General features: G+C 61.4%; 53 protein-coding genes and 2 pseudogenes. 20 read left to right on the top strand and 35 right to left on the bottom strand.

Translation table 11 applies throughout. The features are described from left to right. Window positions 1–699: 699 nt before the first annotated feature. Genes ASC81_RS09105 through ASC81_RS26525 form a run of 3 tightly spaced genes read right to left on the bottom strand, consistent with a single transcriptional unit; the run spans window position 700 to window position 2,984 of the window. Complete coding sequence (locus ASC81_RS09105; protein ID WP_056265584.1) at window positions 700–1,896, bottom strand: amino acid ABC transporter substrate-binding protein; 1,197 nt, start codon at window positions 1,894–1,896, stop codon at window positions 700–702. A 10-nt stretch (window positions 1,897–1,906) separates the two neighbouring features. Beyond that, on the bottom strand, window positions 1,907–2,563 hold the full coding sequence (locus ASC81_RS09100) for a hydrolase (protein ID WP_056265580.1): 657 nt from the start codon (window positions 2,561–2,563) through the stop codon (window positions 1,907–1,909). 25 nt (window positions 2,564–2,588) lie between these two features. Beyond that, window positions 2,589–2,984, bottom strand: coding sequence for a nuclear transport factor 2 family protein (locus ASC81_RS26525; RefSeq protein ID WP_200946757.1), 396 nt, complete (start codon window positions 2,982–2,984; stop codon window positions 2,589–2,591). A gap of 676 nt (window positions 2,985–3,660) precedes the next feature. Between ASC81_RS26525 and katG the strand changes: the two genes are divergently transcribed. Then, window positions 3,661–5,799 (top strand): catalase/peroxidase HPI, encoded by a 2,139-nt coding sequence (gene katG, locus ASC81_RS09095; RefSeq protein ID WP_056265578.1) that lies wholly within the window; start codon window positions 3,661–3,663, stop codon window positions 5,797–5,799. A gap of 162 nt (window positions 5,800–5,961) precedes the next feature. Here the strand turns inward: katG and ASC81_RS26520 are convergent, their stop codons facing one another. Continuing rightward, on the bottom strand, window positions 5,962–6,828 hold the full coding sequence (locus tag ASC81_RS26520) for an AraC family transcriptional regulator (RefSeq protein WP_082536391.1): 867 nt from the start codon (window positions 6,826–6,828) through the stop codon (window positions 5,962–5,964). Between the two features lie 1,368 nt (window positions 6,829–8,196). Here ASC81_RS26520 and ASC81_RS09090 point away from each other — a divergent pair. The 3 genes from ASC81_RS09090 (at window position 8,197) to ASC81_RS09080 (ending at window position 10,643) form a co-directional block, all read left to right on the top strand. Further along, window positions 8,197–9,105 (top strand): alpha/beta fold hydrolase, encoded by a 909-nt coding sequence (locus tag ASC81_RS09090; RefSeq protein ID WP_235533611.1) that lies wholly within the window; start codon window positions 8,197–8,199, stop codon window positions 9,103–9,105. A gap of 79 nt (window positions 9,106–9,184) precedes the next feature. After that, a complete protein-coding gene (locus tag ASC81_RS09085) occupies window positions 9,185–9,601 on the top strand; it encodes a RidA family protein (RefSeq protein ID WP_056265572.1) in 417 nt (138 codons plus the stop codon). Between the two features lie 151 nt (window positions 9,602–9,752). Continuing rightward, entirely contained in the window at window positions 9,753–10,643 is an 891-nt protein-coding gene (locus ASC81_RS09080) for an alpha/beta fold hydrolase (RefSeq protein WP_235533612.1), read from the top strand. Between the two features lie 229 nt (window positions 10,644–10,872). Here the strand turns inward: ASC81_RS09080 and ASC81_RS26960 are convergent, their stop codons facing one another. Both ASC81_RS26960 and ASC81_RS09065 read right to left on the bottom strand, forming a co-directional pair. Beyond that, entirely contained in the window at window positions 10,873–11,403 is a 531-nt protein-coding gene (locus tag ASC81_RS26960; RefSeq protein ID WP_156391948.1) for a hypothetical protein, read from the bottom strand. 351 nt (window positions 11,404–11,754) lie between these two features. Beyond that, window positions 11,755–14,067 (bottom strand): AAA family ATPase, encoded by a 2,313-nt coding sequence (locus ASC81_RS09065; protein ID WP_056265605.1) that lies wholly within the window; start codon window positions 14,065–14,067, stop codon window positions 11,755–11,757. A gap of 706 nt (window positions 14,068–14,773) precedes the next feature. Here ASC81_RS09065 and ASC81_RS09060 point away from each other — a divergent pair. Then, entirely contained in the window at window positions 14,774–15,166 is a 393-nt protein-coding gene (locus ASC81_RS09060; RefSeq protein WP_056265560.1) for an STAS/SEC14 domain-containing protein, read from the top strand. Window positions 15,167–15,707: 541 nt separating this feature from the next. Here ASC81_RS09060 and ASC81_RS09055 read toward each other — a convergent pair. Further along, window positions 15,708–16,547: an alpha/beta fold hydrolase gene (locus tag ASC81_RS09055; protein WP_235533610.1), complete on the bottom strand. Its 840-nt coding sequence runs from the start codon at window positions 16,545–16,547 to the stop codon at window positions 15,708–15,710. A 449-nt stretch (window positions 16,548–16,996) separates the two neighbouring features. Here ASC81_RS09055 and ASC81_RS09050 point away from each other — a divergent pair, with 449 nt between their 5' ends. The 5 genes from ASC81_RS09050 (at window position 16,997) to ASC81_RS09030 (ending at window position 22,064) form a co-directional block, all read left to right on the top strand. Continuing rightward, the gene (locus ASC81_RS09050) at window positions 16,997–17,329 is read left to right on the top strand and encodes a hypothetical protein (protein WP_056265554.1); all 333 of its coding nucleotides are present in this window, start codon (window positions 16,997–16,999) and stop codon (window positions 17,327–17,329) included. Between the two features lie 11 nt (window positions 17,330–17,340). Continuing rightward, window positions 17,341–17,763, top strand: coding sequence for a nuclear transport factor 2 family protein (locus ASC81_RS09045; protein ID WP_056265551.1), 423 nt, complete (start codon window positions 17,341–17,343; stop codon window positions 17,761–17,763). 95 nt (window positions 17,764–17,858) lie between these two features. Beyond that, on the top strand, window positions 17,859–19,238 hold the full coding sequence (locus ASC81_RS09040) for a patatin-like phospholipase family protein (RefSeq protein ID WP_156391944.1): 1,380 nt from the start codon (window positions 17,859–17,861) through the stop codon (window positions 19,236–19,238). Between the two features lie 130 nt (window positions 19,239–19,368). Further along, a complete protein-coding gene (locus ASC81_RS09035) occupies window positions 19,369–21,126 on the top strand; it encodes a monovalent cation:proton antiporter-2 (CPA2) family protein (protein WP_056265546.1) in 1,758 nt (585 codons plus the stop codon). Between the two features lie 611 nt (window positions 21,127–21,737). Then, on the top strand, window positions 21,738–22,064 hold the full coding sequence (locus ASC81_RS09030) for a hypothetical protein (RefSeq protein ID WP_056265542.1): 327 nt from the start codon (window positions 21,738–21,740) through the stop codon (window positions 22,062–22,064). A gap of 172 nt (window positions 22,065–22,236) precedes the next feature. Here ASC81_RS09030 and ASC81_RS09025 read toward each other — a convergent pair whose 3' ends face one another. Together ASC81_RS09025 and ASC81_RS09020 are read right to left on the bottom strand one after the other, a co-directional pair. Beyond that, a complete protein-coding gene (locus ASC81_RS09025; protein WP_082536389.1) occupies window positions 22,237–22,905 on the bottom strand; it encodes an NADPH-dependent F420 reductase in 669 nt (222 codons plus the stop codon). Between the two features lie 18 nt (window positions 22,906–22,923). Then, window positions 22,924–23,682, bottom strand: a complete 759-nt coding sequence (locus ASC81_RS09020; protein ID WP_056265536.1) for an SDR family NAD(P)-dependent oxidoreductase — start codon at window positions 23,680–23,682, stop codon at window positions 22,924–22,926. 150 nt (window positions 23,683–23,832) lie between these two features. Here ASC81_RS09020 and ASC81_RS09015 point away from each other — a divergent pair, with 150 nt between their 5' ends. The 3 genes from ASC81_RS09015 to ASC81_RS09010 all read left to right on the top strand — a co-directional run bounded on the left by ASC81_RS09015 (window position 23,833) and on the right by ASC81_RS09010 (window position 26,968). Then, window positions 23,833–24,441, top strand: coding sequence for a TetR/AcrR family transcriptional regulator (locus ASC81_RS09015; RefSeq protein ID WP_056265602.1), 609 nt, complete (start codon window positions 23,833–23,835; stop codon window positions 24,439–24,441). A 1,244-nt stretch (window positions 24,442–25,685) separates the two neighbouring features. Then, complete coding sequence (locus tag ASC81_RS27830; RefSeq protein WP_156391942.1) at window positions 25,686–25,826, top strand: hypothetical protein; 141 nt, start codon at window positions 25,686–25,688, stop codon at window positions 25,824–25,826. Between the two features lie 737 nt (window positions 25,827–26,563). Further along, window positions 26,564–26,968, top strand: coding sequence for a response regulator (locus ASC81_RS09010; protein WP_056265534.1), 405 nt, complete (start codon window positions 26,564–26,566; stop codon window positions 26,966–26,968). A 442-nt stretch (window positions 26,969–27,410) separates the two neighbouring features. Here ASC81_RS09010 and ASC81_RS26950 read toward each other — a convergent pair whose 3' ends face one another. The 5 genes from ASC81_RS26950 to ASC81_RS08990 form a co-directional block, all read right to left on the bottom strand. Next, window positions 27,411–27,782, bottom strand: coding sequence for a hypothetical protein (locus ASC81_RS26950; RefSeq protein ID WP_156391940.1), 372 nt, complete (start codon window positions 27,780–27,782; stop codon window positions 27,411–27,413). Between the two features lie 120 nt (window positions 27,783–27,902). Continuing rightward, window positions 27,903–28,193, bottom strand: a complete 291-nt coding sequence (locus tag ASC81_RS27825) for a hypothetical protein (RefSeq protein ID WP_156391938.1) — start codon at window positions 28,191–28,193, stop codon at window positions 27,903–27,905. Between the two features lie 114 nt (window positions 28,194–28,307). After that, entirely contained in the window at window positions 28,308–28,877 is a 570-nt protein-coding gene (locus tag ASC81_RS09000) for an H-NS family nucleoid-associated regulatory protein (protein ID WP_056265529.1), read from the bottom strand. 117 nt (window positions 28,878–28,994) lie between these two features. After that, on the bottom strand, window positions 28,995–29,186 hold the full coding sequence (locus tag ASC81_RS08995) for a hypothetical protein (protein WP_056265527.1): 192 nt from the start codon (window positions 29,184–29,186) through the stop codon (window positions 28,995–28,997). Beyond that, window positions 29,183–29,368, bottom strand: a complete 186-nt coding sequence (locus ASC81_RS08990) for a hypothetical protein (protein ID WP_056265523.1) — start codon at window positions 29,366–29,368, stop codon at window positions 29,183–29,185. Before ASC81_RS08990 ends, ASC81_RS08995 begins: the two co-directional genes overlap by 4 nt. A gap of 216 nt (window positions 29,369–29,584) precedes the next feature. Between ASC81_RS08990 and ASC81_RS08985 the strand changes: the two genes are divergently transcribed. Further along, entirely contained in the window at window positions 29,585–29,860 is a 276-nt protein-coding gene (locus ASC81_RS08985; RefSeq protein WP_056265520.1) for a hypothetical protein, read from the top strand. A gap of 71 nt (window positions 29,861–29,931) precedes the next feature. On the opposite strand, the gene ASC81_RS08980 is transcribed toward ASC81_RS08985, so the two are convergent. After that, on the bottom strand, window positions 29,932–30,324 hold the full coding sequence (locus tag ASC81_RS08980; RefSeq protein WP_235533609.1) for a hypothetical protein: 393 nt from the start codon (window positions 30,322–30,324) through the stop codon (window positions 29,932–29,934). 115 nt (window positions 30,325–30,439) lie between these two features. Continuing rightward, window positions 30,440–30,919: pseudogene (locus tag ASC81_RS08975) on the bottom strand (DUF932 domain-containing protein); the annotation flags it as partial. 124 nt (window positions 30,920–31,043) lie between these two features. Between ASC81_RS08975 and ASC81_RS08970 the strand changes: the two are divergent. From ASC81_RS08970 to ASC81_RS08960, 3 genes are read left to right on the top strand one after another with little or no spacing between them, the layout of a single operon-like run. Continuing rightward, window positions 31,044–32,294, top strand: coding sequence for a tyrosine-type recombinase/integrase (locus ASC81_RS08970; RefSeq protein WP_156391936.1), 1,251 nt, complete (start codon window positions 31,044–31,046; stop codon window positions 32,292–32,294). Further along, window positions 32,291–33,232, top strand: a complete 942-nt coding sequence (locus ASC81_RS08965; RefSeq protein ID WP_056265513.1) for a tyrosine-type recombinase/integrase — start codon at window positions 32,291–32,293, stop codon at window positions 33,230–33,232. Before ASC81_RS08970 ends, ASC81_RS08965 begins: the two co-directional genes overlap by 4 nt. Next, a complete protein-coding gene (locus tag ASC81_RS08960; protein ID WP_056265510.1) occupies window positions 33,229–34,227 on the top strand; it encodes a site-specific integrase in 999 nt (332 codons plus the stop codon). The genes ASC81_RS08965 and ASC81_RS08960 overlap by 4 nt, the downstream gene beginning before the upstream one ends. A 112-nt stretch (window positions 34,228–34,339) precedes the next feature. Here ASC81_RS08960 and ASC81_RS08955 read toward each other — a convergent pair. From ASC81_RS08955 to ASC81_RS08920, 8 genes and pseudogenes are all read right to left on the bottom strand, one after another. Next, window positions 34,340–34,723 (bottom strand): annotated as a pseudogene (locus tag ASC81_RS08955) (DUF932 domain-containing protein); the annotation flags it as partial. Between the two features lie 868 nt (window positions 34,724–35,591). Further along, window positions 35,592–37,106, bottom strand: coding sequence for a methyl-accepting chemotaxis protein (locus ASC81_RS26510; RefSeq protein WP_304438372.1), 1,515 nt, complete (start codon window positions 37,104–37,106; stop codon window positions 35,592–35,594). Between the two features lie 498 nt (window positions 37,107–37,604). Next, window positions 37,605–38,660, bottom strand: coding sequence for a cupin domain-containing protein (locus ASC81_RS27820; RefSeq protein WP_235533607.1), 1,056 nt, complete (start codon window positions 38,658–38,660; stop codon window positions 37,605–37,607). Window positions 38,661–38,840: 180 nt separating this feature from the next. Further along, the gene (locus ASC81_RS08935; RefSeq protein ID WP_056265507.1) at window positions 38,841–39,122 is read right to left on the bottom strand and encodes an antibiotic biosynthesis monooxygenase; all 282 of its coding nucleotides are present in this window, start codon (window positions 39,120–39,122) and stop codon (window positions 38,841–38,843) included. A gap of 16 nt (window positions 39,123–39,138) precedes the next feature. After that, window positions 39,139–39,531 carry a VOC family protein gene (locus tag ASC81_RS08930; RefSeq protein ID WP_056265505.1) on the bottom strand — a complete coding sequence of 131 codons (393 nt, stop codon included), beginning with the start codon at window positions 39,529–39,531 and terminating at the stop codon, window positions 39,139–39,141. 18 nt (window positions 39,532–39,549) lie between these two features. Continuing rightward, window positions 39,550–40,011 carry a RidA family protein gene (locus ASC81_RS26505; RefSeq protein ID WP_235533606.1) on the bottom strand — a complete coding sequence of 154 codons (462 nt, stop codon included), beginning with the start codon at window positions 40,009–40,011 and terminating at the stop codon, window positions 39,550–39,552. A gap of 5 nt (window positions 40,012–40,016) precedes the next feature. Then, window positions 40,017–40,157, bottom strand: coding sequence for a hypothetical protein (locus ASC81_RS27355; protein ID WP_162245880.1), 141 nt, complete (start codon window positions 40,155–40,157; stop codon window positions 40,017–40,019). After that, window positions 40,154–41,314, bottom strand: coding sequence for an MFS transporter (locus ASC81_RS08920; RefSeq protein ID WP_056265598.1), 1,161 nt, complete (start codon window positions 41,312–41,314; stop codon window positions 40,154–40,156). Before ASC81_RS08920 ends, ASC81_RS27355 begins: the two co-directional genes overlap by 4 nt. 175 nt (window positions 41,315–41,489) lie before the next feature. Here ASC81_RS08920 and ASC81_RS08915 point away from each other — a divergent pair, with 175 nt between their 5' ends. Continuing rightward, complete coding sequence (locus tag ASC81_RS08915) at window positions 41,490–42,422, top strand: LysR substrate-binding domain-containing protein (RefSeq protein WP_056265500.1); 933 nt, start codon at window positions 41,490–41,492, stop codon at window positions 42,420–42,422. 12 nt (window positions 42,423–42,434) lie between these two features. Here the strand turns inward: ASC81_RS08915 and ASC81_RS08910 are convergent, their stop codons facing one another. Both ASC81_RS08910 and ASC81_RS08905 read right to left on the bottom strand, forming a co-directional pair. After that, complete coding sequence (locus tag ASC81_RS08910; protein ID WP_056265498.1) at window positions 42,435–43,046, bottom strand: 2-hydroxychromene-2-carboxylate isomerase; 612 nt, start codon at window positions 43,044–43,046, stop codon at window positions 42,435–42,437. Next, a complete protein-coding gene (locus ASC81_RS08905) occupies window positions 43,043–43,900 on the bottom strand; it encodes a CmcJ/NvfI family oxidoreductase (protein ID WP_056265494.1) in 858 nt (285 codons plus the stop codon). Before ASC81_RS08905 ends, ASC81_RS08910 begins: the two co-directional genes overlap by 4 nt. Before the next feature lie 183 nt (window positions 43,901–44,083). Between ASC81_RS08905 and ASC81_RS08900 the strand changes: the two genes are divergently transcribed. Then, window positions 44,084–44,404, top strand: coding sequence for a DUF2917 domain-containing protein (locus ASC81_RS08900; protein WP_162245879.1), 321 nt, complete (start codon window positions 44,084–44,086; stop codon window positions 44,402–44,404). 358 nt (window positions 44,405–44,762) lie between these two features. On the opposite strand, the gene ASC81_RS08895 is transcribed toward ASC81_RS08900, so the two are convergent. The 3 genes from ASC81_RS08895 to ASC81_RS28280 all read right to left on the bottom strand — a co-directional run bounded on the left by ASC81_RS08895 (window position 44,763) and on the right by ASC81_RS28280 (window position 47,205). Beyond that, on the bottom strand, window positions 44,763–45,758 hold the full coding sequence (locus ASC81_RS08895) for a relaxase/mobilization nuclease domain-containing protein (protein WP_056265490.1): 996 nt from the start codon (window positions 45,756–45,758) through the stop codon (window positions 44,763–44,765). After that, window positions 45,755–46,450 carry a hypothetical protein gene (locus ASC81_RS27815; RefSeq protein WP_162253757.1) on the bottom strand — a complete coding sequence of 232 codons (696 nt, stop codon included), beginning with the start codon at window positions 46,448–46,450 and terminating at the stop codon, window positions 45,755–45,757. The genes ASC81_RS08895 and ASC81_RS27815 overlap by 4 nt, the downstream gene beginning before the upstream one ends. 581 nt (window positions 46,451–47,031) lie before the next feature. After that, complete coding sequence (locus ASC81_RS28280; RefSeq protein ID WP_369820848.1) at window positions 47,032–47,205, bottom strand: helix-turn-helix domain-containing protein; 174 nt, start codon at window positions 47,203–47,205, stop codon at window positions 47,032–47,034. A 258-nt stretch (window positions 47,206–47,463) separates the two neighbouring features. On the opposite strand from ASC81_RS28280, the gene ASC81_RS27345 reads away from it, so the two are divergent. After that, complete coding sequence (locus ASC81_RS27345; protein WP_162245877.1) at window positions 47,464–47,787, top strand: hypothetical protein; 324 nt, start codon at window positions 47,464–47,466, stop codon at window positions 47,785–47,787. A 184-nt stretch (window positions 47,788–47,971) separates the two neighbouring features. Here ASC81_RS27345 and ASC81_RS08880 read toward each other — a convergent pair whose 3' ends face one another. The 6 genes from ASC81_RS08880 to ASC81_RS08850 form a co-directional block, all read right to left on the bottom strand. Next, the gene (locus tag ASC81_RS08880; RefSeq protein ID WP_056265481.1) at window positions 47,972–48,895 is read right to left on the bottom strand and encodes a nucleotidyl transferase AbiEii/AbiGii toxin family protein; all 924 of its coding nucleotides are present in this window, start codon (window positions 48,893–48,895) and stop codon (window positions 47,972–47,974) included. Next, complete coding sequence (locus tag ASC81_RS08875) at window positions 48,892–49,638, bottom strand: type IV toxin-antitoxin system AbiEi family antitoxin domain-containing protein (protein ID WP_056265479.1); 747 nt, start codon at window positions 49,636–49,638, stop codon at window positions 48,892–48,894. Before ASC81_RS08875 ends, ASC81_RS08880 begins: the two co-directional genes overlap by 4 nt. 196 nt (window positions 49,639–49,834) lie before the next feature. Next, window positions 49,835–51,013 (bottom strand): tyrosine-type recombinase/integrase, encoded by a 1,179-nt coding sequence (locus ASC81_RS08870; RefSeq protein ID WP_082536393.1) that lies wholly within the window; start codon window positions 51,011–51,013, stop codon window positions 49,835–49,837. Between the two features lie 442 nt (window positions 51,014–51,455). Next, the gene (locus tag ASC81_RS08860; protein ID WP_162245876.1) at window positions 51,456–52,835 is read right to left on the bottom strand and encodes a TniQ family protein; all 1,380 of its coding nucleotides are present in this window, start codon (window positions 52,833–52,835) and stop codon (window positions 51,456–51,458) included. Between the two features lie 4 nt (window positions 52,836–52,839). Further along, window positions 52,840–54,015 (bottom strand): ATP-binding protein, encoded by a 1,176-nt coding sequence (locus tag ASC81_RS08855; protein WP_056265471.1) that lies wholly within the window; start codon window positions 54,013–54,015, stop codon window positions 52,840–52,842. 18 nt (window positions 54,016–54,033) lie between these two features. Then, window positions 54,034–55,923 carry a DDE-type integrase/transposase/recombinase gene (locus ASC81_RS08850; protein WP_056265469.1) on the bottom strand — a complete coding sequence of 630 codons (1,890 nt, stop codon included), beginning with the start codon at window positions 55,921–55,923 and terminating at the stop codon, window positions 54,034–54,036. Window positions 55,924–56,059 lie beyond the last annotated feature (136 nt).

Raw genomic sequence — 56,059 nt, 5'->3', positions numbered from 1 at the left:
GACCAAATGGCCAACCCGAGGGACCGCCACTAGACGCTTGGTCAATTTTGGCCGGTCAGGTTCGGCCGAGCCCGGGAAGCCTCGATCGGTCAGTCAAAACGCGAGCTGCCCCCGGCGCTATTCCAGGACTCAGTAAGCATGTCTTGATTTCGTCGAATGGCAGGCAAGTGTGCGGGCGGCAGCCTACCTGCCTCCGAACTTGCCGCGGCCTTCGTAATCCCTTCCCCCGCGTAGCGACAGAGGAGGCTTCGACGTGTGTCTTTGGAGGCGCTTTTCCCGCAGGACATCGGAGGATGCCGGCCTAGTTCCAGCGACGCCAACGGAGCGACTAGTTCGGGTTGATCCATCCTGTGGGCTTCGTTCGACATGACTACGAACGCGGTCATGCAGGAAAGCAAGAGAACTGCTGGATAGCACATCCTCCAATTCACCGAAGAAGCAGCCCCAGTCTGTCGATGATTCGCGCGGAGGGTTGTCATAACTGCTGCTCCTCAGGTCGATAGTTGGACACAGCGAATCGCGGGACGGCGCCTCTCCGCCTATCGCTTAGCGAACGTCAGAAGGTCCTTGATGAGATGGTCGTAGTGCGTATCGGTGATCCCGTTTGGTCAGCTGGCGTACTCATCGATCGGAGCCCCGGGTACCGAATTCACCACGGCGAGACCCGTCGTTTCGGTGGGAACAATTTGGTCGGCGGTGCTAGATCGCCAGCTCGTAGGGGTAAATCAGGCGACCGGAAACGAGTTCAACAGGCGACACGACCACCTGCCTCGAGGCGTCCAAGAACTGCGTGGCGTCGTGGCCCACGATCTCTTGAAACTGCACCTGAACGACGCGGGGCTCAACCCATTCGCCGTGGTTGCCAAACATCACATCGCCCATGACGGTTTGAAACCTTGCTTCTCGGGCGTATGCGGAAAGGTCAGCGTCGTTCAAGGAACCCGTAGCCTCAATCGCCTGAGCGATGACCTGCATCTGCGCATATGCCAACGGAGCCATGTAATGGCCAAGTGGATCGACGCCAGCATCGACTGCACGCGTGCGGTACCTCGCCAACAACTCTTGAACACCATTGAACTTCAGCGCTGGAACGGGCACCCAGTACTCGTAGTTCACAAACCCATTGAGGAGCGGACCAAGCTCCGCCTTCACCATGGCATTCTGAGGGCCAATCATCGAGGCGCCGACCATCTTGGGTCGGAAGGTATGCGCCCGGATGGCCCGAACCAGGCCGATGGAGTCGTCAAGGTATGAGCACAAGAAGAGCAGATCACATTGACTCTGCGCCACCGCCTCGATGAGCGGCTCAAAATCCGTCGTGGTCAGGGGGTAAGTGGCTTCGTGCACCACGCGATAGCCATGCTTCAGGGCGTTCGCCTTGGCGCCGCGTATCGGGTTTCGTGCGAATTCCGCATCGGCCGATATCAAGCCAACGGTGGTGGGGCGCGGGTTCTGAACGGCGCCAAGTTCGAAGAAGCCCTCTGTCAACGCGGCATTGGGGTCAGGACCGGTGGGGACCATCGCGAAGTAGTTTGGGTAGTTCAACTCGTTGTTGACACCCAACCCCATCAGCCCGACGAAGAAGCGTTGCCGCTCCATGATCAAGGGCATTGCGGGAAGAATCGTGTTCGTGCCGTAACCGCCGAACACGAGGTCGACTTCGTCTTCATCAAGCAGCTTCCGATACAGAGCGGGCACCTTGACCGCGTCTGAACCATCGTCATAGCAGACGATCTCGACCGGGCGGCCGAGTAGGCCGCCCCGCTTGTTGATGTCGTCGGTCCAAATTTCATGTGCGAGCCGAGCCGCCTGCCCATTGCCGCCTACAGGGCCACTCAAAGACAAGCAGTAGCCCAAACGAATCGGTGATGCGGAAGACGAGTGGTTCGCAAGCATGATCGCTCCTTTACTTCGCCGCTTTGGCGGCGCGGGCGGCCGACTCGAGCAGTTGCACTTCCCAGGCATAAGCAATAGCGCTGCCGCCCCCGTGGTCACGAATCACTTCCGTGAGCGGACCCGCGGTCTCAACTCGAGCCCAGTCGCGTTGCCATTCGGCGCACACTGCCAGCCAGGTCATGGGCACCGCACCAGCTTGCACCAATCGGCGCACGGCCATGTCGTGGGCTTCGGCCGACACACCACCGGAGGCATCGGTGACGATGAAGACGTCATAGCCTTCTTCAAGTGCCTGAATCGTCGGCATGGCCAGGCAGACCTCGGTCCAGAGCGCTGCGAGGATCAGCTGCTTACGACCGCTTTTCTTGACGATGTCGGTGACCTTCGGGTCTTGCCAGGTGTTGATGAAGGTGCGGTCGATGGGCTTCTGGTCAGGGAAGACGTCCTGCAGGCCCTTGATCAGGTAGCCGCCACGTTCCTCGACCACCGTGGTCAGGATGGTCGGAACGTTGAAGACTTTTGCGCCCTTTGCGAGGCCGATGACGTTGTTGACGATCATCGTGGGCTCGTGGCTGTGAAGGTTGGCGAATTGGTACGGCTGATGGTCGATCAGGACGACGATGCTGTCTTCGGGACGCAGCAGTGCGGGAAGGCCGACTTTGGGCATAGAAACTCCTTGAGGAAACTGGCGCTTAGGCGCCGTTGGGGGGCATGAGAAAAACGAACAGCGAATGGATCACGCCGTTCCTGAAGTGCGCGACATCCATGCCGGTCACGGCGAAGGCACCGTCCCGTGGACCAGAGCCCCATGTCAGCACGCCAATGTCGTGGTGACCCTGAGCCGGTGCTAAGGCGCGGAATGCGTAACCCGGAGGCAAACTGGCTAGCAGAGCGGAGACAGCATCATTGATCGCTAAATGACCGATGGCCGAATGCTCAGGCTCATTAAGGACGGCATCTGGTGCATACAGGCGCTGGATGGCGAGGAGCCGTTTACCCGCGTCGTGCTCCCCGAAGACCTGAACAAGATTGGCGCGCATCTGTCCGTCATAGTCGAATGGCGCCTCTGTTTTGGGCTTGCTAGACAAGTTCATCTCCAGTGAGAACAGGGGTACTGACAGTCCGAGAGCTCAATTGCTACTTGGTCGTCATATCGTTGCGGTGATGTTGCCGACGCAGCCTGCGCGAGTCACTGTTTGATCCTGCGCGTGGTAGTACGAATCGCTCATCGAACTTCGCGCTTGCCAGGAAAGCGTCCTGGCGGCCGCCGCGTCCCAGAGAAACAATTGCCCGCTGACGACATAGCACGAGCATGCGAGGTAGTGGTCACGCCGCCGTTCCACGACGCAACTCCCTGCTCGCAGGCTCATCTCCGGAACACTGGCGCAACAATGCTCGCCTCGCTACGAAGGCGTTCGACACGTTGCCGCGCCTCCTCGCATGCAGCCCAATGCCCGAGATTGAGCCTTTCAATCTGAAACTACGAGCTGCTCACGATCGGCCGCGAGAGCGCCGCCTCACTTGCCTCCCGGCACATGCGGAACTCGTGCATCGCAAGTCTTCCCGCTCATCGCATTCCTGGTCGGTCCACCGCGCTTTCAGACAGTGCGCCCAGAAAGTCTTCTCGCGAAACTCTGATTGCACGCGACAAGCGCATCTCGACCGCGCTGAGAACCGTCGCCGACGTAGTGACGGCACCAGCAGCATCGATAGATGTCACTAGGCGGCAACCAACTTCAGATCTGCAAATCCGCAAAGGGAAACATGACGACTACTGGCAAATGCCCCTTCCACCATGCCGCTGGCGGTGGTGCCACGAACCGTGATTGGTGGCCCAATCAGCTCCGGGTAGACCTCCTCAATCAACATTCATCCCGGTCCGATCCGCTCGGCCCATCGTTCAACTACGCAGAAGCATTCAGGACGCTCGACTACAGAGCGCTGAAGGCTGATCTGGTGAAGCTGATGACCGACAGCCAGGATTGGTGGCCTGCTGACTTTGGTCACTACGGACCTCAGATGATCCGCATGGCATGGCACTCGGCGGGAACCTATCGAACAGTCGACGGTCGCGGAGGTGGTGGCCGTGGCCAGCAACGTTTCGCGCCGTTGAATTCGTGGCCGGACAACGTCAACATCGACAAGAGCCGCCGATTGCTCTGGCCCATCAAGCAGAAGTACGGGCAGAAGATTTCGTGGGCCGACTTGATCATTCTGGCCGGCAACGTAGCGCTTGAGTCAATGGGCTTTCGTACTTTCGGCTTCTCCGCTGGGCGTGAGGACGTCTGGGAACCTGACCAGGACGTAGGCTGGGGCGCAGAAACTCACTGGATGGGTGACGACAAGCGGTTCACAGGGGATCGGCAGCTAATCAACAGTCTGGGCTCAACTCACATGGGCTTGGTGTACGTCAACCCGGAAGGCCCCAACGCCAGCGGCGACTACATGGCGGCGGCGAAGGACATTAGGGCCACGTTCAGTCGCATGGCGATGAACGACGAAGAAACAGTGGCACTCATTGCCGGCGGCCACACGTTCGGAAAAACGCATGGCGCGGGTCCAGAGTCTCACAAAGGCGCGGAACCCGAGGGCGCGGCCCTCGAAGCGCAGGGCCTGGGGTGGATCAGTGGCTTTGGCGGCGGGCACGGCAAGGACACTATCTCCAGCGGCCTGGAGGTCACGTGGACCAAGACTCCCACGCTGTGGAGCAACGGCTTCTTCGAAAACTTGTTCAAGTACGAGTGGGAGCTGACCACATCGCCTGCCGGTGCCAAGCAATGGGTGGCCAAGGAAGGTCCATTGGTCGTACCAGATGCGCACATGCCCGGCAAGTTCCACAAGCCGACCATGCTGACCACGGACTTGACCCTGCGATTCGATCCTGAGTTCGCCAAGATCTCGCGCCGGTTTCAAGAGGATCCCCAATCGTTCGCAGAGGCGTTCTCTCGTGCTTGGTTCAAGTTGACCCACCGCGACATGGGCCCCAAGGCCCGCTACTTGGGGCCCGAAGTTCCCAACGAGGACCTCATCTGGCAAGACCCGCTGCCAGCGCCCTCCCACAATCCCAGCGAGAGCGACATCAAGGATCTGAAGGCCAGGATTGCCGAGTCCAACCTCTCCGTCGGAGAGCTTGTTTCGGTGGCGTGGGCCTCTGCGTCCACATTCCGCGGGGGCGACAAGCGAGGCGGTGCGAACGGCGCACGGCTCGTCTTGGCGCCACAGAAAGACTGGGCGGTCAATCAACGGGCCTTGAAGGCCATCCCGCAACTTGTTGAGATTCAGCAAGCCTCCGGCAAAGCGTCTCTGGCCGATGTGATCGTGCTGGCCGGTGCTGTCGGCATCGAGAAGGCGGCCGCATCCGCCGGCATGGCCCTTGACGTGCCGTTCACCGCAGGGCGCGTTGATGCGCGACAGGATCAGACCGATGTTGAATCCTTCGCTTCGATGGAGCCCGTTGCTGACGGTTTCCGCAACTTCCGGTCGGCGGCTCCAGGTGCGCCCACCGAAGCCCTTCTGATCGACCGCGCCCAACTGCTGACGCTCACCGCACCCGAGCTCACCGTCTTGCTCGGTGGTCTCCGCGTCCTTGACGCGAACTTTGATGGCAGCAAACTCGGTCAGCTCACCGACAAAGTCGAAACGCTGAGCAACGACTTCTTCATCAACCTGCTAGACATGCAAACCACGTGGAAGCCGGTGAATGATGAGGCAGAGATTTTTGAAGGTCGTGATCGCCACAGTGGCGCTCTGAAGTACTTGGCTTCGCGCAGTGACCTCGTGTTTGGATCAAACTCAATTCTTCGAGCCTATGCCGAGGTCTACGCAAGCGCTGATGGGGTAACGAGATTTGTGCAGGATTTCGTAGCTGCCTGGGTGAAGGTCATGGAGCTCGGGCGTTACTGAGACGCGAGCGTTGCGAGCGCTGCTGGCAGGACTGCATCGGGCTTGTATTGCCGCTTCTGGCTCCAGCGGCTGCCCGTGAGCCAATTCCGCAAGCCAATGCCTACAAAGACGTCAAACGCAAGATGGCCGACAGCGTCCCGCCGTAGGCCCGTCCTTCACCGACTATTCGAGCCGATCAGTTCGCCAGGCGGCAGGGGTCGCACCAACCAGCTTGCGGAACGTTCGGCCGAAATGCACCGCGTCGGCAAATCCTGTGGCCTCAGCAACATCGTCCAGTGAAAGTCGAGTTTCAAGAAGCAGCACTTTGGCTCTCTCGATTCGCGCCTGCAATTGCCATTGATACGGGGCCAGCCCAGTCGAGGCTTTGAACGCTCGGGTGTAGTGCGACTGAGACAAACCGGCGAGTTCTGCCAAAGTTGCGAGATCTACTCTAGTCGGCATCCGCGCATCAAGAAAGCTGATCGCGTCTCGCAGTTGTAAGGTGGATAGCCCTGCCACAGATTTGGGGCGGGCTTTAGCTTCGCTAAAGAGTCGAACCGCTAACGCGGCAGTAAGGGAGTCGCCGTACAGCTGCGTGGATGGATCCGGATCCTGCACCGCGTCCGACAGCAAACGCGCAAGCGTCCAGATGCGGTCGTCCGTGAACCTTAGTTTTGGAGCAACCTCAACCGCGCCGTCTATCTCCAACCTTTCGGCAAGGGCTCCGAGGTCAAAACTAAGGTTGACGTCTTTGACGAAGCGCGCTTCTTCCGTGTATCCCCAGAGCTCAAGGCCTGCTGGTGCGAAGTGCATATGGCGAGGCCTGTAATCGACGGGGCAAGGCTTGTCTGCGGCGAGCCTAGGCTCACAACGGCCACGCCCCACCTCCTCAAGGATCACTCCAAGTCGCGTCTCGCTCTCGCGACGCATCCTATGCACCACCCGCCCAGCACAAGTGAACTCGGCAATCTCAACGTGAACGCCGTTCCAGCTGCGCTCAGCGGTCTCCAGCGTCAACAAATTCTCTGGAAGTTCTTGCGGCGTTGACATCGGGGGCGAGTAGTTAGCGGCGAACTAGGCGTTGGCGAATCAGCGTTTCTCCGCAGCACTCGACGATTGCTCGTGAGCGCTATGGCGAGCCACGTGACTGGCTCGCGTTCGAACGGCCTGTTTTGTTGGTCAATCGACCAACGCCATGGTCAGCTGCGTTTGAACGCACAGACAGTTGGCGAGGGGCACGCATCGCTAGCTTACGGGGCGAACAGGCCTATGTGTGGGCCGACCAACCCCTCTGGGTTACACGAGGAAACCGCCTAAAAGCATCGGTATTTGTACCATGATCGCTAGCGGCGCTGTGAATCCCAGGTCATCAATGGGTGCATTCAGCACTACATCCCTGATTTTCGAGCGTGAGGTCCGCGCGTCGAAACACTGACGGGCTCTGCAGGTTTCCGTCGTCGGCCCTCACCGCGATGAACTTCCGATGCAACGCCGTGCCTGCGTCCCATAGTGCAAGCAAGCGATTCGCTCGCGATTGCGCTAGCGCCATCCCGCAAGAGCGCAGCAAACAGGACCATACCTACGTACGTCGACCATCAACAGGCGCCCAAATCTTTCGGCAAACTGATGGTGTGCGTCCAGCGTGCCCTCCCAGGCCATCGAGGACCTAGGCCGAACGGGCCATCTGCTCAATCAGATCGAGCGCAGTGATGCCAGGGTGGGGAGCGCGCCCGCGGCAGTAGCACCATTAGCTTGAAGTCCGTCGGCTTGTGATCGCCATGAGCCGGGTAAGCCCAGGTCCTGCTGAGCGGCGCGGGCCCTGCCGCGGGTTGCTGCCCTTTGATGAGGCGAGCGCTGTCGCCTGGCTGGCGCTGTATCCAGATCGCCAACACGCCGCGCCATCCCGGCACGTCTTTTTGGCGAACTTGACGCACTGTCGCTGTCATTCGACGCGTGGCTGCGCCTGCACAAAGCTTAGGGCTGCTTTGCTTCTACCCGAGCGAGCGCTGATCTTGTCAATTCTGTAAAGCTGCTGGCACCCGAGGACAAGATGTCGCGCGCGCCTGTGCTGGCGTTGATGGCGCAGGAGCTGGAATTGTTCAACTCTCATAGATCGGCCATCTCGCCGAGTCGCGGCCTAGTCCCAACGGAATAGGACCACCTCTCCCTTCTATGCGCTGTGCATCTTAGTTCCGCTACCTATTCTGAGGTTATGGATCTCTGCGATCGGAGTCGAAGAGAAAGGACGAAGTTGGATCAGCTGAAGCAAGTTAATGGAGCAATGTCGTTGACAACACAAAAGCTCATCCAGGCCGTATTGCACCGCGCGCCAAGCGAAGCAAGTAGCAGGTTCAGCAAGGCCACATCGGCAGTTGCACCGCGCTGTGGCGGCATACGACAGAGCCAGGCGCGATGCGCTTGCCGAACCTGCCGCCCAGGCCGTTGATAGCGGACACGCACAAAGACAAGCCCAACGCCGACCTGCTGCCGTCATCAATGGCATCGGCGCCTGACATCACTAACCCAGGAGTGCTCACCATGTTCCCGTACAAGCTCATCGTTCCCTTCCTCGGCGCCACGGCGATGGCGACCGCTGTCGCTCAAGGGGGCGGCTCTGGCTCGCCAGCCGACACCACCACTGTTGTCCTCGTGCACGGCGCCTTCGCTGACAGCACGAGCTGGAACGGCGTGGTGCCGCAACTGCAAGCCCGTGGCCTGCGGGTCGTTAGCGTCGCCAATCCGCTGCGCACGTTGCGCGGTGATGCCGACTACCTCGGCCAGCTCGTGGACAGCGTGCCTGGTCGTGTGGTGCTGGTCGGCCACTCATACGGCGGCGCCGTCATCACGAATGCAGCTACGGGCCGCAAGAACGTCAAGGCGTTGGTCTACGTGGCGGCATTCGTCCCCGACAGCGGCGAGACGGCACTGGAGTTGGCTGGGAAGTTCCCCGGCGGCACCTTGGGGGAGGCGCTGGACAAGCCTGTGATGCTTGGCGACCGCGACAAAGACCTCTACATCCAGCAAGCCAAGTTCCACCAGCAGTTCGCAGCCGACGTTCCCAAAGCTTCCGCGGCGTTGATGGCGGCATCGCAGCGCCCCATCGCGGAGGCCGCACTCACGCAGGCCTCCGGCGCACCGGCGTGGAAGACCGTTCCGTCTTGGTCGATCTACGGCACAGCGGACAAAAACATCCCGCCGGCCGCGATGCGGTTCATGTCGGAGCGTGCCGGCGCGCGCAAGGTGGTGGTGGTCAAGGGCGCCTCACACGTCGTCATGGTCTCGCACCCCGAGAAGGTGGCTGAGCTCATTGCCGAGGCGGCGCAATAAGGGGTAGCCGCTTTACCGATGCCATCGGCACTGAGTTTTCCCGCCGGTCGATCCGATTCCCGCTTCAAAGGAGTGTTCCATGACTGCACGCGATGTTGTTTTTCCCGACGCCCGCCAAGAGCTGTACGACAAGAACCGCTACTCACCGGCTATCCGCGCCAATGGCCTGCTGTTCGTTTCCGGGCAGGTCGGCAGCCGCGAGGACGGCTCGAAGGAGCCGACGCTGGAAGGACAGGTTCGCCGCGCGTTCGGCAACCTCAACGCCATCCTCGCGGCCGCTGGCTGCACTTTCGACGATGTGATCGACGTGACCGTCTTCCTCGTCAACCCGGAGCAGATCTTCGAGAAGGTGTGGTCCATCGTCGTTGGTGAGTATTGGGGGGAGGCGCCGCATCCCACGCTCACCGGCATCGGCGTGACCTGGCTGTACGGCTTCGATTTCGAGATCAAGGTCGTCGCGAAGTTGCCAGAGGGGCCGCGGCGGGCAAGCCGATGACACGCCCATCGCTACGCAGCTAACCGCAGGAGCGTCGGCCCCCGCAGCACGCGCTCGCCTAGTTGGGGCGGAGCACGTTTCATCACAAGGTACAGGAGCTGAAGACATGACATCGATCTGTTCAGTAGCGGCAGTGGGCTTAGCCGCGGCAATGCTTTCCGCAGGAGTGAACGCTGCCGACCTGCAAGTGCGGCACCGCATCGAGCAAGTGGGCGACGTGAAGGTGTTCTACCGAGAGGCGGGCGATGCGAAAGCGCCTAAGGTGCTGCTGCTCCACGGGTATGCGGCCTCATCGTTCATGTATCGCACCCTCATCCCGAAGCTGGCCGACAAGTACCACGTCATCGCCCCAGACCTGCCAGGCTTCGGCTTCACCGAAGCTCCCCCTCGCGGTCAGTATGCATATACCTTCGAAGAACTCGCGAAAACGATGACACGTTTCACCCAGCAGTTGAAGCTGGACCGCTATGCGATGCAGGTCTTCGACTACGGCGCCCCGGTCGGCTGGCGAATGGCCGTGGCAAACCCTGGTCGCGTTGCGGCCATCATCTCGCAGAACGGCAACGCATATGAAGAAGGGCTTGGCAAGGGGTGGGCACCAATCCAGGAGTACTGGAAGGATCCGAGCAAGGCGAACCGCGCCGCGCTACACGAGTTCCCGACGCCGGCCTCCATAAAGTGGCAGTACCTCGAGGGCGTTCCCGATACCGCTCTGGTCGCGCCCGAAGCGATCGCGTTGGAAAGCATGCTGGTGTCTCGCCCAGGCAATGCGGATATCCAACTCGACCTGTTGCTGGACTACGCGACCAACGTCGCGCAATACTCGAAGTACCAAGCCTACTTCCGCCAGCATCAGCCGCCGCTGCTCGCGGTCTGGGGAAAAAACGATCCATTCTTCACGCCCGCCGGCGCGCTAGCGTGGAAGCGGGACATCCCCAGCGCGGACGTGCGCTTCTATGACACCGGCCATTTGGCATTGGAGACACACGGTGTCGAGATTGGCGACGCAATTCGCCAATTCTTGGACAAGCATCTCAAGTGAACTGACCCCAGAGAGGTGAACTTCAGGAAAACCATGGGCGCTTAGGTGACGGACACGCTAGAGCGAAGGGTGGCTTCAGGCTGACAGCGGAAGTTCACAAAGGGCGGCTTCGCGGCTTCTCAGTGCTGGTTCGAGTCCAACGGACTGCGAATCGCGCCGCCGCCCTTCCGCCACATTTGGGCGTCGATCATGGTCGTCGCCACATCGGCCTGGCTTGAGGTGGCTTTTTTTATTGCGGCTTGCTTTTCAGCTGCTGAGTTGCAGCCATCATCCCCGTTGCTCGGGCACAGTCGGCTAGGCTCTTGATTTCCTTGCCGTTGTCCCTTGCGACATTCGGAGCCTTCTTCAAAAGCTCATGTCTCAGGCGGTCCGACTGCAGCCCTAGGGCTTCGTTCTCTGCTGAGAACTGCTCATAGCTTCGCTTCTTTCTCAGGAAGTCGGCAGTGTTCTCGCTGAAGCCAAGAATCACGAGTTGAACCCGAGGCGACCTGTAGGACTGTTGCCCCAGCACATAGCCTCCAACACTCCAAGAAATGTAGGACCATTTTTGGTCCTGAGGGGAAACATTGGGCTTTTCTTGATACTCAATGAACCACTTCAAGAGTCGGTTGTTTGCTTCAAGAAGGGCTAGCTCATGCTGCTCAAGCGGAAGCCCTGCAAACGCTTCGAGCTCTTTCTTGCAGTGCTCTTTAGGGTCAGCAGCCGCAGCCGCTCCCATGACAGTAGCAAGCAATCCTAGAAGAATCGTCTTCTTCCCCACCTCAGTCAGTCCCCTTGACGAATGGGCATTGGTCCCTGCCCATAATATTATTGGACGAGTACCACAGAACACTTGTCTTGATGCTGCGACCGGTGAAGTACCTGCACACCAAGGTTGATTGCTGGGACTTGCCTAAGTCCCCATGCTCTTCAACGATGTACGAGTCGCCAGGATTTACCTTCGTCTCCCAAATCAACACCCTCTTGTCGGAGGCTAGAAGGGCGACACAGATGAGCAAGAAGACAGCCAAAGCGATGCCAGGGATTCGGCTCGCTTTCATGGCTTATAACTCCCGCTTGGTCCTGATATAACAATATTGTAGATCGTCTTCATTCGTTATAGGACATTAAATCAGGCAGCTTCGGCTACTTCCACCATCTCATCAAAGTGCTTTTTATCCACTTCTTCAATCCATTGGAAGATGTTGTTTACAACACTATGACTCTCACCCGCAAGGTTCTCGGCTGACTCCTCAGTGATTTCAATTACATCACTGTGAGAGTATTTGTTGATGAACCGGTAAATCTTCTCCTTGAGTTCCGCAGTGGTCACGGTGCAGCCCGCTAGTCCAGCATCCATGAGAGCACTCACATCGTTTCGTCCCTTGGGGAACTTGAAGGTAAAGAATGACTCCAGCAGCTTTCTAGCGAGGTTCGCGGTTAAGAACGCCTCATCGCGGTCCAAGGTCGTTTTAGCCTTGTAGGCATAGAGCTTCTTGAAGATGTAGTGATACTCGGAGCCATAATTCTTAAGCGACTCGTCTGCATCAACCAGCAGCGAATGACGGGGCGAGCCTGGCGGGGCATCCAGTCTGTAGAAGAATGCGACCGGTGCCTTTGGCGGATTCTTCCGTGCCCTGTTCTTATTCGTCGTCGTGAACCAGTCTCTCACCAACTTGAAGTAAGTGAAGTTGTGGGTGAGAACGAACAGTTGCTTGGAATCTATGCACTGAGTTTTCAGGAACGAATAAGCATGGAAAAGGTGATTGGAGTCAAAGCTTGAAACAGGGTCATCCACGACAACAATCGTGTCTGCAATGTTGTTTCCGCTCTCCCTAAGCTTGGTGATGAAGTAGACGAAGGCAATCGCTGTCTTCTCGCCTTCGCTCAGATTTCCATCATGCTCGCCTACCCCATTGCGAATGATTTCATAGCCCTTCTTCTGCTGATTGAAGCTCAGGCAAAGTTCCGAGCGACCGATGAAGCGATGCAGGACATCATTGAATTCCTTGGCTCCGACCGTTTCATTGGATAGCAAAGCCTCTAGGTCGTTGACCTTCACTTGCAGTTCATCAATCGCCTTCTTGTCAGTGTCGGCAGTAGCCTGCAAATCCTTGCACTGCTTCTCATTGCCCGCATAGTCAAACTCTTGGATTTCTGCCGCTGCGAAATGAAGCTCAAGTGCCTTCTTGGCTTTTGAGGTCTCCGCACTGAAGTTGTCGGTTTTGTGGTTGTGTTTCTGCACGAGAGCCACAAGGGAGGACAACACGGTATTGAAAGCCGGCACATCACTCTCAACCACATCCGCAATCTGAATGTCGGTTTTTGCTGGGTCCGTAATTTTGGCTTGGAGGGCTTCCCGCCACCCTTCAATCTGCTGGTTGATCTTTTCGGCGGCTGCTTTGTACTCGCCCTCCAGCTTGGTGGCATCGGCTGCAAGCTCCTTATAGAAGCTTGTCGCTACGGGCAGTTCATTTGCGGGCGCACCTTGGGATTGCATCCAAGTCGCGGCATCATTCAATCTCGTTTGGAAGGCAGTAAATTCCTTGCTGAAATGAGCCGCCAAAGCTTCAGCACGAGCCTTCGTGAACGGCTCGCCGCAGAACTCGCACTTTTCCGAATGATGATGCTCATGGACTTCCAAGCCCTTTTGCACCCAATCACGGATGTCAGGATTATCGGTGAGTCGCTCAATCGCCTGATTAACGGCGGTCGTGGCAATCAGGTCACGGATGCGACCAGCGGCCTTCTTGAAGTAGTCTTCGGGAATGACCCTCGCAAGAAATGTGACGGTGGGCAGATGGTCGGGCTTGGCTGCATTGGTCAATTCAATGACCTTTTCTTCACTAAGCACCGAATCTTTGGTTGCGACCGCTTCTCCGTTCACCTCAATGAACTTTGACAGCTTGCGGCGGTCATAGTTGAGGTAATAGCTATCGCTGGTGTCAATCGCCTGAAGACCAATCTTCATCTTCTTCGCGGCACCGGTCAGAAACTTATCCTGCGCATCAGTCTTGATTTTTATGTCGTTCAGCTTGGTGCTGTGAGCAGTTCGCTTTCCGCCAAGCTCAAGCTTCATCTTCTCCAAGGCTTGTAGGTCTTCAATCTTCTCCTTCGCAATCAGGAGGATGCTCTTGACCGACTTATCCCAATCAATGTTGTCGCGGATGAAGCTTTGGTTGAAGACGTGGATATTCAACTGAGAAGCCGCCAAGTTGGCTTCAGTTATTGAAGGGCCATCTTCAAGTGTGATGTTGAATTGGGCCCCCGAGAAGCGAGGAAGCAGAGAGCGACTTTCAAGGCAAGAGAACACATGCGACAGGGTTGATTTACCTGTTCCGTTCCAACCATAGATGAGGTTGAACTTGCCAAATTGTTGAATGCCTGAACCGTTGTAGTCGGCAAAGATGCCGAATTGCCGAAGGCGATTGATGCGATGAATCACTTTTAGAGGCTCCCTCAACCGTGTGCCCGTCAAGTGCGGGCATCGCCAAGTTGTGACCTCTATATGTAAGCGAATGCAATGAGTTTGTGGCGACAGGCAGGGCTAACGTAAACCCTAGCTTTCGCTTCCCTCGCCCACAGGAGACCAGAGCATGAGCAGAAGACCGCTCCGGAACCACTCGCCGGCATTCAAGGCCAAGGTGGCGCTGGACGCCATCCGTGGCGAGAAGACGCTGGCTGGCCGAACTGGCCAAGCAACACGACGTGCACCACCTGGCAGATCGCAAGATGTTCAGCTACGCCCACCGTCCGATGAACAGCGGTTCCTGAGGAAGTCTTTGCACATTGCGGCTCCAGTGGATGAGATGCCCAGGGGAAGTTGCAGGGTGGTCCGTTTAACGCGAACGCTGAACGGCCGCTTGAGGGCGTCGATTTCAGCTAAGCGAAGGACCGCAGTCGCTGCAAAGCCGCCGACGACCGGACGAAGACGGCATGCTGTGAGCTGCCGTTCGCGGTCAGCCGCGCCACCGGCAGCTATCGCCCTATTGCACAGTGAGGCGTGGTTCTTTGGCACCTCGTCCTACGGGCGTCGCGGTGTGTACCATCGAAAATTGGGTACAGACCCGGCCTCGGCACTTAGCTTGCCACCAGAGCCTGGTCGGTGACTACGTGGGGCAGAGGTGAATCAGGCCATTTGGGTAGAACCAGTGGGTAAGCTTGTCATCGCGCGCATCAGAGGCGACGCGACAGAGGAAGTGCTGCGGGAATGCCAGTCGCGCGTCCTCGCCATCGTCGCCGACTCCCGACTGCGCTGTGTGCTTTACGACCTCCTTGAGGCCCGGGCGCTCACCCCCGAGGTCGCGTTGTCGCAGATCAGGCTCGATGAAGCCGGCCCAGGGGCCGACCTTCGTCGGGCCATCGTGGTGCCGAATAGCCACCTGGCCTACGTGGCACGGCTTGCCTTTGGCACCAGCGACCATCGCGTCTTCTACTCAGACATCGCGGCCGCATTCAGATGGCTCGATGAGCCCGAGAGCCCGTGCGCGGACGAATCAGTCGCCGTTAGGGACCGCCAACAATCGTCGCAGCGGGCGCACTGACAGGCAAAGGCGGGACGAATTTTTCGCCTGCGCCAGGCGGGCCTAGCAAGCCCGGATCGACGGAGAACGCCCTGGAGCACACGGTGCGTGCCGCCGAGTTGTTGCCGGGGCCGCGCCCGACGTCTAGCAGCCTTCAAGCCCTAGCAATCGGACTGTCCGACCAACTTGTGGTGTAGGCCAGCTTTCGCGCTCATGGCGCAGGGGCCACCCGCGCCCAGCCTTGACGCGTGTGTGCCAGCGCTACCGACCTTGGCGCACCCGTGGATCAGGTGGCGATGCGCTAGGGCTTCAACGTCAACTTCGTCTACGAGAGGCGGCGTCCAGCTGGTCACGGTGGCGAGCTGTGGGCTCTCCTACATTTGTCCCGGCTTCGGTGCTCACCTAGGCGCCTCCCTGAGAACTGCCGCAGCCCATCGCAAACATCAACTCTTTCGCTTCTCCGGGCGTTGCTACGGCGCCTCCACACGAACGCCGCGCGGGCGTGCATGCAGAGGCTATCGGCGATCTATCGCCCGAGGTCAGGTCGTACCGCCCTGTCGAACTACTTCTTCAGGAACGCCAGCAGGTCCTTGTTCAACTGGTCCTTGTGCGTATCCGCGATGCCATGCGGGCCGCCCGCATATTCGATAAGTTGCGAGCCCGAAACCAGCTTAGCGACCGCGCGACCGGTGGTTTCAATGGGGACGATTTGGTCATCCGAACCGTGAACGACCAAGGTCGGCATGGTGAACTTCTTCAGGTCGTCGCGAAAGTCAGAGTAGAAGAAGGCGTTGATGGACTCATAGGTAGCCTTGCTGCCTGCTTGCATGCCTTGCGCGAAGAAGCTGTCGATGAGACCAGCTGACGACTTGGCGCCAGGGCGGTTGAAGCCGAAGAAAGGTCCGCCAGCGATGTCCTTGTACAGCTGAGCACGGTTGTCGAGCGAACTCTTGCGTAGGCTGTCAAACACGGCCGTCGGAACGCCGTTGGGGTTCGTCGGCGTCTGACCCATGATCGGAGTGATCGCGCTGATGAGTGCCACCTTGGCGACGCGGGATGTGCCGTGTCGACCGACGTAGCGTGTGACCTCGCCACCACCGGTGGAGAACCCGATCAACGTGATTCTCTTGACGTCGAAGGCGCGAATGACGGCATCCAGATCGTCCGCGTACTGGTCCATGTTGTTGCCGGCCCAGGGCTGGCCCGAGCGGCCGTGCCCGCGGCGGTCATGCGCGATGACGCGATAGCCGTTCTCGGCCAGGAACTGCATCTGCGACTCCCAGCTGTCGGAGTTGAGAGGCCAGCCGTGACTGAGCACGACGACGGGCCCGTCCTTTGGACCCCAGTCCTTCACGTAGAGCTGGGTTCCATCAGCGGCAGAAACGTATTGGCTGTTTGTCATGATCTTTCCAGTGGTGTTTCCGGGTGCGGCCGAAGCCTCGGTTTGAATTGCGAATCCGCTCGCAGCAACTGCGAGGGTGCTTATGAGTCTTGCGAAAGCGTTCATTAGTAATACCTCTCATTAGTAGGATTTCTGTTTGGGCATTTGTACTGCTGGCACAGCGTGCCTGGCTAACGTCCCGCCCAGGCGGTTGAGGCTCAGTAGGGCGCGGCGACAGAAGCCCATGAGTTCTCAACCGCGCCGAGTGTTCCAGCGATAGCTCTGATCAGTCACTGATCAATTCTGCTGAACTTAGTTGAATTAGCTCGCCCATCTTCCCGGCGCCCGATTGCCGAGCACTATCAGACTGCGCGCAGCATCTTCAGTCAGTGCAATTTCGTTGACCTATCACGACACTGGCCTGGCTTTGGCAGCTCTGGCCATGAGCCACCAACAAATTGAGGAACGAAATGCGAGCTGATCAATCGATATCAAACGCGACGCAGTACCCGATCGGCTTAGCGTTTGACGTTACGTTCAAAGAGTTTTCTGTTCGACTTACGGTGTTGGCAAGCGACAGATTGCGGTTCGATATCGCCGAAGGTCCTTTCGCCAAGACCGAAGAGGTGATCGTTGCTGTCTCTCTGATCCGGCCTGGAGTGTTCCTCGTCAGTTGGGTCGAACACAGCGGCGCGACGGTGGTCCACGTTGAGGACTTCTCCAAGGGGACGCTCTACTCCCACGCAACCCTTCCCGGTGGCACCTTCCTGCGAATGGAAGGCGCTATCAATCTTGTCAATTAGGAAGCAATCTGATGTATAGCAATACTGAACATAACAAGGCGTTGGTCGTCGAGGCAATGACTGCACTCTTTCAGCGCAAGGATGTAGAGGCGGTGGCGCGCCTTTACTCGCCCCACTACGTTCAACACAATCCGTCAATTCCTCAGGGTCGCGATGCGTTGGCCGCCCTGGTGGCCAAGCTGCCAGCAGATCTGTTTTACGAGCCAGGCATCATGGTTGCAGAAGGCCCATACGTCACCATCCATGGCCGCATCCGCGGCTGGGCGCCGAAGCCCCAGATCGTGGTCGATATCTTCCGCATCGAGAACGGACTTCTCGCTGAGCATTGGGACGTACTGCAAGATGAGGTCGACGCTGGCGCGACGCAATCAGGCACGTCGATGTTCTCCCCCGAAGAGCGCGCAACTCAGCTCGAGGTTCTCAAGCCCGAGTAAGACAGCGGGCAAGGGCCTTCCACAGCGTGCGAGGCTCTTCCTAAGTGCGCCTTTCGCACGAGGACAGCTCGCCCTACCGTTTGCTCACTTCTGACATGCGCAAAACTGAGCTACTCCTGACGCTAGCGCTCGCATTAAGCGGCTGCGCAACGCAACCTCGTACCCCGCCAAACCAAGTCATTCAGGCTGAGATATCACCTGACATGGGTCGGCCGCAGGACTTGGTTCAGGAGTTCACTGTGGCAATCGCGTTTTCAGGTGGCGGCCTCAGAGCTTCGGCGTTCGCTGCAGGTGTACTCGAAGGTCTCGCTGAGACCAAGACGAATCGCGGCGATCTGCTTGATTCCCTGGCTTTCTTAAGCTCAGTCTCCGGCGGATCGCTGACAGCGGCCTACTACGTGCTGAACGGAAGGGACGGATTAACCCACATCAGGGAGCGCGTCCTGTACCGCGACTATGAGTCAAGCATGAACTTGAGCCTCGCATCGCCAGCCAACTGGGTTCGCATGCTGCGAGGTGGGTTGAATGACCACTCAAACTTTGCCGAGGTGCTCGACAAAGACGTCTTCAAGCACGCAACATTTGCTGACCTGTACGCAAAAGGGCGCCCCGACCTTTGGATCAACGCCACCGATCTGTATCACCGCACCAGCTTTCCGTTCCTGCCGGGGCTATTCAGTGCATTGTGTTCTGACATCAGGAACTTTTCGGTCGCCGACGCGGTAGCGGCTTCCATGGCAGTTCCGGTGGTCTTTAAACCGACAGTTCTCCGTACCTATCCAACCGGCTGCCCCCTGCCTGAGGCTTCGTTTGTTGCGCCAACCTTGAGCAATCCGTCCGCGCCCCGACTGATGCGCTCGGTGGCCGAGGCAATGCGCAACTATCGCGATCCTGAGGGCCCCGGATTTGTGATGCTCGTAGATGGCGGCTTGACGGACAACTTTGGGCTGTCAAGCATCCTGATTTCTCGTGCTATGGCGGACAACGCCCATAGCCCGATGACTGCCAAGGACGCAATCAGGCTTCGCAAGCTGTTGTTCCTCGTCGTGGACGCCGGACGGGGCCCAAGCGGCTCCTGGAACAGACGTCTTGATGGGCCAGATGGCGTCGACTCGGCAATGGCAGCCACGGATGCGGCCATTGACGCAGCCGCGCGCTTGGCAGCAGATTCATTCCAGGCTGTCATGCTGCGTTGGAGAGATCTTCTGATTCAGCATCGGTGCGGCTTGAGCAAACTCGCTATCGACGACCTCGGAGGTGTGCCTTTGGACTGGCGTTGTGACGATGTTGAGTTCGTTGTCGAACTCCTCAGTTTCCAGAACGCGGAGCCCGTGACTGCCGCGCGCGCACGCGCGATTGAGACCCGGCTAACGCTTACCAGTCAAGAGATTGAAGTGGCCATTCAAGCCGGGCAGCAGGCGATCCATCGATCCATTGCGATACGGGCGTTCGCTGAGCAAGCAAAAGCACGCTGATCGGCCCCTCGAAGCTCCGCGGTCAATGACGCGGAATCAGACATCGGCGGTGGCATCAAGAATGCCCGTTGCGCCGCAGATCCAGCGGCCGATAACCAATCTCGTTTCACTAACTAAGAGAGCACAACGCATGACCGCTGAACACGCTGGGGGCGATTTGGCGCCGGTCGTACTGCTACTTGGTGCGGCAGTTGTAGCCGTGCCGCTATTCAAACGGCTCGGGCTGGGTTCGGTGCTCGGTTACCTTTGTGCGGGACTTGCCGTCGGACCATTTGGCTTCGCTTGGTTCGACGATCCAGGATCAGTGCTCCACGTCGCGGAGCTCGGCGTGGTGATGTTCCTTTTTGTTATCGGGCTGGAAATGCGCCCGTCACACCTGTGGAACCTCCGCAAGGCGATCTTTGGGTTGGGCAGCATGCAAGCCATTGTCTGTGGCGCCCTTCTCACCTTGGTGGGAACTGCCTTCGGCCTTCCGTGGGCCGTCTCGCTGATCTGCGCGATGAGCTTCGTTTTGACCTCAACCGCTATCGTCATGCAGATATTGGACGAGCGCGGAGGCGTCGCGGCACCTCGAGGGCAAAGAATCGTTGCGATCCTGCTGCTGGAGGACCTGCTTATCGTTCCGCTACTGGCGTTGGTGGCATTCCTCGCGCCGCCCGCGGCTGGCGCGCACGCGCCCGTATTGGGCGTCGCAGCACTAGTGTCCGCGGCAGGGTCCGTTGGCGTCCTTGTGATTGCAGGGATATGGTTGCTGAATCCGCTATTTGCACTTCTGGCCAAGGCACGGGCGCGAGAAGCCATGACCGGCGCCGCCCTGTTCGTTGTCCTGGGCGCCGCACTTCTGATGCAGATTGGGGGGCTCTCGATGGCGCTCGGCGCCTTCTTGGCAGGCGTGCTCCTGTCTGAGTCCACCTTTCGGCACCAGCTCGCTGCGGATATAGAGCCGTTCCGGGGCATCCTCCTCGGCTTGTTCTTTCTTGGCGTCGGCATGTCATTGGACCTCTCCGTTGTGTCGGCTAACGCAGGGCTAATTGCCGCGGGGGTCATCGCACTGATGGGCGTGAAGGCTTTGTGCGTTTACGTCGTCGCCAGGCTGGCGCGCAGTTCCCACGAAGAGGCTATCGATCGCGCGCTGCTGATGGCTCAAGGCGGTGAGTTCGCCTTCGTGCTTTTGTCTGCTGCACTCGCCGCAAATGTGATCACCCCAACTGTGAACGCCAACATGATCGCCATCGTGGTGCTGTCGATGGCTGTGACTCCTTTGATCCTGATGATCGATTCGCGCTTTAAGCGACGGCGAACCACGGGCAGTGCTGATGGAGAGGCGGCAACAGGACGGGCGGCCAGCGTGTTGATCATCGGCTTCGGCCGAGTAGGACAAATTGCAAGTCAGGGAGTACTGGCTCGCGGTGCTTCACTGACGGTCATAGATAGCAGCACTGAAGTGATCAAGGAAGCTCAGACCTACGGCTTCAAAGTGTTTTTCGGTGATGGAAGCCGCCCCGACGTACTGCATGCTGCAGGAGCAAAGGCTGCGAGCGTTGTCATCGTCTGTATCAGCGACAAGGCCGCTGCTAAACACATCGCAGACATTGCAAAGGATGTGTTCCCGCAAGCTAAGCTCTTGATTCGAGCCTACGACCGTGAGCATGCGTTGGCGTTGACCAAGGCAGGCGCCGACTTTGTGATGCGCGAGACCTTTGAGTCAGCCATGGAACTGGGCCGCCAGGCAGTCCTGGCGACTGGCGCGAGCGAGGATGACGCTCAGGAGACGGTAGACGTTGTTCGCCGCCGAGACTCTGAGCGCTTGGAGTTGGAGATGGTCGGCGGCAAGTTTGCTGGTCGGGCACTGCTCCTGAGCAATCCGGATAACGGCAGGTCCAGCTGATCGGCGACTGGTTTACCGTGAGACGCTCAAGGTGCCAGGCCGTGGCAGCCGGAACTAGGCCGCGCGAGGGCTGCCAGCGAGGCCGACTCAAGTCGGAGTGCTCAAGCCTGCGGCAGCTCATGATGGCCATGAACCGCTTCCTACGGTTAGTGGGGCGCTGCGCCACCAACCAAACCCTGAGTGCTGTGGTCCAGCGCTTCACCGGCGAGCGATTTGAACTGCCGCGCGCAAGATCGGACAGTGACCCGAGCGCGCTCCCCCTGCAAAATCCTCCTTGCGATCTGGCGAATTGAGGGGCTCTCGAATCCTCGCGCCACCAGCCTGTGGTTAAGCAAAGCGCCCCCGAATGCCTGACCTGCCCGACGCAATGGGTTCCATCGCCTACCACCGTCTAATGCGAGCCAATTTGATTCAAGTCCTCGGAGAACGGGATCGTTGGAGCGGCGTTCTTCAGTCCGACAGCGGTGCGCCGCTCGATGCGGCACTGAACGAGTCGAAACGATGACCAAGGTTAGTGCCGCCATTAACGATGCGGCCTCCGAGCTGCAGGCTGAACTTCCAGCCAACTTCCTCTCATTTTTGTGACCTAAAGCCGATGAAACAGGTAGCGAATGACTGACAAGAAGCAGTATCAAGACGTCTTACTTGCGGTCAAGGCTATCGCCACGATCGATGCGACTCACAAGAAACTCACAAAGCTCGAGATCCTCACCGACGACCTTAAGCTCAAAGCCATGCTTAAGCCGTGCGTGGTCAGACACCAAAGAGCGTTTGAGGTTGCACAGATCCGTCGGCTGCATGGCCAGAAGGTCCAAATCGACTTGAACGTTTCACCGTACAGAGAGTTGGTGGCCTATTGCAACGCGTGTATCGCGTCATCGACCCCGCAGTGGCAAATCATTGCGAGACAGCACGGTTGGACGGCTGTGGGCAGTTGATTCCCTACTGGATGAAAGCGTTTCGGAATTGTTCTCCTTCAGCTGCATCGGGTCTTGGCGAACCGTAGCTGTAGATCAAAGCGGCCTAGTGCCGGCAGTGCAGCGCGGCCTGCACCCCGTTTCACCTGACGGGAACCATGGTTCACGGTAGCGCGCTTCACAAGCCCTGGGTTCAACGCGGAGGCAGCGGGCGCGCCTTGGTCAAGTTGTCCTCAAGCTCCGCGCGGGTTTGGTGTTGGAGCGCGGACCAGGCTGGCTGACCTGGCGCACTCCGCCAGGCTTCGCTCAATGGACTGTTGTTTACGGCGTCGAACCCGAGTTGGTCGTACAACCACGAGACGAGTTGTACGGCTTCGGGATAGTTGCTCGAAACAGGCAAGGCCAAACGGCGAGGCGCACCGGCACGTTGGCCCGCGGTAGTGATGCGGGGTGCTTGGATGTGAGTGAAGGCCTGCACTACCTTTGACCGTGGCAGGTGCTCCTGCCTCAACTCATAGACCGTCTTGCGTCCTTCGTCGATCTCGGCGTAGTGCCCATCTCGCCAGATCATGTAGTTGTTGGTGTCGAGCACGACCTTACCCGCCAGCTCATCGACGGGCATGTTGTTGACGAGTTGAAGCGGCACGGCAATGACGACGAAGTCGCCTTCCGCAGCCGCCTCCGCCGCAGTCGCGGCCCTCGCCGAGGGTCCGAGTTCCTCGATGAGGCCTTGCAGCGTTTCGGGTTTGCGAGAGTTCGCGATCACAACCTCGTAGCCGAGTTGTATGGCGGCACGAGCCAGCTGCGAGCCGACTTCTCCCGCACCGATGATGCCGACGACCATTGCGGATGGAGTATTCATTGGAACGCCCTCGGCGGTTCAGATTGCCAAGCCGCCTGCGACGTCGACGACGCTGCCAGTCATATAGGCCCCGGTCGGCCCGACGAGGAATGCGACCAGTGCCGCCACCTCTTCCAGCGTTGCGATGCGCCGAATCGGATGAAGGTTCAGCAGCGCTTCAGGGACGCCGTCACCCAGGACTTCAGCTGCCATGTCCGTTGGCATCACCCCTGGCTGTACGACATTGACGGTGATGTTGCGACCGCCAAGGTCGCGTGCAACACCTTTCGCGTAGCCGATGAGCGCCGCTTTGCTCCCAGCATAGTCAGCTGCTCCTGCGAAAGGCACATGGGTGCCAAACAGTGAGCCGATGAATACGATGCGCCCCCCGTCGGTCAGCACCGGTGCGGCTGCCCGCGTCGCGGCAACCGTACCCAGTACGTTGACCTGCCATTGGCGATCCAGGTTGACCGTGTCAAGCATCGGGTCGTCGACGGTCTTGCCCTGCACGGCGATGGCCGCGTTGTTGACCAGGATGTCAAGCTTGCCGAAGTGTTCGACCACACGGCTGATCATCGGTTTGGCGGCCGCTGTGTCGGCCTGGTCGCTTTGAATCGCCAAGGCCCGCACCCCTTTGTTCTGGAGCTTCTCCACGACCGCCTGGGCCTTTTCGGCTGAGGCGACGTATGTGATGGCGACGTCTGCACCCAGGTCGGCCAGCGCCTGTGCGGTCGCGGCGCCCAGTCCACGAGAACCACCGGTGACGAGAGCGACCTTGCCCTTCAAAGACTGCTGCATAAAAGATCCTTTCCTTCGGCAACTGAGCGCCCACCGCCGAACGCGGCGATTTCATAACGACAGTTACGTAACGGACGTTATGCAATTTGACGTGGGTCGTCAAGCGATTTAATATCGGTCGTTACGAAAAAAACCTAACGAGTGGAAGCTATGGGCCGTCACCGTCAGTTCGATGTCGATCAAGCACTTGACGCAGCCCTTTGTGTGTTCTGGAGCAAGGGCTACGAGGGGGCGTCTTATAGCGACCTGACGCAGGCAATCGGTGTCGAGCGTCCGGCTCTGTACGCTGCGTTCGGCAACAAGGAAGCGTTGTTTCGCCAGGCCCTGGACCGCTACTACGAGCGCGAGCTAGCGTTCTTCGATGCAGCGCTGGAGTTGCCGACTTCGCGCGAAGTCGCAGCGCACATCCTTCACGGCGCGGCCGAAGTGACAACACGCAACCCTGAGCAGACAGGTTGCCTGGGAATTCACGGCGTACTAGCGGGCTCGGACGATGCGGAACCTGTGCGCCTGTCATTGATAGACGCGCGAGCGGAAGCCGAGGCGAGGTTGACAAAGCGCCTTGAACGAGCACGACGCGAGGGCGACCTGCCGGCTAGCGCGAACAGCGCTGTGCTGGCTTCCTACCTTTGCGCGGTCACCCACGGCATGGCGGTTCAGGCAAAGGCCGGCTTCAGCAGGGAGAAACTAGACGCTATTGCCGATCAAGCGCTGTCAAGCTGGCCACGTGGCGAAGGCTCGGTTTCGCCATCGCCGTAGTGAACGCACTGCGCTCTACACGCCCAATTCACGTCCAAGCAGGTGGTGGTCTACTTCGACGGTAAATGCAATCGGCGCCCAGGTGGATTGACCGTCAACTGCGCTGGAAAGAATGGATTGGGCGCGCTGCTAGAGCGCGCACTGCTTAGCCGAAGTCCATCTTCAGCATGCAGCAGCCAATCACCTCCTCGACGCCCCCGGTTGTCGCTTCGAGTTCCGGTAGGCAGACCGCATGCCCCTAGAAGATCGCAACGTGTTCCGGCGCCGTCGGCCGGCGGCGGTCCTTTCGGAAATCCTTATTGAGCTTGCGAACAAAAACTAGGGTGTGCGCAAGCGTCTTGAACGCTTGCAACTCTCCGATAGGCCCAACAAGCTCGCAGCTGCGCTCAGGAAGAGCGCTGTCCGCATGGCTCCATTCCAAAAAGTGCCCTCGCGCTCCGATAAATGCTCAAGCCCAAGGCCAGTCATCCGCCCGAGTGCGAACAGCACGCTCCCGCATTGCGTCCAGCGTTCGAACGGTTCAGGGCCAAGAATGGTGCTCGATCGGCACCGACTCGCGCCCGCTGTTTACGACATATGGGGCTGGCCGCCGCATTCGAAATTGCCTCGCCAAAACGCAGTCGTTGTTTACGACTCTATTGACCTGTTTGCGACTCTAATTGTCGAGAACACATGCCCACGTCCTTTACCGACCTCTGAAAGCGAATCGCCGCTTTGGACGGGGTGACCTGCTCAGCCGGCGCCATGGTCAGCCGCCAGTCTTCTTTAACGCCTCACGAGCGCCAAAGCGCTCTGACTCCCACAGTGCGGAAAATCACCGACGGTCTTTATTTGGTCCCGACGGTCTTTATTTGTTGGAGTCAGCACCTTCATAACGCCCGACGAGGGCAGGTACCGTCACTGACTTGGCAAGATTCCGCTTCTTGTCGACGTCGTGCCACCCGACGCCCCCGCCAGCAAGCCGCCGAGGATGGCGTCCAAATGCCGGCACTCAGCCTATCCTGCACTAGGCCTCTACCTCTTCGCTTCACACCCCCTGTGAATGTGCGTCGCATTCGCCGAGCACGGCAGATGAAAAGAACGCGAAAAGTTCGCGTCAAAAGCTCGGTAAATTGATGACAAGGATCCGAGAAATATCCGAAAAATCTCAATCGCTGGCGATGGGTTTAGCTGGCTCGTCCACCGGCCGGGGTCTGCTCGGCCGTCATACTCGAACGTCGTCGCAATCCTCTTCTGGCAACCGCATGCAACTTCCCAGCGCCATCACGGGTCGGCTCGCGCTTTTGGTTGTGACCGTCCTCGGCCCAATTTTTCTCGTCTCCCTCGCCGCTGCAGTTAAGGTCTACCGCGACACCCAGAAAACGGTTTCGGATGTCGGTACCTGAACGGTTGCTGTCGTTCTGAGCCATCGTGGCGGAAGGCAGCTGGCGACCAAACAAGCGGACGCTCGCCAGACGTGTTCATAAGCCTGCATCCTGTCGTTGAGGAACAGCGCGCCTGCAGCGCCTAATTGCTTCTTGATCTTTCTGGTCGCACCGCTGAAGCTGCCGACCGGTGCCGCTTCAGCCTCCCTGCTGCGCCTGGTTGAATGCTGGTGTCCTCCGCCAGCAATTGCGCCTCTTGCAGGAGAGCGTGTACGGCTTTAGCAACCTCGTCGGAGGCCCGCCGTAACTCCGCACCGATCTCACTCGAAAGAGGTGAGTCATCCACTGCGCACATGAACATCAAGCGGCAAGTTTCCCTGTACCTTGCGTTCGCTGTGCGGACCGCTGCCGCCAGCAGTTCGAGATTCCTGTTCCTGCGCACCGTCTGACCCACAAACACCATCGTGAGTTGCTGGGCGGGGCAAGGTAGATTCGCAGTGCTGGTCCATGATGGGCTGGCCTCGCCGGGCCCAGATCAAGGTGGAGCGCGCAGCGGTCAGCGCGGACAGCGAAGGCAGGCTTGAAGTCCGTAGGCAGCAACGGCCGCGGCAGGGCTAGCGGTTCGCCGGTAGCTTCCGCGCGAGAGAGCGGAAGGCGGAAGTGCTGAGCCGCAACCCCTCCCCAACATGAAATGACCTGAACTCTGGCGGAAAGAGGCAGTATGGTTTCGTGTGGCTAAACCTCTTCTGGGTCTCAGGGTGCTCGTCGTTGACGACAATGACGACGCCGCAGAGTCGTTGGCGGTCCTCCTGGCGTTCGACGGGGCGGAGGCCAAAGTTGAGCATGACGCGACCAACATCGTCGCGGTCGTGAGCGAGTTCAATCCCGCGCTGATACTTCTTGACCTTGAGCTGCCGGTCGTCGACGGTTTCCAGGCTTGCCACCAGATCCGAACGCTGAAGGGCGACGGTGTTTACATCGCTGCCATCACAGGCTGGAGCCGCGAAGAAGACAGGGCTCGATCACTTGCAGCAGGGTTCGATAGCCACCTGCTCAAGCCTATATCGACACCACGGCTTGAACAGTTGTGCCAAGTTGCCTTAGCGCGCCAACGCGCGACCTACGCTTACGTGAATGCGGAATCTCGGCTTCGTAAGCCTTGAACGTCCAGCTTAGGCGCCAAACATCGTGACCCTATTCGTCCGCGCGGTCCGGGGTAATCCGACCGCATTTGGGAAGCAAAATTCTGGATCGGCCCACGCCTGAGTGGAGCCTCTTGGTAGCGAGCCGCCCGGTCCGGTCGCTTGGCGTTGAACCCCTGCTTTCCGTCGTGCCTTATTGCAGCCGCAGCGACCGGTTTGACAGCGGATAGCTGCCGTTTGATAAGCACGCACGAACGTCGGTGGCAGCCTTAAGCCGGCATCCGGTCACTGAGGCACGGCTGTGCAACGGGAGCCGCCGGTCGACCTGGTGGCCAATAACGACGGTCAGCCGCAAAAGGTTTGACGATCAGAGCGCTCGACCGCACAGAACAGTCGGCAGGCCTTGCGGCACTGCCTACCGACCGTGCGGTCTTACGTCAGCTGATTGTCTTCGCTCAGGAGTTCAGTTGCGGTCAGTACGCGGCGCGCGCATGGCGTAGTTAGACCCGTTGGACGTGGTGGTCGCGCCCTCGGCCGCGGTGCGGTCGGCACCCATCAGGCCGCCGCTGCGGTTATTCGGATTGCGGCCCATGTCCTGGTCGCCTGGTGTCACGGCAGCCTTGGCTGCACGGCCGGCGCTTGTAGAAGCTGAGTTGGCATTGGTATCGCTGCCCATCAGTCCACCGGTGCGGTTATCCGGATTGCGCCCCATGTTTTGGTCGCCGGGAGTCACTGCGGCACTCGCCGCGCGGCCAACAGGGGTCGTGGCGGTCTGAGCCGCTGCAGTTGTTGCCAGCGCGGCTACAGCGATCATAACGAGAAGGTGCTTTGACATGACCAGTCTCCGGTAGAGGTAAGGGACAGTCATTGGGCAATCAGCATGCCAGCCCGGTTTGCATGGCCTTGGCTCACCGGCGGGCGAGTTCGAAACTTTGACTTCGACCCCTCGTTTGCCTTAGGTCAGGAAGCGGTCGCCCGGCAGGCCCGCCGCGAGCGACAGCAACCAGCGTCGAGCAGCCGTTGCCAGTGGCTTCTCAACCCGCTCGAGGCCGGCCACCACGTTCAGCCCGTGAGTCCAACTAAGTTGAATCGCTGCGATGAGGAAGTTGACGATTCGACCCGGTTCCATAGGAGGGATCGACCATTGTCGACACGCCTCAACTGAAGTCGGCAGATTCACTAAGTTGAAAAAGGCACTGCGATTCGCGATTCGAAGCGCCGCGCCCAGCGCTTGCGCAAAAGGCAACGCCGGTGCCGGGCGGTCGCTGGGCCTGTCTCGCCGGAGCTGGCAAGACTCACACGAGTCTTGCCAACATAGACGGGCGTGCTGCCGTTCGCGGCGAGCTGGTGGACCCCAACGTCAAGCCTCTGCGGACGGCGCCAGATCGGCGTTCGCCTTCGTCGGCTTCTTTCCTGCAGCTTTCTTCACGGGAGCAGCCTTGACGGCCTTCTTGACGGGTGTCTTCGCGGCAGCGGCCGCTTTGGTCGCCTTCTTGGCAGGTGCTGCCTTCTTCCTGGTGACGCTCTTCTTTGCCGTCTTCGAAGCCGGGGTGACCGTCGCAGTCGGCTTCTTTGCCGCTGCCTTCATTGACGACACGAGGAAGCTTTCGAGTGCATGACCTGCATCCAGCGCCTCGCGAATCCACTGAGGGCGCTTGCCAATGCCATGCCAGCTGTTGCCCTGATCGTCGGCGTACTTCGCTGGCTTGGTGGTACCAGGTTTCTTGGCTGTGCTGGCCTTGGTGCTCGCGGCAGTCTTGCGGCCATTGCTGACAACCGTGCCGTCTGTCGAGCCAAAAAGGTGCTCCGCAGTGAGACCGTGCTGTGCAATCTCGCGCTTGATGCGCGCGATGACGGTCGACTGAATCGACTCGACTTCTTTTTGAAGCCTTGCGATTTGCTCGTTCAGTTTCGCGAGGGACTTTGCCATTCACAACTCCAACATAGTTATGGTTGGAGTCTATCGACTGGAATCGCTATCCAGTGAGCACCTCGGCCACGCGCGGCCCAGCGATGCGATATGCGCGCTGTTTGCGGACGCCCACCTTCAGCCAGTGATCTGGCGCACGTCGAAGTTTGTCTCCTCCCAATCCGCCCAGCTCGAATCGGTGACGACGACGCCCGCAAGGAACTCGTCTTCGTCGAGTTGGTCAGCGACGGGGACGTTTGCCAATGTCACACGCCGGATGGCCTCGCGCAGCTGCTGGACGGAGGCCTGGGCCAAGTCGGCGAGCTTCACAGCACCGTCCGGCGGATATCGATTTCTGTGCCTTCCCAGGCCTCCTCGTCAGCCTTCGGCATGGTGACAACGTGCCGCGCGGCTTCCGACTGCCACTCACGCAGCTGGCCCAGGGTGATGCTGAGCAAGACGGCGCTGGCCCAGGAATCATCGGCGGTCGGCGCATTGGAGAGAGAGTTCATGTCGGCTCCTGTTTCGATGGAGCCAGTCTCGGCGCCAGCCGGTGTGGGGGATATCACCCCAAAGGGGGAACGGTGGGGGATATGGCTAGGCGCATCCCCCTCGCATCCCCCAAAAGGGGGAGACCCGTCAGCAAGTTCCCCCTTAAGGGCGATGGCCTGAAACACCCGCGGTCGAGACACTGACCGTCATCGAAAGCACCCACCCCAGGAGCCGTCATGCAAGCCGTCGTCACCACTGCCGCGCACCGCGCCATCCAGTTCCCCAGCCTCTTCACGCGCTCTCTGGAGAAGATCCAGCCGATCCCGCGCAATGTGCAACGGACCGATGCCAACGCGATCCGCGACAGCATCCTGCGCTGCACCCGCCAGATGAGCGGCACGCAGTCCCACAACCGGCGCGTCATGTTCCTGTCGGGGGTCGAGGTGCGCGAGATCAGCATGGATGACTGGACCCAGGCGAACGAAGCGTTTCAGCCGGTCTGGTTCGGCTGAATCACCACTGCGATGCGGGTCGCCTGCTCTGCGGACGCGGCGGTCAGTCGGCACCAGCGCGCTCGGGGATGTCAGCGGTGTTCGGCAGCGGCGAAGGGGCTTGAGCGCGCCAGGTCCGCGGTGACTTCCGCGCGGTTGCGCACTCGCCGGACGACCGAGCGCACGCGCGCTTCGCCATCGGGCACCAGCGTGTAGAGGTCTGCACGCGCCCAGCGCAGTGCGTCCAGGCAACACAACATGTCGTCGCTGATGGCGACGTCGACGGCGCGCAGCTCGAAGACGTCCAGCGGAAACGTCCGGCCGTTGTACGTGGCGGCGATGAAGGCGGCGACGCGACGCGTCTGGCCGGAGTCGCTGCTTTCAGCGATCTTGAGCAGCCGGGCGAACGCGCGCTCGGCTTTGGTGGTGGCTTGCAGGGACCGAGCAGCGCAGCGGGCGAGCTGGTCCAGGGTGGAAGCTGACATGGTGATCTCCTAGCGACGAGGTGCGCGGCATGGCCGATGCTCAGCCCGGCCGCATGCAATGGGCGCGCTGGATTCGAAGGGTGAATCCAGCGCAGGCGTGCAGACGGCGGGAGGCTCAAGCCTTCAGCTTGCGCATCTCCTCGGCCAGCATCCACAGAGCGCGGTTGAGGCTCACGCCCCGGTCGATGCTCTGCACCGGTCGGGTATGCAAGCGCTTGCCCTGGGCGCTGCGGCCGGGCTGTCCACCCTGGATGACGTTCTCCTGCACCCGCTGGAAGGTCGTCCACAGGCTGTGCCCGGTGTCCTCGATGCGCCGGGCATGGATCAGCTGCTCGGCCGTCACCGGTGCGGGCGGCTGGCCCTCGATCCGTTCACCGAAGCGCAAGGCCAGCGCCGCCGTCGCAAACGCCTTCTGCTCGCCGTGGTCCAGTTGCAACGCCTTCATGCCTTCGGCGTGTTCCTCGACGGCGCTGAACTCCTCCAGCACCCGGAAAGCACCCTCGATGACTTCGCCCTGGATGTTCCCCTTGTGAGGGATGCGGATGTCTTCGACCACGTCGCCGACAACCAGGCCGTTACAGCAGACGAACCTGAACTATGTCCAGCGCCGAACTATGTCCTGTCGCCGCCTGTTCGCCTGATGCCGCCGAGGGCGCTCGCCAGTAGCGCTGGACATAGCAATCCTCCCTGTCGGGCATTCCGCCCGCAAGGAGAGCATCTTGGAACCCACCCTCGAAGGCGCGATGGCGCTCGCGCGAAGCGCGACCGGACCTCTGTCGCCGCATCTCACGGCATTCGTCGCATCGTTGATCGATCAGCGTTACGCCATCGTCTGCTTGCGTGCCAAGGCTTGGCGAGCCGCAGCGTTCGATGCATGGCTCTGCAAGCAAGGCATTGAGCTCGCGGACCTGTGCGAAGCGCACATCGAGCAGTTCTCGCGTCGCAACTATCAGCCTCGCAGCGACTGTCGCAGCAAGCCGCGTCGCCACGAGGCGCCAGCACTGCAGCAGCTCCTGCGCTATCTGCGGGCCCAAGGACTGTGCGCAGCGACAGCGGAACGCACGCTCCCCGCCGACGCGCTGCTCGTCGGCTTCGAGCAGTTCCTGCTGCGTGATCGCGGCCTGGCTGTCAGCACGACGGGCGGCTACCGGGCAAGCGTGCGCGAGTTCCTCGTCGATCGCTTCGGCCGCGAGCGCGTTGACCTCGGCGCGCTGCGCGCGATGGACATCATCGGCTTCGTGCAACGCCGGCCCCAGCGCGCGCGGCCACACGCGCTCAAGCATGTTGTCACGGCGCTGCGTGCCTTTCTTCGCTGGGGCCAGTACCGCGGTGAGATCGATGCGGCACTGATCCATTCAGTGCCGACGGTGGCGTCGTGGAGCACGACGCCACCGCTGCCCAGGGCTATCTCTGCCGATCACGCGCGCGGCGCGATCGACAGCTGCGATCCCGGTACCGCCGTCGGCCGGCGCGATCGGGCTGTGCTGCTGCTGTTGGCACGCCTGGGCTTGCGCGGAGGCGAAGTCATCTCCCTGTTGCTGGACGACATCGACTGGGACGCCGGCCACCTGCGCGTTCGCGGCAAGAACGGCCACGAGTGCCTGATGCCGCTGCCGGTCGATGTTGGCCAGGCCATCGCCGCGTACCTGCGCAGTGGTCGGCCGCCGAGCGCCGACCGCCATCTTTTTCTGCGCGCCCGCGCACCGCTCAGAGGTTTGATGCACGGCTCGGACGGGGTTGGCTCGATCGTACGCAAGGCCCTGGAGCGGGCCGGCATCGATGCGCCGCACAAGGGATCGCATCAGTTCCGCCACGCGCTGGCGGTGCGCATGCTGCAAGGCGGCGCGTCGCTGCCGGAGATCGGCGAGGTGCTGCGCCACCGCAACCCGGTGTCCACGTCGATCTACGCCAAGGTGGACATCGTCGCGCTGCGCACTCTGGCGTCGCCATGGCCCGGCGGTGCGTCATGAACACGCTGCGCGAGGCGCTGCCTGAGTACCTGAGGCTTCGGCGCAGCCTGGGTTTCAAGTTGGAAGACGCCGGCCTGCAGTTGCCGCGCTTCGTCGCTTTTGTCGAAGCGCAAGGGAGCACGCACATCACCACCGCGCTGGCGCTGGCTTGGGCACAACAGTCGGCATCGGTGCAGCCAGCCGAGTGGGCACGTCGCCTTGGCAGCGTGCGCTGCTTCGCCCGATATCGCAGCGCCACTGATGCACTGACCGAGATTCCGCCGTCGGGTCTGCTGCCGCATCGATCCACCCGGGCGCGGCCGTATCTGTACTCGGACGAAGAGGTCCAGCGCCTGCTCAATGCCGCGTTGCAGCTGCCTACCCGTTGGCACTCGACGCCGCTGCGCCCTTGGGAGTTTCATTGCCTGTTCGGCCTGCTCAGCACCACCGGCATGCGCATCTCGGAGGCGCTGAACCTGCACGTCGCCGATGTCGATCTCGACCAGGCCCTGCTGACGATCCGCGGCGCCAAGCTGGGCAACACTCGGCTCGTGCCGCTGCATGCGAGCACGGCGCGCGTGCTGGCCGACTACCTGCAGCGGCGCCAGGCGTTCTTTGCGCGGCCGATCTCGCCCTATGTTTTTGTCTCGCGCACGGGCAATCGGCTCGACATGGCCCACGTGCACCGGACGTTCTATGCGCTGTCGCGCCAGATCGGTCTGCGCGGGCCGCAAGCCAGTCACGGGCCACGCATCCACGACTTGCGACATCGCTTCGCCGTTCAAGTGCTCACGCGGTGGTACCAAGCGGGTGAAGACCCGGCCCGCCTGCTGCCGGTGCTATCGACGTACATCGGCCACGTGCGTGTGCAGGACACGTACTGGTACTTGAGCGCCTGGCCAGAGTTGATGACGCAGGCCATGCAGCGCCTGGAGCGGCGCTGGGAGGCGGCGCCATGACGGCCCGGGCCAGCTTCGCCGCGCTGTTGGAGAGCTTCTTCACGCAGCGCTTGATGCACCAACGCCAGGCCAGCGCGCACACGATCGCCTCGTACCGAGACACCTTCAGGATGCTGCTGCAGTTCGTAAAGAAGCGTCTGTGCAAGGCGCCCTCGGCGGTCGCGCTGGAGGACATCGATGCGCCGTTGGTGGCGGCGTTTCTGGATGAGCTGGAGACCGCGCGCGGTGTCGCGGCGCGCACGCGCAACCTTCGGTTGACGGCGGTGCATTCGTTCTTTCGCTACGCCTCCTATGAAGCGCCCACGCACGCGGCGCAGATCGCTCGCGTTCTGGCCATACCGGCGAAGAAGTTCGACCGCGCCCTGGTCGGCTTCCTGAGTCGAGCCGAAGTCGATGCGCTGCTGGCGGCGCCGAATCAAGCCGCGTGGTCAGGTCGCCGCGACCATGCGCTGATGCTGCTGGCGGTGCAGACCGGGCTGCGGCTGTCTGAGTTGATCTCTCTTCGCCCCGACGATGTGCAGCTGGGCACCGGCTCGCACGTGCGCGTGGTGGGCAAGGGGCGCAAGGAGCGGTGTACGCCACTGAGCAAGGCCACACGCGCGGTTCTGGCCGCGTGGCTGCGAGAGCCAACACGGGCGCCGAATCAGCCGGTGTTTCCGAACGCGCGCGGCGGCCCGCTCAGCTCGCACGGCGTGCACTACCTGCTGGCCAAGCATGTCGCGGTGGCCGGCGCGAAGTGCGCATCGCTGGCGCGCAAGCGCGTCTCGCCGCACGTGCTCCGGCACACGACGGCCATGGACTTGCTGCAAGGGGGGGTCGAGCAATCGGTCATCGCGCTGTGGCTCGGCCACGAATCGATCGAGACAACGCAGATCTACCTGGATGCGAATCTGGAGTTGAAGGAGAAGATGCTCGAGAAGACCAGTCCGCCAAGCGGCAAGCCCGGTCGTTTCAGGCCCGACGACAAGCTGCTGGCGTTTCTCAAGAACCTGTGATCCCGGTTCGGACTATGTGCCCGCTCGCGCGCAGCTTTCATTGGGTGAATGCTGATCGACGGGACATAGTTCGGCAGTGGACATAGTTCCGACTATGGACAGCAGGACATAGCCTGAACATGCCCGCGAGCATTTGGTATGAGCTGGCGCCGTCGTGGCTGTTGATGAGGATGATCTCGTTGGCCTCGGGCTTAGCCTGGACCTGGCCAGCATGGCGCATGCGGATCATGTGCTTGGTGAACTCCGCCTTGCCCTCCACGCGGCTAGCACCCTGGGCGACCATGAAGGGCTCAAAACCTTCCTTGCACAGGCCGCGCAAGACATCGATGGTCGGGATGTAGGTGTAGCGGTCGGAACGGCTGGCGTGCTTGCCTTGCGCAAAGATGGACGGCGCCGCAGCGCGCATCTGGTCTTCGCTCAGGGGCGTGTGGCTGCGGACGACGTGGGTGCTGCGGCCAGCGAAACGGGCGGCCAGGGTCGGATGGGTCGAATGCATGGCGAGTCTCCTGAAGACAGACCAGCCGGCGCCCGTTCTGGGTTCCTGACAACTGATCCTCTTGCTCGGACTCCTCGCTCCCGCCCACGGGCGGGCGGGGGGTGGGCATGGCCCCTTCCGGCGGGAAGGGGTTAGGGATGGTTGTTCAAACTGCAGCCCAAGCAGTGCGCCGGTTTCCCGGCCCGCCGCTAGAAGATCCCCCCACAAGTCCCCCTCACAAGGGGACGGGGGTTGTGGGGGGAGCGCGGTGGGACGACCGGCGCACAGGCTGCCCCACCACGGGCGACGCAGCCCAGCAGGCGATGTGACAGCTTGCCTGGCGCACCGCGTGCAGCGAAGGAGGCCGGAGTTCATGAGACGCGGCGGCTCTGCGGCTGGCGTGACACGAAGCAAAGCGGCTGGCGCGACGGTCGAGCCGTGGCGATCACCTCAGCAGCGGCCCGGCCTCGGGCTTGGCGGGCGCTCGGAGTGGCGATCTGGCCGGGTCAGCGCGCAGCGCAGGTGATCAGGACCGGCTTGTTCGCCAAGCAGGCCGTTCGCGCGCAGCGGGAAGGAGAGTGCCTGCGGCCGGCGAGCGCGGGAGGGCCGCAATGGAGTTGGTACGCAGCGCGTGCTTCGACGCTTCGTTTCAAGCCCCCAGCATCAACGAAGAAGACGTCACCTGGAGCAGCTCAGGCTGGTCTCTGCCGAAGCCGCTCATAGGTCGGCTCGCAGCCTGTGCCGGCTTTGTCAGCGATCAGTAGCTTCCGCTTTGAGCACCAAGCTCCCGCCCCATCTGGGGCCCGAGTGTCAGGACCTGGCCGCCTGCGTGCGCACGGGGAATATTCAAGATGCAGCCGGTCATTCAATATGGTTGCCGCATCGGGCGTTAGCTGAGCTTGAACACGGCCACCGCCTGAACCAACTGTTCGGCCTGGCCATTCAGGCTTTCAGCCGCAGCGGTGCTTTCTTCCACAAGTGCCGCATTCTGCTGAGTGGTTTGGTCCATCTGACTGACCGCCTCGCCGACCTGCGCAACTCCAGCGCTCTGCTCGGCGCTGGCCGCGGTGATCTCGCCCATGATGTCAGTAACTCGTTTGATGGAGGCCACCACTTCCAACATGGTGGCGCCGGCCTGGTCGACCAGCACCGCGCCCTGCTCAACGCGCTCGACACTTGCAGTGATCAGGCTCTTGATTTCTTTGGCGGCGTCCGCGCTTCGCCCTGCCAAGTGCCGCACTTCGGTAGCAACTACCGCGAAGCCGCGGCCTTGCTCGCCTGCGCGTGCCGCCTCAACCGCCGCATTCAGGGCGAGGATGTTTGTCTGGAAGGCAATGCTGTCGATCACGCCGACAATCGCGGAGATCTTCTTGCTGCTGTCGTTGATGCCCTTCATCGTGTCGACCGCTTGACTGACGACCTGTCCACCCTTGATCGCGGCACTGTTGGCTTCTAGTGCCAGCTGGTTGGCGTGACGCGCGTTATCCGCGGTGTGCTTGACCGTGGAACTGAGCTCTTCCATCGACGCCGCCGTCTCCTCCAGCGCAGCTGCTTGCTGCTCGGTCCTTGCGCTGAGGTCGTTGTTGCCTTGTGCGATCTCACTAGATCCGGTGGCGATGCTGTCGCTGCTCAATCGAACCTGCGTCACGATCACTGTTAGCGCCTCGCGCATTTGGCGCATCGCCGCCATGATGCTGCTTCGATCCCCGGGCGCTATCGGAACGTCGACCGATAGATCGCCTTGCGCTACGGAGCGGGCCATAGCGGCCGCGACCGCGGGCTCACCACCCACAGCTGCCCAAACGGCTTTGCGTATCCAGAGGCCGAAGCCCGCCAAAACCAGCGCAGCCAAGCCCAGCAACAGCCATTGCGCCCACATCATTGTCCTTGCCGTTGATTCGAAGGCAGCAATCGATAGGTCGGCAAATGCAGTCGAGTCTTTTACCGTGGCATCTACGCCAGCGCGATGCCTAAGGTACACGCTGTGCGCCGTTCTCAGCACCGCCTGCAAAGCAGCTACTTCCGCTTTCTCGTCCAACGCAGCGGCGACCTTCTCGGCAGCAGCAATGAATTCAACGCCTGCTTCGTGCTGCTCGCCGCGCAACTTGGCTTCCAGCCCGTAGGGTGGGTTGTCTTTCCAGAACTGGAGGCGGGCCTGATAGTCACTCTTCAATCGGCCTACCTCTGCCTTCACCCTTTCCGGCGACAGAGTGCCCTCCACTCCTTGGGAGAGCACCAGACGCATCTCGATGAGGTAGAGCGGTGGTGGAAGGACGTCCGCCGTGACGTCTTTGGCTACGAATGTTCGAGTCGCAGCAGTATTCGCCTGACGCGCCCCCCACAACGATGTGGCGCCGACCATCGCCATCACGCTCAGAGCGACAGCCGTGAAAGCCGTCAGCATGGCGCGCAGCCCCATGCGGGGACGGGCGTGCACGTCGGTACTGTTAGGCCGTGTGACTGCCATCTCGATATGCCTCCGATAGGCGGAAAGTGCGGCCGTGGGATATCCGCGCGTCCGTTCTGACGTCGTCTTCTTTTTCTGAACTACGAACAGTATCGGCCGGTCAGGGGTGACCTATACGGACCAGCAGTCGGAAAGGCGGTCATTCTTCATCTAGATCGGCACTTGATCTCATCCTGCGGTGCCGGCTGCCTAGTGCCAGCCAGTTGCCGTGGTCCTGCGAGGTTCCGCTTTGGGCACTAAGCTTCTGCACCCGATCCGGCATTGAATGACAGGACCTGGCCGGGACTTCCACTTCGCGGCCGCAGCAAATAGCTGACCTCGTCCGTCCGCGCCTGGTGCCTCGAGAGGCAGCTACGTTGCGCTCGGCCGAGCGCGCAGCCCGACGATTTGACGACACTGGCGAATGACTGTTCAGCGACCGCGCGATCCAGCTACTCAGTAGGGTTCGCCGTCCTTGTGCGTGAAGAGCCATCTGCCGTCTTCTCCAAGGCGCGCAGCGATGTCGTCGTCCGGATAGCTGGCTTGATCACCTGCTGTTCGGTCTCCTACCACAAGACAGAGACACTCGTGATCGCTGTGGTTGACCAGCATATGAGCGTCCCCGCTGCCCGCGCGGAACCCCGCGCACATCCCGGGCGCCAACACGGTTTCTCCAACGGCTGTGACGAGTGTCGGAGCCCCGGCAAGGACGTAGACAAACTCGTCCTGCCTCAGGTGCGCATGCCGGAGTGCCGACACGGCGCCCGGCGCCAGAGAAAGCAGATTGACGCCAAAGTTCGAGAGCCCGAAAACCTCACCCAGCGGCCGTATCACCCGGCCAGACATGCGCGAAGCGAAAGGCTCCGGGTAGTTGCTGGGCTTGCTTCGTGCCGCAGCCTGGTGAGCATGTATGGCGACCGGCGGCTTGTGTTGGTTCATGTGTTTTCCTCGAAGTCTTTGCAGCCCTTGTGGGCTGGCCGCGCTGTCCGGCAGGACGCGCGGCACGAAGCGCGGTCCTAGCGCCTCAGCATTGGCGGCGAAACGCTGGGCCTGGCAGACCTTTTCGCCCTCGAACCGGGAGGCCAGTACCGTGGGGTCCTCCCGCTCCAGCCGCTGGCGGACTGGCCTGACCTCGCTGGGCGAGCTTTCGATGCCGGCCGGGTCGTCCAGGGGCAGCGTCGGTTGCGCGAGGACCGGCGCGAGCATCGCCGGCTCCAGCATCATCGACAGCGCGAAGTTGCCGGTCCAGCACATGCCGATCGCGCCGACGCCAGGACCGCCGCATTCCTCATGGGCCAGCCGGGCGAGCGCCCGGAGCCACTGCGTCACCTGGCTCGAACGATTGCCGGCCGCTTTGCCGGAGAAGGCATGAAACTCGGCGCTGACGCAGTCGCGCTTGAAAACTTCGGCGCCCTGCTCTGCCTGGGGCACGGCACCATCCCGCCCGAAGAGCGAGGGCATGTAGACCGTGAAGCCGGCGTAGCGCACCCATCGACTGAACCGGGCCGACATGCGGGCTGATGCCGGGCATCTCGGTCATGACGATCACGGCCGGTCCTGCGCCCGCGACATGGACCTGCTTGCGGCTCCCGTCGAGTGTGATCTCGCGAAGGGTGAAGTCTTCGAGCGAGTCTTGTTCATTCATGCTGCGCTTGGTCATGGGCTGGTCCCGGCATCGGGTGGCTCGCAGGGTCAGAGCGTCCCTTGTTCCAGGCTGTGCAGATAGTTGAACTCTGGCGCCTCGACGCCCGCCAGACGACGGATCTCCACCAAGCGGTCGGACTCGAAGAAGGCTTTGGCCTGCGCAAGCGAGGTCCACCTGGAAAAGTGAACGACACGGTTGTGATCGCGCTCGTCGTGCAGCAAGTGATAGCTCTGCTCTCCGGCCTCCTTGCGGATGACGGCGGCCTCGTCAAAGACCTGCTTCCAGGCGGGATAGTCCTTGACGGCATGAATGATGAGTACGTAGTCCATGGGTTTGCGGTGTTAGTCAGTCAGGCCAGTGGCATGCAACACAGAGCTTGTTGCCATCAGGGTCGCGGAAGTAGGCGCCGTAATAGTGCTCGTGATACTCGGGCCGCATGCCAGGCGCGCCCTCGCAAGTGCCGCCATGCGCCAGGGCAGCGGCATAGGCGTCGCGCACAGCGGCCCTGTTTCCGGCAAGGAAGGCCACCATCTGCCCATTGCCCGCTTGGTGCGCCTGCCCGTCGTAGGGGCTGGCCATGACGAACAGCGGGCGCAGCCCCGGGTGCGATTGCCAGCCCGCCCAGGGGCGGCTCGCATCGCAGAAACGGGCTTGAACGCCGAGGGCTGCCATTAAGGGTTGGTAGAAGACGAGCGCGCGCTCGAAGTCACCCACGCCGACGAAGATGTGTGAAAGCATGGGTGGAATCGCTGTTTGCTAGTGCTTGACTTCGACGGTAGCCCGGAGCGTGAGCGGAATGCCGCCGCGCAGTGACAGGACGCCGATGACCGAACGGGTGTGCAGCCCTGCCTCGCCGAAGATGTCGACGAGGAGATCGGAGGCGCCATCCAGGACTTTCGCGTGATCCTCGAAGTCCGCTGCCGTGCAGATGGCGCCATGCATTTCGACGATGCGTTCGACCCGGTCCAGGGAACCGAGCGCATGCCTGATCGTGGCCAGGAGATCCATGCATGCGGAGCGCGCGAGTTCACGGCCCTGGGCTGTCGAATAGTCGCTGCCGACGCGTCCTCTTGGGGAAACACCATCGACCGGAAGGGGCGCCTTGCCCGACAGGAACAGCAGATGGCCCGATTGCACGGTCGTTGCGTAGTTGCCTGCCGGGCCGCTGCCGGTCGGCAGCCGTAGACCAAGAGACTTGATTCTTTGCTCAGCGCTCATGGTGTTCAGGAACAAAGTGGAAGGATCTGCAGCCACGCTGCGAGGTGCTCGGGCGCCAGCCATGCGCGAAAGATCAGGGCGCCGGCCGCCAACAGCAACAGCGCCGGTAGCCCGTGTCGCCAGAACCCGACCGTGAAGCGCTTCATACCGGCATTCTGCTCAGAGCGGGTCGCGCAATCTCGTGATCGTTGATGGGCCAGTGGAGCGCCGCAGCAAACACGCCCAGCGCCACCGCGCAGATCCAGATCAAGTCGTAGGACTGGGTCTGCTCGAACAGGTAGCTACCCATCCAGACGCCAAGAAACGATCCCAACTGGTGGCCGAAGAAGACGAAACCGAACAGCGTCGTGACGTAGCGCAGGCCGAAGATCTGCGAGACCAGGCCGTTGGTCAGCGGCGCCGTGCCTAGCCAGAGGAAGCCCATCATTCCGGCAAACAAATACAGGCTGATGGGGCTCAGCGGCAGGAGCACGAACAGCGCCATCGCCACCGCGCGCAGCAGGTAGATGCCGGCCAACAGATACTTTCTGCGATGGCGCGCACCCAGCAGCCCGAAGCAATAGGTGCCCAGCACGTTCGCCAACGCGATGATTGCCAAGGCAGTGACGGCGTGGGCAGGCGCCATGCCTTTGTCGAGCAGATAGGCGGGCAGATGCGTGGCGATGAAGGCGAGCTGGAATCCGCAGGCCAGGAAACCCAGGTTGAGCATCCAGAAGCCCGAATGCCTGAATGCCTCCCTCAGCGCGGCGGACAAGGGCTGCTCAGCCTCGCCGGCCATCGATACCGCGCTGTCACTGCGCAATGGGAAGGCGAGTGGCATGACGAGCAGCATGGCAAGGGCCAAGGCGAACAAGGCGCCGGGCCAGCTCCAAGCGCTCAGGAGTTGCTGCGCGGCCGGCACCAGGGCGAACTGCACCAGGCCGCCGATGGCCCCAGACAGGCCGAGGGCCCAGCTGCGTCGCTCCGGCGCCACCAGCCGGCTGATAGCGCCGTACACCGCGCCAAACGTCGTGCCGGACAGGCCGATGCCAATACATACGCCAGCAGCCCAGACAAAGCTCGTCGGCGTGGCCGCGTGCAACATGAAGAACAAACCTGCGGCGTAGAACAGCAGGCCCCCAGCGATGACCTTGGCGGAGCCGAAGCGGTCGGCGACCATGCCGGTGAAGGGTTGCGCGATGCCCCAGCTCAGGTTCTGAATCGCCATGGCGAACCCGAAGGTCTCGCGCGACCAGCCCCGGTCCATGGTCACGGGCAACAGGAACAGGCCCTGCACATGGCGCACGCCCAGGGCGAGGCCCATGACGATGCCGCCGGCCAGGACCAGCACCCAGGCTTGCTGCCACCAGGCGGCAGGCAGAGTTGTTGATTCCGAGGGCGAAGAATGCGTTTGCACAGGATCTCTCTTTGCGGCCATTACAGGATTTGCGGGCCCGTGCTTCAATCGATCTTCTCGTCGCACCACATGCGCCACAGGAATGTCACTCCCGCTCGTCCGCTTGTCGTACTTGGACCTGATCCGCGGCTTCGTCGCGGTCGGGCGGCGCATGAGCATCACGCTCGCGTCGCAGGACCTTTGCCTCACGCAATCGGCGGTGAGCCGCCAGATCAACGCCCTGGAGGAGCAGTTGGGCGTCAAACTGCTGGTCCGCGGCTACCGCTCCATCGCCTTCACGCCCGCGGGTGAGCGCTTGTTCCGAAGCGCCGATGGCGCCGTGCAGCAGTTGCAGGATGTGGTCGGCGAGATCCACAAGACCGGCGTGCTCAAGCCGGTCATGTTGAGCGCGACCATAGGTGTCACCGGCTTGTGGCTGCTGCCGCGGCTAAGCCGCTTTCAGAAGCGCCATCCGGGCGTGGACCTGCGTGTCTCGGCGAACAACCGGGTCGCCGATCTGCGCGCCGAAGGCGTAGACCTGGCCATTCGCTACACCACGGAGGCCTTGGCGCCCGAGGGGGCCGTACGCCTGTTTGGCGAGTCCGTCGCACCGGTGGCGCATCCTTCTCTAGGTCTCAAGTCCTTGCGCTCGGCGCAGGCCTTCACCAAGCTGTCGCTGCTCGAGTTCGACAACCCCATGCATCCCTGGCTGCAATGGGGGGACTGGCTCAGCGCGCGCGGCTGGGCCGATGTGAAGCACCGGGGTGTGCTTCATTTCAATCAATACGATCAGGTGATCCAGGCAGCCCTCGATGCGCAGGGCGTGGCATTGGGGCGGCTGGAGCTGATACAGCCCCTGCTGGATGCGGGCAGGCTGGTGTTGTTGGCCCCGCCTAGGCACGGCGCCGAGATGACGCATGCCTATTGGCTCATCGCCGCAAGCGAGCACCCCCGGGCCGACGTGCGCCGGGTGGCGGAGTGGATCGTGAGCGAAGCGCAGACCTCCCGCGAACTCGCCGGGTCCGGCGCCGCTTAGGCTTTCAGCCCTTCAGACCTGCATGCAGCGAGCCAGCGCATCTTCAAGGCGGTCGTTGCCCCAGAACATCTCGTCGCCGACGAAGAAAGTAGGCGCGCCGAACACACCCCGGTTTGCCGCGGCCTCGGTTTGTCGGCGCAGCCGCAGCTTGTTCGCATCGGACACAGCCTCATCAAGGATCGCCTGGGCCGGCAGGCCGAGCTGCGTAAGCACTTCCGCCAACTCATCACGCGAATCGATCTCGCTGTCCTCCACGAAGTTGAGCGACATCACCCGCCGGCAATAGGCGCCCATCCAGTCCTGCTGGGCACCCACCAGCGCGACGCGCAGGGGCAGCACTGACCCACGCGGAAATTTCGAGGGCCGAGTCCAGGGCAGGCGGTACTTCTCGCACTCCCGCGCCATGTCCTGCCAGACATAGGCGCCCTTCGCCTTTTGCAGCACGAAGGGCGAGTTGTTCCAGCCCAAGCTGTGAAAGATGGGGCCCAGCAGAAACGGACGCCAGCGCACTTCCACGCCATATCGGGCAGCGGCCGCCTCGATGCGCATCACGCTCAGATTGCTGTAGTTGCTCGCGAACTCGAACCAGAACTCGATTGTTTTGGGTTGGGACACTTCGTTCATGGCTCTTCGCTCTCATAGACGACCAGGCAGCGCAATTCGATGCTCTCGCGTAGCGGGGCGTCCGGGGGAATCTCCGGCAGGTCGAAGGCCGAGTGCAAGGTGAAACGGGCCACACCGCTGAGCCGAGAGTCGTACTGCTTGAACACCAGCGCCTCGTGACGATCCATCTCCGGAAAGTAGGACCAGCGATGCCTTTGTGAATGCTTCGCGACATAGATCTCCCCGGTGCGGCGCGGGTACCGAACCTCGCTCTCGACGAGATCCGCCGCTCGGACCGTGCGGGCATCGCAGACGGCGAGCGGCGTGTCCAGCACCGGCCCCTTGATGGAGCGCCAGATGTTGACGATGCCGTAACGCCTGACACGGGCGGCCGCTTGCACATCGTCAATGACCAAGGTCAGTCGCCTGCGACCCGAGGCCTCTGTGTAGTCGTTGTGGATACGGCCGTTGGCAGCGGCCATGGCGGCTCTTGCGCTGCGGCCAAAACTTAAGGGGCTTCGGCCCGCTTCGCGTTGTCGAACCAGGTGATCGAAGACGTAAGCCTGCCGTGCCCCCGTGGCAGCGAGCGCCAGTTCGGCGGCCTCCTGGTAGTAGATCGCCTTGACCGCAGCCTCATTGAGGAAGTCGATCACCGTGGTGGGCGCATCCCACAGCGCGAAGCCTTCACGTTCCAGGCAAGGTCTCTCGCTGGCCTGGCGGGCATCTGCGATGAGGGTGTGGTGCAGGGCGTACCCGCAGTTCTCCCAGGGCATGCCTGGCGGCGGCTCGCAGACATAGCTGTAGGGGCGTTCGGCGGTGGGCTTCAGGTAGTTCAGACCCGCCCGGATACCCGGCTTGGCAAGTTGCGACGTCATAGGGGCTCCAGCTTTTTCACACGGACCCATTGAACCCAGTCGAGGTGCCAATCTCAATCGACTTTCCGGTCCCTTCGCATGCGCAGCAGGAATGTCGTTCGGCAGGGAACTCGTTTGATGAAGGGCGCCGCGAACGCTTCAATGAGTCCGCCAATTCGATGAGGCGGTGCAAGCATGATCTGGATGAGGAAGCCCCTGAGCCCCACGGTCGTGGACGTCGATTTCGCGAAGTCCTACTGCGTCACGGCTTCAAGAGACGTGTGGGTCGTGTGCCTGACAGGCACGGCCTGGTTAACGCGAGACGGCTGCCTTGCCGATCTGATTCTTTCGCCGGGCGATGTGACGCGCGTCTTAAGGGCCGACGCTGCCCTCGTCACCGGCATGCCGCGCTGCAGGCTTGGGATTAGCGAGAAGCGCGAACACCTGGCTGACTTGCAAGGCATGACGACGGCCGTGATGTCGGCAGCGGTTTGCCCTGCCGAGCCCGCTGGTGAGATCAAGTAAAGGTCACCGGTCAGCGACTGCTTGTCGCAGCAATTCCAAGTTGGCTGGCTGGCAGGTTGGGTGCGAGCGCACCGGTTCGCCCCTTCGAGCTGCAGACATTCACGCCGGGTTGACGGACAGACCGGCGGCCCGGCATGGCTGCTTTGACCGCGATAACGGTCATGGTTGCCACCGCGGCGTCTGCTGAGCCGATGACGGTTTCGTGTTCCGGAGCATGAGCTGGCTACTTGTCGCGGAAGACGGCAGCCGCTGCAAAGCGGGCAAAGGACGGCATCGCTGGCAACGTCACAGAGCTTGCGATTGGGCCGGTTGTGATCCTCGCGCCTCGGGCCCGAGGGCCCATCACCGCGGCCAGTGATCACCGATTGACGTCGTGTGACGGCCGGCTTCTGTCCACTCCCGGCGGCGAAAGTTCGTTTGGAGTCCGATGCTGCCGTGACGGGACCTTGGACCCTTGACCGAGCTGCTCACGTACAAACGTCGTGCCGCGTACGAAAGATCCAATCCTCTGGGCAAGCTGGCGGTCCTCGGCAACCTCGGACGCCGCCAGCGCCTTCATGATGTGCGCCCAGCTCACCATCGCATCGGCACGAGTCAGCATGCCAGCTCGACCCGTTTTCGTGGCGACCAAAGCAGCGCGCAGGCGCCCCTCCTCCTTGGCCTTGATGCGCCACTGCGGCTCAAAGTTCCTGTTCTCCCCGCGCGACGCCTGCCGTGTTGCTTCCGCATCGATCCCCCAGCCGCGCAGCTTCTCTGCAAACGTCTCCCGCCACCGCTGCAGGTCCGCCTTGCGAGGATTCAGACGCTTGCCAGAGGCCGCCTCTGCCCGCACGCTCAGGTGAACATGCGGATTGGCCTGGTGCTCATGCAGGACCATGACATAGCGATGCCCCGACAACTCTGTCTGTGCGAATTCGCGCGCCGCCTTCTGCAAGAGCACCGCATTCGTGCCGGCTGGCATCGACAGCATGATGTTGAACGCTTCCCGCCGGTGGCCTTCTTCCGGGATCAGTGAACCGCCGTAGCGCCACTGATCCGCCAGGTCTCGCACGGCTTCCTTGCCTGTGCGAACCACCTCGCGGTCGTCCTCGATCTCCAGCTTGCCGGCCTTGCTGATGTACCGGAAATGCGCCGCGATGGCCGCCATCCCTCGGCCACCGCCCGTGACCTTGACCATCACCTGGGGCGCCCTGCGCACCGTCGCCTCGATGCGCTTTCTGATCACGGCGGCCTTGCGCAGCAGCTTCGCGTCCAGACGGGGCGGCGGCGCCGACTTGATGATCCGATTGCCGGGGTAAAACAGCCGCTCGCCCCACTGAACCAGAACACCGTCGATGTGCTGTCCATTGGTCATCTCCGCGGCCTCCTGGCGGGCCGGAGCTCGGCAATCAACGCAGCCGCGGTGGCCAAGTGCTGCCGTACATCCTTGGCCAAGGAAGTGATGCTGGCGCGATACGGCTCCAGCTGCGGGACAGACGCCCGGCCGAGCACCCGCAGGAACGTGTTGAGATCGGCGGACAGCGCGGCCACGCGATCCGTTGACGCCATGAGCGCTTTGACGGCCGACGCATGGTCTGCGGGCAAGGCAACGGGTGCCACGCCGTCGAGCAGCGAAGAGACATAGTCGCCCTGCGACATGTCGGCGGCGCGCGCCCGCGCGGCCAGCGACGCAGCATGAGCGCCCGAGACGCGCATCGTGACCTTCACAACCCCGCGGGTCGGGCGCTGAACTGGCTCGGGGAGGACGGCTTCCTCACCGCCTGATTGGGCCTTGAGCAGCAGCAAAACGGCCTGCCGCGTCAGAGCGGCAGGCGTCGTCTGCTGCCGCAGAGCTTGCGCACGGAGCCGATCACCCAGGCCGCGCAGATCAACGCACACACGGTCGCGGGCGTGCCCTCGCCCTCGCTTGCGAGGCGCACTGGTCGCGCTCGCTGCGGGCGGCACTGGCAAAGCAACCAGCAGATCAAGCTGCTGATGCCCGCTCTCGCGTCCTGTAGAGACCATGTGCCATATCGTGCGCCCACACTCGCCGACGCGATAGGTCACGACGGCTGGAGTCGTGGTCCATCCCAGGAGCGCCAAGCATGTATCACGACGCTCCGAGGCTTCCCGAAACGTCGCTCGCTGCTCACCATTCGTATCAACTCTTTAGCGCCAAACTCGCTTCACCATCAGCTGGGGCGAGTGCCCTGCCTACTACCGCACGAGTTCCGGGTGGTCACCAAAATTGCGCGTGCCGGTTGCAATGGCCCCGAGCGAAGCTTGCGTTGTTTCCCTTTTGAACCGACCGCTGACGCGTATGTCGGTGCCGGCGTGTCGGACACGACGATCGGCCACGCGGTCGAGCGGCCCTTCCCAGTCAACGCTTCGCGCAGCTACACGTTGTCGAAGCTTGCCTTGCCTCGTTTCCGGGCAAGCAATTGATCCATCTGAGGTCGAACTACGATGGTCGCCGCGGCAGTGCGCTGCGCCCCATCTGCACGGCTAAGCGCAGGCGCTGACCGCGCACCATCAACAAACGACTTCCAGCCGCGCCCGTCGCCGGCAGCGCTTCGCGCCACGCCCTGGCCTGCAACAAATATCCCGGACCGCGCTTGAGCTTCTCGGTTGCAGGTCGTCCCGGGCTCTCAGCCTTTGGCGTAGTGCTGTTCGAACTCTTGCATGAGTCCAGACAAGCTGCAGTTCAAAGCGGCGGCAATCCTGACGACACCGACAAAATTCGGAGTCGTGCGACCGGTCTCAATCATTGAAATGTTGGAGCGTCCGACGTTGGCTGCTAGGGCCAGCGCCTCCTGCGACATCCCGACGGCGACCCTCAGCGAAGCAATCGCCTTCCCAAGCGCCGCGGCGACTTTTGGATCGGTCGACTGCGATCCTGACGGTCGGCCTCGCCGAACTACCTTCTTGCTTACTGCCATGCCGGTAGCGTCGGCCGATGATATTTTTAAAACAACATTTAAATAAATACAGAAGCCGCTACGATTGACTTGTGCAGCCCGAGGCGTGCCCTCATGCCGACAGCTATCCCCGTGGGTGTGCGCTTCTCGCAGGAGCAGGACATGGCAGACATTTCTACATCGCGATCCAAGGCTTTGCGGCCAGATTTCGGCCCTGGTGGGGACGATCCCAGCGTCTTGGTCGCCGCCAACACTGATCCGCATGCCGCTTGGACGCTTCTAGACGAAGCCTCTGAAGACTTGGTGCGCGCTGAAGCCATCGTCGATCTTCTCGGGCTGGAGATGCAGGCCTCAAGGCATCAGCTCTACTCGGCTCAGGTTGCCGGGGAATTCCTACGAGCAGCAAGTGAGCGGGTATCGGAAGCTCGCGATCTGATCCGGGAAGTCGACTTAGCGAGCAGGAGTCAGCAGGTGACCCACAAGTGAAGTAGCTGTAAGCGCTTTGGGCGCTCAAGGTCTGGCTAAAGCGCTTGCTCTTGCGCACCCAATACCGGTCCGCGAATCACGCCCGCCGATGGGACGCTCATGGTGGAGGCAAAGGCACGTCCGATCCGAAGTGTGGCTATCGCATGCAATGGGTAGGGGGCGATAAAAGTCGATCAACTGCTGCTCACCCCCGCGCAGTCGCGAGGCGACTGGTCAGCTCGTCATATTGGAACTGGAACTTTGGCGCGTTCTTCTTCAGCCGGCGGAGGTTCGACAACTTCCACTGAAGGGCCGGCAGCTGCCTGAGATGGGTGTACGGCAGCAACGACCAATCCGGCTCCGCTCGCACCATGGAGCGCAGGAAGTCGCAGTGCCGCGGCAGCAGCTGGCGCGGAAGCTCTTCCAGTATGCGCCGCCGTGTCGACAGCAAATCATCCAGCTCGACGGCTTGCATCGTCATTCCCTCGAACTCCGCCTTGAACACGTCCGCCAGCGGCTTCTCGTTTGGAAACAACACCTCATGTGTTGGACGGTTATGGCCCGCAAGGTAGACCACGAAGCAGTCCAGTAGCGGTTCTTCCCAGCCATGGCTTTCGAGCATCAACTTGACGTCGAACAGGTCCCGCGGATGCTGGCGATCCAGTGCCGCCACCAGCTTGCTGCCGTAGAGCTCGGCATCGGCAAGGACTGGGACCTGGATGTCCGCGGCAAACATTTGCTGGGCCGCACTCGTCAGCGAGCGGCGCATCGGATCCATCACCGTGCCACGAAAGACGAAGTTGACCTCGACCTTGACCTCCACGTCGGCGCTCCGGACGAACAGCTTTGCTTCGGTGCCGTCCCTGTTCTTGCGGAGCTCAACGTCGTACCCCAGGGCCATTACTCGCCCTTGTGCGGTGGCGAGTTCGGCGCCGATGGTCTGCAGCGCATCCTCGCGCGGCAGATCGTAGGGAACGAAGACCACGTCGATGTCCACAGACAAGCGCGGCATGTCCTGGACGAAGAGGTTGAGCGCCGTGCCCCCCTTCATTGCGAACACGGGCGACTCGAAGACGGCCGGTGCAATGTCCAGCAGCAGTTGGACTGTTCGAACGTATGCGTTGTTCACGTCGGCCGCTTTAGGTTGAGCCGCTCGCCGGACTTGGTGGTGGACACCCAGCGGCGGCCTCCGCCCAGGCGCTCACTGTGTTGGCGCGCAAGGCCAGCCCAAGACAGGCCCAGCTCCTCGGCCAGAGCATGAGCCAGCCTTGCGACCTTGATCCGTTTGAGATGGGCGAGAAGCTCTTCCAGCACAGGCTGGCGCAGCGTTCGTGCGCTCTCGACCAAGTGACGTGCCTCCTCGAGTTCCTGCCCCTTGCCCACGTCGCTCAACAATTCGAGCAGTGCTCGTTCGGCGGTGGAGACGAGCACGTCAGACCGCCCCCCATGCAATGCGCCCAAGCCGACATTGGCCGGCAGTCCTGGATCGAAGAGATGGGTCGCCTGGTAGTCCGCCGGGAAGACCGATGTGAACCAGGTCGGCAGCGATGTCGACTTGTCACCCCAAAGGATCAGCCGATCTTTGACGGCGAGGTTTTGCCGCACCCCTCGCCATGCAAGCGCAGTTTTCCCGCCGACATGCAGGCCAGGTATCGACTCTGCCAAACGGGCCAAGCTGGCATCGCGGCCCAGTTGGTCCCCTGGAAGGATGTAGACGCCGTGTCCGAGGCGCTCAAGCCAGCCAGCTTGTGCGAGCCTGGACACCTGCTTGGCGGTCAATCCACGCGCCTGCAGCCAAGTGGTCGGCACGGGCGAGCCTCGCGGCAGCTCCGGCAGCAGTTCGCGGAATAGAAAAGATGGCGAAGCTCCCATTTCAGGTGGATCTTACGGATTTTTCCATTCCGTCGCCACGCTTTGTCGATCAGCGTTCGAATCTTAAGGTCTAGCAACTATGCGGCCGAAAGCATAGAAATTCCGTCAATCTTCTTGAAGAGCCGGCAATACACCAACTTTTCTATTCCGCAAGTCAATGCACTGGCGCCGTCGACACGGCGGCCCGTCGGACGGGCTAGAGAACGAGCTTGGCCAGCGCCTCCGCGGCATGGTCCTCGCGCAGATGCCCATAGTGCTTTTCGATCATCTCGACGCTCGTCCCACTGAGCAGGGCTACGGTCAGCAGGTCGAGTCCATCGACGACCAGGTCCGTGATCGTTGAATGCCTCAAGGTGTACAGGACGGTCCCTGCAGGCAGGCCCGCAGCCGCCGCTGCTTGCTTCATCGGTTTTTTCCAGGCGTCCTTGTTCCAGGCTTTGCCGCTGCCCTGCGCGAAAAGTGGCGCAGCAGGCAGTTTGTCGGTCGTCAGCTTCGCGAGGATGCCCGCCGTGAACTTGGGCAGCTTGATACGACGATCCTGTCCGGCCTTGTCCTTGCCAATGGTCAAGACACCATGCCTCTTGTCGAACTGTCCAACGGTCAGTGCAGCAAGTGCGCCAGGCCGCAATGGCAGATGGGTCATGCCCTTGACGAACTCGACGAAGTCCGCGTCGACGCAGCTGATCAGCTTTCGCCGTTGCTCGCGATCGAGGTACACGGTCCGACGGCCGTCGGCTCCCTTCGTCGGGCGCAGCGCAACGCGCCAGGCCATGTCCGTCGTCACGTCGCCCACATCGTGTGCGTAGTTGAGTGCTGCACGAAGCGCCGCACAGTCACGGTTGACCGATGACGCGGCTCGCGGACGAGTCCGAGGGGTCTTGGCGCGTGGATCGACGACAACCGGCGTCGCAGCCAGACCGGCCCGCCAGGCATCCACCTGGCGCCTCGTGAGCTTGGCAATCGCGACGCTGCCGAAGGGTGTGTCATCGACCCATCGAGCGAACCGCGCTTGCAGGTCGTCCGCAGTGTCATCTCCCTTGGTCGTCCGCACATGCTTGACGTAGTTCTCGCATGCGATCCGAACCGTCGCGGATACGACCGCACCGCCCCGACCCAGGTGCGTGAACCACTGCTCCGCATCCTTCTTCGCGGCGTCGTAGCGCTGGGCCGGCGGCAGCTTCGAAAAGTCTCCCAAGCTGGTCTTGGCCCGATGACCAGTTTCAGGGTCCCTGTACCTCGCGTACCAAGCTCCGACGGACCCTGCTGTGAGCTTGCGATATCCGAGCATGCAGCCGCCGGCAAGCCTGACCCAATAGGGCTCCGACCTCGGCTTCGCCCTGGTCCGCGCGTCGACGGTATCGATCTTGGCACCCATGCTTTCCTCCACTTCAGAAGGCCCTTCCATTGTGGGCCAAAGTGGGCCAAAAGTGGGCCAAACGTCTATGGATTTCCCGGGACGTCGCGGGACGTTTTCATAGGAGAAATTGAAATTCGCGCATGCTCACTTTCTCCCAGTACCCTGCCCTCCGAAGGCAGGGGTTGTTGGTTCGATCCCAACCGGGCGCACCAGATGCAGCAGTGACTTACAGCACCTGAGGGTGCTCAGTTCAGCATCCAAGCGCGGTATTCGACGCTTACGGTTGCCGGCGGTTTCCCGCAGTAAATGGTTGAACGTGGGGTCTGGAGACGTTTGAGCTCGATTGATCGTCGAAGCCAGCTCGAGACCTTAGGGAGAGCGCCGGTGGCGCTGTGTCCGAGCGCGTACCTTCCCGGCAGGCGCTGAACATACTGGGCCGCCCCGGCAGGGCGGACACCCTTTACTGAAACTGTTGCTGAATGCGCTGCACGCTCTCGGCAATCATCTGGCGCAGCTCTGCGCTATAGCTGATCTTGCGGGACGGCTCTCTCACCACTGCGTCGCCAAGCTGGACACGCATGCTTGTGAGTGCAGCCGACTTCAGCAAAGAAGATCGCCATTCTTCGTTGGTCTCCGTGGACGCATTTCGTAGCGAGGGAACCTTTCGCTTGCGCAAGAGTCGTATGACGACCTCCTCAGCCTGCCGAACCGCAGCACGACGCCTCTCGGTTTCCTTGCTGTCTCGAGCTGTCCGCGCTTGGTCCCGCACCCTGATGTAGAGCGCCGCATGGGTCTTCAATGCGCAATGAGACACCTTCATTTCACGCGCAACGGATGCGACGCATTCCCCAGCTTCAAGAGCTGCGGCGAGCCTCTGCTTGAGAGTGGCGTGGTCGACAAGCTGATAGGCGCGCTTCCCTGTTCGGGGACGTCGATCCATGGGCAGATCGCACTTCTCAAGCTCACCGCGTAGCAAGGCGACCAGATCCAGTTGCTGGGTCAACGAGATGTCGATCAGGCGAAACAGGAGGCACTTAGATTTCGGAAGTCGCAGCCACACCGAGAACGAAGAGGGGGTCATGTCCAACGACTTGGCAGCGGAGACAATGCCCTTACCTGACATGCAATGTGCACGCAGGCTCGCCTTCATCCTGATGGGGTCAGCGCCTTTGAGACTGGGCAACGCCTCGACCAGGCGTCGGCATTGCCGGGCGACCCACAGGTCGGCGTCAGTGCATTCGGCCACCTCCTCTTCTGAAGAGCACTTCAAGCCGATCGACCCGCACTTCAAGCAGACACCAGGCAGGTTCGCCGGGCTGGACCGGTGCGACGCCCGTTCGCCCTGGCACCTTGGCGCAATGAGCGGACAGCAATGCTTGTCGCAGACGGTGACTGGCTCCAATCTCCAGAGCAGTCGCTCAAACATCGGCCTGCCCTCGCGGCGATCCTCGTCAAAACACTGAAGACACACCCTGCTCTCGCGCGTCACCAGCCGCTGGCCGCAGATGAAAGGCGACAGGTTGCTTAGCCCACACTGTAGAACCTCGGACACGCCGGTGTTGCGCGCAAACCAATCGGCCAGCGTTGCTGCTCTGTCGCTCACGCCAACCAGATCCTGTCCGTTCCGGTGCAGCCAATCGCGCGCCAGGCTGATTGGCTCGTGATCTTGGCCTTCGTCACCAAGGTGCTCCTCCACGAATCCTCGAGGTGACATTCGATGCTTGTGAGCCAGGCGCTTGAGGTAGCTGATGAGACTTTCCGCATTGCCACCGAGCCCGGCTGGTGGCTGCCGGAACAACCGTGGGGCGACGTTGACCGGCTCATCCTCGAAGAAAAACATGCCATCAACCATTGCGGCGACCTCCCACAACGCGCAAGAACTGCTCGTCATTCATCGCTTGAGCGCTCGGCGACCCATACGTAGCGTCCTTCAGACTCTCGGACCCCTTCACCACGTCCCTGTGGATCTTGTCCAAGGCGGCGGGCGTCTTGCGCATCTTCCCGAACATCTCCTTAGTGATGGTCTCCGTCTTCGACTTCATCTGCAGGTGGGCAAGTCGGCACAAGGCCATCTTGAGCAGGCCAATGGCCCCTACCGACATGAGCATCAACGGCCACCACATGGCGCAGAGGTCCGGAACGTTTTGGCAAGGCCAGTTGTCCTGGTACTTCTGAACTGCCATGTAGAACTCCCATTCGTTGCTGGTCTCACCCGCCTTGGGCTTTGGTGGAGGGGCCTTGAGCTCGACTGGTTGGTTGAGCTTTCCCTTCTCGACGTCCAGGTAGGGCCGGAAGTGGACGATTTCAGTTCGTCGCGCCACCTGTGCGTACTCCACCATCATGTCGGCCAGGTCGTAGTTGCCGATCAGCAAGAGCTTGAAGCCATCGATGTCGGCCAAGCTCTTGAGGGTGTCCATGACCGCCGCGTAGCCACTCTCACCAAACCGCGTCAGGTGAAACGCTTCGTCGATCATGCAGACACGCACATTGCGCTCGCGAATCATGGTCTCGACGAACTCGCGCAACGCCGCCACGGTCATTGCGCCATGTGCGTACTCAAGGCGACCACTGACCTCGTGGGTCGCTTTCGCCCCGCGTAGAACCCCAAGCCCCCCGCCGTGCAGCATCCGGCCGTAGATCACTCGCCACGACAGCGAGCGCTCGCCATTTGCAGGGGCCGAGATGTAGAGGACCGGCATGTCCGCTGCGCCGTCAGACGCATCCGTCCGGTAGCGCCTTATCAGCGCATTGCGGACGGCCCGAGTGCACGTAGTCTTCCCAGCTGCGGTCATGCCGACCAAAGCAACGATTCGGGTCTCAGCATCGCCGTCCAAGAGCTCCAGGACGTCGCCGACGACTCGGACCAGTTCGGCATGCTGCATCTGTAGCATGTGAAACCATCGAAGGCGTTCGAAGCTTGGCCTTTGGAGGATCTGTTCGCGCGTGAGCTTCTTCAGCGTCGCGTCAATGGGCAACTCTTCAGTGCGAAGCGCAGTGCTCATGTCATCGTGTTTGGACATATTCAGCTCACTTTCGATCTAGAGGAATTCTTCGAGGGCTTCGCCAACGAGGGCGTCTTCGTCTTGCCGCTGTGTGGGTTGACGCCTCGGATGCAGTTCCAACGCGGGGCTGGCAGCATCGAACTCCGCACCGCTGTGCCCCGTAGGCGCCGGCAAGGCATGGTCAACCGCTACGGCGTCATCGGCCTTGCCAACATGCATGCCAAAAGCACTGGGGTTGCGGCAAACGTCGAATTCCCGGTCGTCCCCGGTGTCGAGCATCCCGGGCTTCAGTGCACCCAACATGTTGTACATGTTGAGTAGGTACTTCTCCTCGCGCTGCTGCCCTGCCAGACGGGCGTCGTACGCCTCTGGCGGGAAGTTGTTGAACCCTTCGCCCTTGTAGGCCTCTCGGTCGGTCTTGGCGGCTGTGCCGGCTGCGCTGGAATGTGCTCGAGCGGTGATTGCGACCTCGCGCCGCGTCCGTCCGTCCAGGTGGCGCGAGTTGATGCCAACCGCGGCCTTCCACCGGCCGGCCACGTTGACATAGACGACACGCGCAGCAAAGGGCTCCACACGAACCTCGACCTTGGTTCCATTGGGAAGTTCTCGTAGGTCGGCGTGGGCGTACCACATGCCATCCACCCAGACCCCGCGCCGCGGTTCGACCTTGTGAAATGGCCGCTTCGCGTGGGGACTGGTCAACAACATCAGATTACGGTCGTAGCTGACGATGACGTGCTTGCGAGCGCCGGCCTCCTTTTGCCTCTCGATCTCGTACTGGTGCGGCGTCATGCCCAGGGCATCGCTCATCCGATGCTCCCGCGCGGTGAAGTAGTAGTCCTGCAGGATGTTGTAGGCGCTGACCAGCGTGTGAGATGCGAAGTTGAAGCCGTTCATCGACTTGGTCGTCAACCTCGGGTCCTTTAGGGAGATCGTGTTGCCGACGAGGCTCGATATCCGCTCGCGCTCAGCGGCGCCAAGCGCCGCCTCGACGGGTGCCGCGCCGCGAGGTTCCCCGGGCGGCCGATACCGCAGATCGATACCGTAGAGACGGCAAAACTCGCGCAGGGTCCCGCTCTTGAACTCCTTGCCGTTGTCGACGGAGAGAACCCGCGGCAAGCGGCCGTGCCGTCGCACGTAGTCGCGCATGACCAGTAAGACCGTGCTTGCCGACGGTGGGGCATAGAGCAGAAGCATCGCGCGGGCCTGCAACGTACCGCCGTCCTCACCGATCGACAGCCAGGGCTTGTGAAGCTGCAGCGACGGATCGTCACCGGACACGGTGGCCAAGTTGATCGGCGTGTGATCGATGTAGCAGACCTCATGAGGCAACACACCATGAACCGGCAGGTGATTTGCACCGGGCACAGTGATCTTCCCAAGCTGGTAGGCAACCCGCTTGCCCTTCCGAGCGTTGATGCTCTTCTGCTCCTTGATGCGGTGATAGAACGTGGTCTTTGAGACCGCGTAGGGTTTGGGCTTGTCGGGCTCGTCCTCTTCCATCTGCTCGCAGAGCGCCCGGTAGTACTTGAAGGCGGCAACCTTTGTCGGTGCTTCTTTCGTGTTGTATTTCTCCTTGATCGCGCGCCTGATGACGTCTTCTGATCGCTCGTCCAGGCGTGCCTGGCGGTTCCCACGGCTCTCCACGTCGTCCACAAGCGCAACGAGCGCTTCAAGGTCGTTGCGCGCTTGACGCGTCTTCGCCGCGAAGCGCTCGAGGCTCGCGACGGAGAACTTCGAAAGGTCCTTGTTGCGCAGCGCATCCAAGCGCGCTTGCGCGCGGGCGATCTGCTCTTTGGAGAGGTCGCTGTACTGCGGGCCTATTGCCCCCGAGGCATCGACCTGAAGAAGACCTTCGTCGTTCATCCGCATGAACGTGCTCAGGCTCCACGACTCTTGCTGGCCGCGCTCGTCTCGCATCAACACATCGCGCTCGGTTGCCAGTGATCTTGCCCCTGCATAACCGGACACGGTCTATGCGCTGGTTGGCGCGCTCCCGGTCTGGGTGACGCGCTGTTGATGTTGCCTGAACTCCCTGGGTGACCGCATCCGCAGGCTCGAG

Origin of the sequence: Pelomonas sp. Root405, from assembly GCF_001425165.1 — a bacterium.
Lineage (GTDB): Bacteria > Pseudomonadota > Gammaproteobacteria > Burkholderiales > Burkholderiaceae_C > Pelomonas.
The sequence above is the reverse complement of the archived record's forward strand: the minus strand, read 5'-3'. Positions and strand labels throughout refer to the sequence as shown.

What these genes read in the sequence shown, in the direction of transcription:
- ASC81_RS27830 (WP_156391942.1), top strand. Translation starts at nt 25,686, where the DNA reads ATGCAACTTCCCAGCGCCATCACGGGTCGGCTCGCGCTTTTGGTTGTG.
- ASC81_RS08965 (WP_056265513.1), top strand. Translation starts at nt 32,291, where the DNA reads ATGAACACGCTGCGCGAGGCGCTGCCTGAGTACCTGAGGCTTCGGCGC.
- ASC81_RS08905 (WP_056265494.1), bottom strand. Translation starts at nt 43,900, where the DNA reads ATGACGTCGCAACTTGCCAAGCCGGGTATCCGGGCGGGTCTGAACTAC.
- ASC81_RS08855 (WP_056265471.1), bottom strand. Translation starts at nt 54,015, where the DNA reads ATGTCCAAACACGATGACATGAGCACTGCGCTTCGCACTGAAGAGTTG.
- ASC81_RS28280 (WP_369820848.1), bottom strand. Translation starts at nt 47,205, where the DNA reads ATGTCGCAGGAGGCGCTGGCCCTAGCAGCCAACGTCGGACGCTCCAAC.
- ASC81_RS08860 (WP_162245876.1), bottom strand. Translation starts at nt 52,835, where the DNA reads ATGTTTTTCTTCGAGGATGAGCCGGTCAACGTCGCCCCACGGTTGTTC.
- ASC81_RS27355 (WP_162245880.1), bottom strand. Translation starts at nt 40,157, where the DNA reads ATGAAGCGCTTCACGGTCGGGTTCTGGCGACACGGGCTACCGGCGCTG.
- ASC81_RS26510 (WP_304438372.1), bottom strand. Translation starts at nt 37,106, where the DNA reads ATGCTGACGGCTTTCACGGCTGTCGCTCTGAGCGTGATGGCGATGGTC.
- ASC81_RS08980 (WP_235533609.1), bottom strand. Translation starts at nt 30,324, where the DNA reads ATGTCAGCTTCCACCCTGGACCAGCTCGCCCGCTGCGCTGCTCGGTCC.
- ASC81_RS09040 (WP_156391944.1), top strand. Translation starts at nt 17,859, where the DNA reads ATGCGCAAAACTGAGCTACTCCTGACGCTAGCGCTCGCATTAAGCGGC.
- ASC81_RS08935 (WP_056265507.1), bottom strand. Translation starts at nt 39,122, where the DNA reads ATGGACTACGTACTCATCATTCATGCCGTCAAGGACTATCCCGCCTGG.
- ASC81_RS09000 (WP_056265529.1), bottom strand. Translation starts at nt 28,877, where the DNA reads ATGGCAAAGTCCCTCGCGAAACTGAACGAGCAAATCGCAAGGCTTCAA.
- ASC81_RS09015 (WP_056265602.1), top strand. Translation starts at nt 23,833, where the DNA reads ATGGGCCGTCACCGTCAGTTCGATGTCGATCAAGCACTTGACGCAGCC.
- ASC81_RS09080 (WP_235533612.1), top strand. Translation starts at nt 9,753, where the DNA reads ATGCTTTCCGCAGGAGTGAACGCTGCCGACCTGCAAGTGCGGCACCGC.
- ASC81_RS09030 (WP_056265542.1), top strand. Translation starts at nt 21,738, where the DNA reads ATGACTGACAAGAAGCAGTATCAAGACGTCTTACTTGCGGTCAAGGCT.
- ASC81_RS09100 (WP_056265580.1), bottom strand. Translation starts at nt 2,563, where the DNA reads ATGCCCAAAGTCGGCCTTCCCGCACTGCTGCGTCCCGAAGACAGCATC.
- ASC81_RS26520 (WP_082536391.1), bottom strand. Translation starts at nt 6,828, where the DNA reads ATGTCAACGCCGCAAGAACTTCCAGAGAATTTGTTGACGCTGGAGACC.
- ASC81_RS09055 (WP_235533610.1), bottom strand. Translation starts at nt 16,547, where the DNA reads ATGACAAACAGCCAATACGTTTCTGCCGCTGATGGAACCCAGCTCTAC.
- ASC81_RS09105 (WP_056265584.1), bottom strand. Translation starts at nt 1,896, where the DNA reads ATGCTTGCGAACCACTCGTCTTCCGCATCACCGATTCGTTTGGGCTAC.
- ASC81_RS27345 (WP_162245877.1), top strand. Translation starts at nt 47,464, where the DNA reads ATGGCAGACATTTCTACATCGCGATCCAAGGCTTTGCGGCCAGATTTC.
- ASC81_RS08930 (WP_056265505.1), bottom strand. Translation starts at nt 39,531, where the DNA reads ATGCTTTCACACATCTTCGTCGGCGTGGGTGACTTCGAGCGCGCGCTC.
- ASC81_RS09045 (WP_056265551.1), top strand. Translation starts at nt 17,341, where the DNA reads ATGTATAGCAATACTGAACATAACAAGGCGTTGGTCGTCGAGGCAATG.
- ASC81_RS08920 (WP_056265598.1), bottom strand. Translation starts at nt 41,314, where the DNA reads ATGGGCCTCGCCCTGGGCGTGCGCCATGTGCAGGGCCTGTTCCTGTTG.
- ASC81_RS08870 (WP_082536393.1), bottom strand. Translation starts at nt 51,013, where the DNA reads ATGGGTGCCAAGATCGATACCGTCGACGCGCGGACCAGGGCGAAGCCG.
- ASC81_RS08915 (WP_056265500.1), top strand. Translation starts at nt 41,490, where the DNA reads ATGTCACTCCCGCTCGTCCGCTTGTCGTACTTGGACCTGATCCGCGGC.
- ASC81_RS08900 (WP_162245879.1), top strand. Translation starts at nt 44,084, where the DNA reads ATGAGGAAGCCCCTGAGCCCCACGGTCGTGGACGTCGATTTCGCGAAG.
- ASC81_RS08985 (WP_056265520.1), top strand. Translation starts at nt 29,585, where the DNA reads ATGCAAGCCGTCGTCACCACTGCCGCGCACCGCGCCATCCAGTTCCCC.
- katG (WP_056265578.1), top strand. Translation starts at nt 3,661, where the DNA reads ATGACGACTACTGGCAAATGCCCCTTCCACCATGCCGCTGGCGGTGGT.
- ASC81_RS09085 (WP_056265572.1), top strand. Translation starts at nt 9,185, where the DNA reads ATGACTGCACGCGATGTTGTTTTTCCCGACGCCCGCCAAGAGCTGTAC.
- ASC81_RS08910 (WP_056265498.1), bottom strand. Translation starts at nt 43,046, where the DNA reads ATGAACGAAGTGTCCCAACCCAAAACAATCGAGTTCTGGTTCGAGTTC.
- ASC81_RS26950 (WP_156391940.1), bottom strand. Translation starts at nt 27,782, where the DNA reads ATGTCAAAGCACCTTCTCGTTATGATCGCTGTAGCCGCGCTGGCAACA.
- ASC81_RS08960 (WP_056265510.1), top strand. Translation starts at nt 33,229, where the DNA reads ATGACGGCCCGGGCCAGCTTCGCCGCGCTGTTGGAGAGCTTCTTCACG.
- ASC81_RS09050 (WP_056265554.1), top strand. Translation starts at nt 16,997, where the DNA reads ATGCGAGCTGATCAATCGATATCAAACGCGACGCAGTACCCGATCGGC.
- ASC81_RS08875 (WP_056265479.1), bottom strand. Translation starts at nt 49,638, where the DNA reads ATGGGAGCTTCGCCATCTTTTCTATTCCGCGAACTGCTGCCGGAGCTG.
- ASC81_RS09035 (WP_056265546.1), top strand. Translation starts at nt 19,369, where the DNA reads ATGACCGCTGAACACGCTGGGGGCGATTTGGCGCCGGTCGTACTGCTA.
- ASC81_RS09025 (WP_082536389.1), bottom strand. Translation starts at nt 22,905, where the DNA reads ATGAATACTCCATCCGCAATGGTCGTCGGCATCATCGGTGCGGGAGAA.
- ASC81_RS08990 (WP_056265523.1), bottom strand. Translation starts at nt 29,368, where the DNA reads ATGAACTCTCTCTCCAATGCGCCGACCGCCGATGATTCCTGGGCCAGC.
- ASC81_RS27820 (WP_235533607.1), bottom strand. Translation starts at nt 38,660, where the DNA reads ATGTCGGCCCGGTTCAGTCGATGGGTGCGCTACGCCGGCTTCACGGTC.
- ASC81_RS09020 (WP_056265536.1), bottom strand. Translation starts at nt 23,682, where the DNA reads ATGCAGCAGTCTTTGAAGGGCAAGGTCGCTCTCGTCACCGGTGGTTCT.
- ASC81_RS08895 (WP_056265490.1), bottom strand. Translation starts at nt 45,758, where the DNA reads ATGACCAATGGACAGCACATCGACGGTGTTCTGGTTCAGTGGGGCGAG.
- ASC81_RS26505 (WP_235533606.1), bottom strand. Translation starts at nt 40,011, where the DNA reads ATGAGCGCTGAGCAAAGAATCAAGTCTCTTGGTCTACGGCTGCCGACC.